The sequence below is a fragment of the Serratia grimesii genome (assembly GCF_900186025.1).
GTDB classification, from domain to species: Bacteria; Pseudomonadota; Gammaproteobacteria; order Enterobacterales; family Enterobacteriaceae; genus Serratia; species Serratia grimesii.
Genome location: NZ_LT883155.1, coordinates 5,026,954 through 5,084,624 on the forward strand (window position 1 = coordinate 5,026,954; position 57,671 = coordinate 5,084,624).

Below are 57,671 nucleotides of genomic sequence, written 5' to 3' on the forward strand. Positions count from 1 at the left end.
TAGCTGACTGGTTGCAGGGCTATGGCCTGGTTGTCGTCATCGAGCACGGTAAGGGTGACATGAGCCTGTATGGCTACAACCAGAGCGCGTTGGTCAACGTCGGGGCGCAGGTGCGTGCCGGTCAACCAATAGCTTTAGTGGGTACCAGCGGGGGCCAGGGAACGCCGTCGCTCTATTTCGAAATCCGTCGCCAAGGCCAGGCCGTTAACCCACTACCGTGGTTGGGAAGATAGATTTGCGCTATATCAAACCCCGTACTGTCGTACTGATTGGCTGTTTGTTGCAGGTTTGCGCCGCACAGGCAGGGAAATTGTCCATTGTGATCGATGACGTGGGTTATCGTCCGCATGAAGAAGGCGCAGTGCTGCAAATGCCAACGGCAATATCAATTGCCGTGTTACCTAACGCCCCACATGCCCGTTTGATGGCCACCCGCGCCCACAGTCAGGGCCGCGAAGTGCTGATTCATATGCCAATGGCACCGCTCAGCAAGCAACCTTTGGAACGCGATACATTACAGCCGTCCATGAGTAGCGAAGAGATCCAGCGCATTATCCGCAATGCAGTCAATAATGTGCCCTATGCGGTGGGTATGAATAACCATATGGGCAGCGCCATGACTTCCAGCCTACCAGGCATGGAGAAAGTCATGCAGGCACTCGACAGCTATCAGCTCTATTTCCTCGACAGCATGACCATCGGTAACAGCCAAGCCACCCGAGCAGCGGCAGGAACGCACGTGAAGGTGATTAAGCGTAAGGTGTTCCTGGACGATACCGCCAACGAAGCCGATATCCGCCGTCAATTCAACCGCGCGGTTGACGTGGCGCGCCGCACGGGTTCAGCCATCGCGATTGGTCACCCGCGCCCAGCCACAGTGAAGGTGTTGCAGCAAATGTTGCCAACTCTGCCGGCTGATATCGTGTTGGTCAAACCTAGCTCACTACTGAATGAACCGCAGGGCGGCAGCGGTGGCAATTACGTCCCACCTGCGGTCAAACCGCCGAAACCACAGCCGAAGAACCCGTTCACCGGCGGTATCAAGCAGTGTAAGGTCAAGTTGCCGAAAGAAAAAGTCAGCGCGAGCGCGGTGATTAGCGTGATCGGTGAAAGCGTGGCGCAATCGCCAGCGGGGACATTCATTAAACGCCAGTGGCAACGCTGGACAGACGCCACACCAACGAAACCAAAAGTATAAAAAAAGGGCCGGAATTCCGGCCCTTTTTTACAATCAATCCCAGCTCAACACCACTTTCCCGGATTGACCGGAACGCATGGCGTCAAAGCCCTCTTGGAACTGATCGATCGAGAAACGGTGGGTAATAATCGGCGTCAGATCCAAACCAGACTGGATCAGTGCAGCCATCTTGTACCAGGTTTCAAACATCTCACGGCCGTAGATCCCTTTGATAAACAGCCCCTTGAAGATCACCTGATTCCAGTCGATAGACATGTCAGACGGCGGAATCCCCAGCATAGCAATGCGGCCACCGTGGTTCATCGCATTCAGCAGAGAACGGAATGCCGGTGGTGCACCGGACATTTCCAACCCTACGTCGAACCCTTCGGTCATACCCAATTCAGCCATCACGTCGTTCAGATTTTCTTTGCTGACGTTAACCGCACGGGTCACACCCATTTTGCGCGCCAAATCCAGACGGTATTCGTTAACGTCAGTGATAACCACATGGCGAGCACCAACGTGTTTACACACGGCGGCAGCCATGATGCCGATCGGTCCGGCACCGGAAACCAGCACATCTTCGCCAACCAGATCAAATGACAGGGCGGTGTGCACCGCATTGCCGAATGGGTCAAAGATAGACGCCAGTTCGTCGGAGATATTGTCTGGGATCTTAAAAGCGTTAAACGCCGGAATCACCAGATATTCAGCAAACGAACCAGGGCGGTTCACACCTACACCGGTGGTGTTACGACACAGGTGCGTACGACCGCCACGGCAGTTACGGCAATGGCCGCAGGTGATATGGCCTTCACCGGAGACACGGTCACCGACGTTGAACCCTTTGACTTCCTGACCGATGGCAACCACCTCACCCACATATTCGTGGCCGACCACCATAGGTACCGGGATGGTTTTCTGCGACCATTCATCCCAGTTATAAATATGAACATCGGTACCGCAGATCGCAGTTTTACGGATTTTAATCATGATGTCGTTATGGCCCAGCTCTGGCTGAGGCACATCGGTCATCCAAATCCCTTCTTCCGCTTTCAGTTTTGACAATGCTTTCATGGTTTTACCTTATGCAATAACGCCAAGATCTTTACCGATACGAATGAACGCCGCAATCGCACGTTCAATTTGCTCCGGGGTGTGATCGGCGGACATCTGGGTACGAATGCGCGCCTGGCCTTTCGGCACCACCGGATAGAAGAAACCCGTCACATAAATGCCTTCCTTGAGCAACGTATTGGCGAATTCCTGCGCCAATTTTGCTTCACCCAACATCACGGGGATGATGGCGTGATCGGCCCCGGCCAGCTCAAAGCCTGCCGCGGTCATTTTTTCACGGAACAGGCTCGCATTGGCCCACAGACGATCGCGTAATGCATCGCCCTGCTCCAGCAATTCCAGTACTTTAATCGACGCGGCCACGATCGCCGGTGCCAGCGAGTTGGAGAACAGATAAGGACGCGAACGCTGACGCAGCCATTCCACCACCTCTTTCTTCGCCGCGGTATAACCGCCAGAAGCACCACCCAACGCCTTGCCCAACGTCCCCGTAATGATGTCAACACGCCCCATCACTTCGCAATACTCGTGAGTACCACGCCCGTTAGCACCAACAAAACCAACCGCGTGGGAGTCATCAACCATCACCAGCGCCTGGTATTTATCCGCCAGATCGCAAACCCCTTTCAGGTTGGCAATCACACCGTCCATTGAGAACACGCCGTCGGTGGCGATCATGATATGGCGTGCACCGTCGGCTTTCGCCTGCTCCAGCTGTGCGGCCAATTCGGTCATATCGTTGTTGGCGTAGCGATAGCGCTTCGCCTTACACAAGCGGACACCGTCAATGATCGAAGCATGATTCAACGCATCAGAAATAATGGCATCTTCCGGGCCCAGCAGGGTTTCGAACAAGCCACCGTTAGCATCGAAGCAGGAGGAGTACAAGATAGCGTCTTCCATCCCGAGGAAATCGGCCAGCTTTTGCTCCAACTGTTTATGGCTGTCCTGGGTACCGCAAATAAAGCGTACCGATGCCATGCCGAAACCATGGCTGTCCATGCCGGCCTTGGCCGCGGCAATCATCGCCGGGTGATTAGCCAAACCCAGATAGTTGTTAGCACAAAAATTAATCACATGACTGCCGTCAGCAACGGCGATATCCGCCTGCTGAGCAGTGGTGATAATGCGCTCTTCTTTGAACAGCCCTTCGCTACGAGTGGTTGCAAGTTGTTGTTCCAACTGCTGATAAAAAGACGCGGACATTCGGTTATCTCCAGGATTGGTCTGTTTTCAACATATTTTACTGATTTGTAACCAAACTGACGAGAAACTGCGGGAGAGAATATGAAAATTGCAGCAGATATCACGGCAAAGTGCTGCCGGACTCGACATCGCGGGATATTCGGAGCCCGTCCGATGTTTGCGGCGACATGAAATGCTATTATAAGCGGCATTGAGCGTGGGGCACCGTGTCCCACCGGGCAGAATAACAGGGGTAACCCAATGATTATCGTTACTGGTGGCGCCGGCATGATCGGCAGCAACATCATTAAAGCGCTGAATGACACAGGGTATCGCGATATCCTGGTAGTCGATAACCTGAAAGACGGCACCAAATTCGCCAACCTGGTTGATCTCGATATCGCCGACTATATCGATAAAGAAGATTTCATCGCCAATATTATGGCCGGTGACGATCTGGGCGAGATCGACGCGATATTCCACGAAGGTGCCTGTTCGTCCACCACTGAGTGGGACGGCAAGTACATGATGGACAACAACTATCAGTACTCCAAAGATCTGTTGCACTATTGCCTGGATCGCGAAATTCCGTTCTTGTACGCCTCATCTGCAGCCACTTACGGCGGCCGTGAAGAGTTTATCGAAGAGCGTCAATTCGAAGAGCCACTGAATGTTTATGGCTACTCCAAATTCCTGTTCGACCAGTATGTGCGTGAAATCCTGCCGCAAGCCGACTCACAAATTTGCGGCTTCCGTTACTTTAACGTTTACGGCCCACGTGAAGGTCACAAAGGTGGTATGGCCAGCGTCGCATTCCACCTGAACAGCCAGATCAACCGCGGTGAGAATCCAAAACTGTTCGACGGCAGCCAAGACTTCAAACGTGACTTTATCTACGTCGGCGACGTGGCAGCAGTGAACCTGTGGTTCTGGAAAAGCGGTGTCTCCGGCATCTTCAACTGCGGTACTGGCCGAGCGGAAACCTTCCAGGCAGTGGCAGACGCAGTCGTCGACTTCCACCAAAAAGGTACGGTAGAAAATATCCCGTTCCCAGAAAAGCTGAAAGGTCGTTATCAGGCGTTTACCCAAGCCGATCTGACCAAGCTGCGCGCTGCCGGCTATGACGCACCGTTCAAAACGGTCGCCGAAGGCGTGAAAGAGTACATGGCTTGGTTAAACCGCACCGCTTAAGCTGAAGGGAAATACCCCGGGTATGAAAATACTGGTTATCGGCCCTTCGTGGGTTGGCGATATGATGATGTCGCAAAGTCTCTACCGCACCCTGAAGGCCGAGTACCCGACGGCAGAAATCGATGTGATGGCACCAGCCTGGTGCCGTCCATTGCTGGCACGCATGCCAGAGGTCAATCAAGCATTGTCGATGCCATTGGGCCACGGTGCTCTGGCTCTTGGTGAACGTCGGCGCTTGGGGCATGCCCTGCGCGCCAACGGTTACGATCGCGCTTATGTCTTACCGAATTCATTCAAATCCGCACTCGTGCCATTCTTTGCCAATGTGCCGCAGCGCACCGGCTGGCGCGGAGAAATGCGCTATGGCTTGCTGAATGATATTCGCCTGCTGGACAAAGCGGCTTTCCCGCTGATGGTGCAACGTTACGTCGCGCTGGCTTACGACAAACAACGTATTCAACGCGCAGATGATCTGCCTACACCATTGCTGTGGCCGCAACTGCAGGTGAGCGACGAAGAAATTGCTGAAACCACTGCCGCCTTCAATCTGACCGATCATCGACCGATTATCGGTTTTTGCCCAGGCGCCGAATTTGGCCCAGCCAAACGCTGGCCACACTACCATTACGCCGCGCTGGCGCAGAAGCTGATCGACCAAGGCTATCAAATCGCCCTGTTTGGCTCTGCCAAAGATAATGAGGCAGGCGAGCAAATTCGCACGGCACTGGATGACGATGCCCGCGGTTTTTGCATGAACTTAGCCGGTGAAACCCAGCTTGAGCAAGCGGTGATTCTGCTGGCTTCCTGTTCGGCTGTAGTCAGCAATGATTCCGGCCTGATGCACGTTGCAGCCGCGTTGAACAAACCGCTGATCGCCTTGTATGGCCCAAGTAGCCCAGACTTTACTCCACCACTGTCCGACAAGGCCAAAGTGATCCGCTTAATCAGTGGTTACCATAAGATACGCAAAGGCGATGCCGATCAGGGTTACCATCAAAGCCTGATCGATATACAGCCACAGCAGGTGTTGGACGCGCTGACGCCGTTACTTGCCGCCAGCGAGGAATAAGCATGCAGGTGTTGATTGTAAAAACCTCCTCCATGGGGGATGTACTCCATACGCTACCGGCGCTGACAGATGCCATGCAGGCCATTCCCGGCATCCGTTTTGACTGGGTGGTGGAAGAAGGTTTCAGCCAAATTCCCACCTGGCACCCAGCAGTGGACCGCGTGATCCCGGTGGCAATCCGCCGTTGGCGCAAAAATTGGTTTGGCAGTGAAACCCGCCAGCAGCGTTGTGACTTCAAACGTGTGGTGCAAGAGCGCGACTACGATGTAGTGATAGACGCCCAAGGGCTAATCAAAAGCGCGGCGCTGATCACTCGCATCGCCAAAGGCAGCAAGCATGGCCAAGATAGTAAAAGTGCCCGCGAGCCATTCGCCAGTTGGTTCTACAACCATCGTCATGACATCGACAAACAACAACATGCTGTAGAGCGTACGCGTGAGTTGTTCGCCAAAAGCCTGGGCTACGAAAAACCGGACAACAAGGGTGACTACGCCATTGCTGCCCGCTTTCTCACCCATCTCCCCGCTGATGTAGGACAGTATCTGGTGTTTTTACACGCCACTACCCGCGATGATAAACACTGGCCGGAATCTCATTGGCGTGATCTGATTGCGTTAACCGCTCCGAGCGGATTAAAGATTAAACTGCCATGGGGTGCAGAGCACGAACGTCAGCGCGCACTGCGTATGGCGGAAGGCTTCCCGCACGTTGAAGTTTTGCCAAAGCTTAGTCTGCAGCAGGTTGCCGAAGTGCTGGCTGGCGCAAAAGGCGTGGTCTCGGTCGATACCGGCCTCAGTCACCTGACCGCCGCACTCGACAGGCCGAACATCACGCTGTTTGGGCCCACAGATCCAGGCTTGATTGGCGGCTATGGGCAGAATCAATATTCCCTGATTTCTCCAGAAAAAAGCATGGCGACCCTCAGCGCCGATTCAGTCTGGGACGAGTTGCAAAAGGTTATTGGATGAAAAAGCTGCATATTATCAATTTAGGGAAAATGGGCGGTGTTGAACGCCTGTTCCTGCAGTATATCAATGACACAACCGACGGCAGTAACGAGGTGATTTGTATCAGCAGTGAGATAGGTGAAGAGATCCGCCGTCAAATGCCTGGCCAGAAAGTGACCTTTGCAAATCGACTGTTCAACGCGCTACCGCTACGCTGCCCACAATTTTTGCGCAAGTACCTGCTGAAAAGAAAAATCGAGCGGGCCAACGCCGACGTGTTGATCGTTTGGGACCTGATACCGGGCCTGGCTGCTAAACCTAAACGCGGCAAACTGGTGTATTACGATCACGGCTGTTCATGGCGCTATCCGAAAAACCATAAAACATTACGTTTTCTGGCGATGCTGGACGGTTGCATCTCTGCGTCCTACGCCTCTAAACGCGTTATGGCCCTGCGGTTTAACTTACCCTGTCCAAATCATGTCGTCATAAACCGGCTGAAAACCCCCTCCGGTATCAACGACACTCTCAAACCGCTCAGCAGCCCAGTCAAGATCGGCACGGCATCACGACTGGTGAGCCTGAAAGGCATTAGTGTTTCATTGCTAATGATGCAGGAGCTGTTGCGTCGTGGACATGATGTTACTTTGGAAATAGCGGGTAAGGGCCCGGATCGGTCTGAGTTTGAAATGTTGGCTGAAAAACTTGAATTGGGTGATCGCGTCACCTTTAGTGGTTTTCAGGATAACGTCGCTGACTTTTTCAACCGCACGCACATTTACATGAGCTCGCCTATCACCGAACCCTTCGGCTTATCCTGCATGGAATCCCTGTATTTTGGCGTACCGGTAATTTTCCCGCAGGTTGATGGTCAGCCAGAGGTTATCAAAGACGGACAATGCGGCATCGGGCTGACGCCTTCAGTGACAATTGAAGAACATCAACGTCTGACAGGCATTAAGGTAGATTTCCCTCACCAGGTTTACGACCCGGTTAGCGATGCGCTGGTTACGCCGAAACTGTTGTCGCACCTGGAATGCGCGGATGCCGTTGAAAGGCTGATGGATCCTGCAACCTATCAAAATATGAGCCGACATGCACAGCGCTATCCCATCGAACATTTCAGCTATGCTTTGTTCAAAACTGAGTTTGATGACGCACTGAAATCATTTATTGCCCAACCGTAATGTGAGCCGGAAACCAAGCCCCATGCTACTAAGAGAAACAACACCACACCCCGCCTTCAGTTACCTCATTTATCTGGGATGCGCTATCGCTTTTTGCACTATCCCCTTCGGCTCCGACACTGGACGCAATATTTTCTATATATCCAGCTATATCTCCTTCATTGCCGTTTGCCTGAACTTGAGGTATTTCTTTAAAAATAAGCGCAATTTGATCCTGCCAGTGCTGTTTTTCTGCGTCGGGATGGCAACTATTTTCTGGATGAAGTACTTCAAACAGCCAGGTGATTACATCAACATTTACCGTTCCTATATGTCGACCGGTAAATTGCAGATTGCTACCGCATTTATTCTGTTGATTGCCTTAAATGAACGTCTTTGTATGCAACGCGCATTTATTGTCGTTGCGCTGGCAACCGGTATTGCCGTCAATGGCTACTCGCTTTATCAGGGACTGTGGCTAGACATTCCACGTATCGAAATCAATTTTGACCGCGCGACTGTTGCCGCTTATCTGATTACCGCCATCAATTTGGTGATGATGCAGGCGATACTAATGCTACGGACTAAATACCGCATCCCATTGTATATTATCGGCTTCTTGTTCACCTTCTCCACACTGGTGCTCACTGGAACGCGAGCGGCAATGCTGGTTTATCCGGTTGCGGTTGCTCTGTCGATATTGGCGACGAAGAATCTGATTTCCCATAAGCATAAGATACTGTTGGTCGCTTTAGTACCACTGCTATTACTCGCCAGCGGTTTTGTTTTCAAATCACAGATAGAAGAACGTATTGCGGCATTTCAGACGGATCTTCGCCTAATTAACCAACCTGAGACTGAAAATTCTATTATTTCCAGAGTCTCTATGCAGATTATTGCAATACGCACCGGCTCAGCAGCGCCACTGGGGCAATCAGCAGAACAACGCGGGGCAGAAATCCGTGCAATTGTCGCGCACGAACCCCATCTGTCCGGAGTCATGCCTTATATCAATGTGCATATGCATAACGAACTGCTAGAGACCTACTCACTCAAAGGAGTTTGGGGTGCGCTGTTTTTACTGGCGCTCTACATTGGCTTGTTTGTCTCTTCACTTAAACCCTACCGTAATGCATTACTGCTGGGAGTGACATTCAGTCTATTTGTTTACGGACTCAGCGACGTTATCTTCTTCAGCACCGAAGGCACTGCCATATTCTGTTTGGCGATTATAGCCAGTGTCCTTTCAGTGAAGAAAACACCACCAGCGCAGGATTAAAACCATGCATTCGTCACCGTACCTGCTCAGCTTTATTGTGCCATTTTACAATAACGAAGATTTCGTGGTCGCCAGCCTGAGCTCGCTGTTCAACCAGATTGGTGATGATATTGAAGTGGTCATCATTGATGACGGCTCAACGGATGATTCCGCAGAACGAGTCCGCCAACTTCTGGGCAAACAGCAGCATCCGCATGTAACTTTTATCTCGCAAAAAAATGGTGGCATCGCCAATGCCCGCAACGTCGGGCTGCATCACGCTCAAGGACGCTATATTACCTTTCTTGATGGTGATGACTTACTGAGTAATGACTATCTGAGCATCCTGCGCCCACTGCTGATTGCCGATGAGGATGACCTGATCGATTTTAATTACCAGAAGTTTACCGACGTTCCACCAATGCAACCCGCCGCTACGACCACACACCGTAGCCTTTATGATTTTGCTCATCACGGCCTGGCCTGTCTCACCCCTTTGTTTGCCAACTCGATGTGGCACCTCTGGAGTCGGGTCTACAGGCGGAGCCTGCTTGAGGGAGAGTCATTTGAAAACGGTAGGCGTTATGAAGACGTGATATTCACTCCTTTCCAGTATTTCAAAACCCAGAAAATTGCTCATCTCGATCACGTGCTTTATTTTTATCGGGACAACAGCCACGGGATCACCCGTAATGTCAAAGCCAAAGACATTGAAGATATGCTGTTTGCTATCGACAAGATGCTGCTTTTTATTGATCAGCATCCGGGGGATGAACCGTTGCGGCAGTTGGCAGCGCTAATGCTTGCCAACTGTTTCTCTGAGGTGAAAAGCATGTCGAAAGTATTGTACGGCTACTACTATTACCAGCCTGAGGCGTTGCATAGTTTTCGACGCCTTGCTGACGTATGCCGCAGTAGTGATGTACCACGTAAAAAAATCCGCCAAATGCAATTCGCACCAATAGATAGCTGGCTGTCAAAAATCCGCTGGCGATTGAAAAAGCGCTAAACGCGCGCTTTATCTAACGACAGATGATCCACCACTTCGGCGTAAATACGTTGCGGCTGGATCACCCCCATTGGGCTTTCCGCCTCAAGTGGCATGGTATAGCCAGTGCGAGATACCTGAATAATTCGATGAAGTTCCAGATCCTGAATAGGCCCTGTAGAACGTGAGTCGGCAGTAACAAACAGGCTGATGGTTTTTACCTTCAACGCGACCGCCAGATGCAGTGGTCCAGTATCGCCGGTGATCAGAACGTGGAAACTGTCAATCAACGTCAACAACGCCTGCAATCCCGTTTTCCCTATCCGATTGTCCACGCAAGCTCGGGTTTCAGGATTGGCTTGATTCAGGAATTGTTGTGCTTTCCCCTCATCAAAAGGCCCACCAATCAAAACAATACGCACATTGGCTTGCTTAGCCACCAGCTCGTCGGCAAGCTGAACAAAATGTGAGACTGGCCAGCATCGTGACTCTGTAGAGGCTCCCAACTGAAACCCAATCGTACAGTACTCACTGCTTTTTACACCCGGCTGGTAAGGCGCTGGAATTTCCATAGTAGGATCATCGCTGCGACAACCCAGGATAGAAATCAGCTCCAGCTTACGGCGAATAAAATGGCCGTAGTAATGGAAGATGTAATTGGTTAACCAAGGTTCAAGCCCGCAAATACCGGAACTGTAATTATCCCTGATAATGTATTTGGCCCCGGATAAGACGGCACTGATAATGTCATACGGCAGATGTGAATGCAGAATAAGCGCTAAATCTGGTTGATGTTCACGTAATGACTTCAACAGCGGGCGCATGGTTTTAATTTTACTGTCCCAATACACCACACGATCATAGTAGCGGCCGTTCTCCACCAACTCCTGATTCTTTTTATGCACCACCAAAGTAATATGCGCATCAGGGTAGCGTTCCCGCATCGCACGCAGCGCAGGCGTGTTGAACATAAAGTCCCCCAGCGCCGTAGTGGAATAGATGACGATGTTGTCAAACTGCAGCTGACTGTCGAAAGTTGCCTTGTCCTGGAAGCGGTTGGACTTTGCGGTATAGCGTCGCAAAAACCAATCTGCGACCTTAATTTTCCATTTTTTCGACATGTCAGTTCACTTTAAGTTGATAATACTCGGCTAGCGTCATGCCCACCGTACGTTGCTGCAACCAGGCAAACAGCTGCTCCAAATCACGATACAACACTTCAATATCCTGCTGCGTTTTAAAGGTCGGGCTCCCTCCTGGCATAAACTCGGAAGAATGAAGCATAAATTCAACGTAGTCATTCCCCTGAGCCAGACAGCGCTCAGCCACCGACTTCATTTTCTCCAGATTGCCGCCGCTTGGCCGCAACCAATTCACAGACGGCGAGCGCCGCTTACCACGCAGGCTATCGTAGCCCTGTTTTAGCGTATTCATCAGTGCCGAATGCTTATACTGGATGCTCATCGGTACTTCCAGCAGTGATGAAGAACCCGCTCTGGCGATATTGTCAGGATCGATAAAATAGGCCTGTGACGGAAAATGACGGTAGTCGGTGCCGCCATTGCCTTGCGGGTTACCCGGCGAATATTGCCAGTTAACACGCGGTGTAACCGAACAATCTACCTGATAGCCATATTCCAATAGCAAGGCAGCATAATATTCATTAAACGCCCAACGGCCGGCACGATGGCTGAGCATCTTGGTCTGGAAGCTATCTTCCAGCAGCTTGGTCATATGATCGACTTTCGCACGGACTTGATCGGCCGGATACTCGATCAGATAGGGTTTATGGCGCCAGTCGTCGTCGGTCAATGGTGTTAACGGCGGACTATTCCAGGCATGCAGATGCATACCCACTTCTCCACAGCCACGTGCAATTACATCGCGAGCAAACTCGACATATTCTGCATCTACCGCCATTTCATAATTAGTGAGGTACACCGGTTTAAAGCCATATTTCTCACACAACGCCTGGAAGCGAGGCAAAAATCGCGTGTTTTCGGTCGAAATGCGATCGTGGTTTTGCCACAGATTATCGCCTTCGGTATCAATGGTGATGAGAAACGCCGGTTTAGTCATAAATAGAGAACCTGATATCAACAAAATGCATTATACCCGTCGCCTTTCAAGTTGTAGCGTGACTAACAGCATGCACCCCAGCCTTTTACGCCAGCCAGCACCAAAAATGAGTGCACTGACCGCCTGGCTGCAACTTGAAATACATAGGGTATGCATGTTACGCAGGGCGTTTCGCCAGGGCAAACGACTTTACTGCCTGGTTTGGACAACGTTGAAGGCCTTTTGTCTCCCTCTCGCGTTATTTTTTCACTTCACAGCAAGAAAACTGTGCAACAGTAGCCACATGCGATCGGGTCATTTAGAATCAAACATTGGTTTCCCTGAAAGCGACTCATGATGAACGACGCGCCAGCCCTAGCTCCTGATACCTCGATACAGCGTATTCTGATCGTTAAACTTCGCCATCACGGCGACATGTTGCTGACAACTCCGGTCATCAATACTCTGCGGCAAAACTACCCGCAGGCGCAGATCGACGTACTGCTGTATAAAGAAACCCAGGATATGTTGGCCAGCAACCCCGCGCTGTCGCATGTTTTCGTTATCGATCGTCAGTGGAAAAAACAGGGTACTAAAGCGCATCTGAGCCATGAGCTTACTCTGATCCGGCAGCTCAAGGATCAACGTTACGATCTGGTGGTCAATCTGGCCGATCAGTGGCGCAGTGCCCTTCTCACCCGATTGACCGGGGCACGCATCCGGTTGGGGTTCGATTTTCCCAAACGGCAGGGCTTTTTATGGCGCCATTGCCATACACATTTGGTGTCGGTTAATGATCATGCTCGCCTGCATACCGTTGAACAAAACCTGTCGTTGTTACAACCGTTAGGCCTGCCAACCCTCAGCCAGCAGGTGACCATGAGTTACCCGCCCGAGGACTGGAAAACCTGCGAGCAACTGTTACAACAACAGGGCATTACCGGCGATTTTATCGTGGTACAACCGACATCACGCTGGTTTTTCAAATGTTGGAGTGAAGAAAAAATGGCTGCCACGATCAGTGCATTACAGGCTGACGGCCATCAGTTGGTGATCACCTCCGGGCCGGACGCAAAAGAACGAGAAATGGTGGCGCGTATTCTGGCGCTCTGTCCGCCGCAGGGCGTAATTTCACTGGCCGGCCAACTGACATTGCGGCAACTGGCCGCCCTGATCGATCACGCCAAATTGTTTATCGGCGTAGATTCAGTGCCTATGCACATGGCCGCCGCGCTGCAGACTCCCTGCATCGCGCTATTTGGCCCTTCCAAGCTGGTGTTCTGGCGTCCGTGGCAGGTCATTGGCAGTGTGATATGGGCCGGAGACTATGGCACCTTGCCCGATCCGGACGCCATCAATACCGGCACCGATGAACGTTATCTGGACCTTATTCCTACAGACGCGGTGATTGCAGCCGCGCGGAGCACGTTGGTATGAAAGCATTTCGTTTGGCGATCGTTCGCCAAAAGTACCGCCCGGACGGTGGAGCTGAGCGTTTCGTCTCGCGCGCCCTCGAGGCACTAGAACAACAAGACCTCGACCTGAACGTTATCACTCGTGAATGGCAGGGAGACGCCAATCCAAATTGGCACATCCACCTGTGCAATCCACTGAAATTCGGCCGTATTAGCCGTGAGCGCGGCTTTGCCGAAGCAGCGAGATCACTATGGCAAAAAGAAAAATTCGATCTGGTGCAGAGCCATGAACGCATTCCCGGCTGTGATATTTACCGCGCCGGCGATGGCGTACACCGCCGCTGGTTGTTACAACGGGCCCGCTTGCTGCCAGTATGGCGCCGTAAATGGCTGTTCTCAAACCGTTATCACCGTTACGTAATGTGCGCAGAGCGCGCGATGTACGCCGCGCCAGAATTGAAAGCCGTTATCTGCAACGCCGAAATGATTAAACAGGAAATCATCGATGATTTTGGCGTACCCGCCGATAAAATCACGGTGATCTACAACGCTATTGATAATCAAAAGTTCCAGCCCGCCAATGCCGAACTGCGCCGCCAACTACGTCAGCAATACCAGATCCCACAACAAGCACATTGCCTGATTTTTGTCGGCTCCGGTTTTGAGCGCAAAGGCTTAGCCGCTGCCATCCGTGCTGTTGCAGCCACCGGCAGCTATCTCCTGGTGGTCGGTAAAGACAAGGCAGAAAAACGCTATCAAGCGCTGGCACAGTCACTCGGTTGCAGCGATCGCGTACGGTTTATGGGCGTACAGAAACAGACACTGCCGTTCTATCAAGCTGCCGATGCGTTGTTGCTACCCACGCTGTATGATCCGTTCCCCAACGTGATTCTGGAAGCCATGTCCTGCGGCTTACCAGTCATTACCAGTACCACCTGCGGTGGTGCTGAGTTTATCACCCAAGGACAGAATGGCTTTGTCACTGATGCTCTTGACGTCCCCGCGCTGATCGAGGCGATCACGGCGTTACCGCGTCAGGCTTTAGGCTCCGCCATGGGTGAAGCCGCAAGATTGCGTATTATGTCGGCCACACCGGCTCACCTGTCGGAACAGCTGATATCCCTTTATAACCGGCTGCTGGATTAACTATGCGTATTCTGATGATTATCGACGGCCTGCCTGGTGGCGGCGCGGAAAAAGTGGTGCTAACACTGTGCCAGGGCATGCAGCAAATGGGCCATGACGTTAGCCTGATTTCATTGCGTGATGTCTGTAACTATCCGATCCCTTCCGGTATTCACTATCAGGTCGTCGCCGATCACAGTCGCTCGCCGTGGCGCAAACTGACTGAACTGTCACGCCGCGCTGCCGCTCTGGATCGGGCGATCACCGATAATGAGCACCAACAGGGGGCCTATGATTTGGTGTTCTCCAACCTGCATAAAACCGATCGTATCGTCAGCCACAGCAAACTTCTATCATCGAACCGCCTGTGGTTCTGCATTCATGGCATCCTGTCGACGTCCTATTTAGGCCACCGCAAGGGACTGGATCGTTGGTTGAAACAGCGGAAAATCGCCGCGGTTTATCACGGCAGAAATATTGTTGCCGTCTCACAGGCAGTGGGGAACGATTTGCAGCAAAACCTGCCGATCCGCCCAAGCCAGTTAGCAGTGATCAATAATCCGTTTGATATTGCCGCCATCGAACAACAGGCTGCAGAACCTTGTGAACTGGCGGGCAAAGATTATCTGGTGCACGTCGGACGCTTTCACCCACACAAGCGACACGACCGCTTGTTGAAAGCCTATGCGCTATCGGGAATACAGGCACCTCTGGCCCTAATTGGGACCGGTAGCGAAGCCATCATAGCGGAAACGAAACAGTTGGCGAGCCAACTAGGCATCGCAGATCGCGTACTCTTCCTCGGTTTCCAGGCTAACCCCTACCCGTTTATTCGCCAGGCATCATTGCTAGTGCTCAGCTCTGACAGTGAAGGCTTTGGCAACGTATTGGTGGAAGCACTGCTGTGTGGGACACCGGTAGTCAGCACTCGCTGTCCAGGTGGGCCTACGGAAATTCTGGAAAAAGCGGGAATGGATAACGCACTGGCGGAACTCAATGAAAAATCATTGGCGGAAAAAATGGCGGAAATTTACGCTAAACCGCCAAAAATCAATCATGACCAGCTATTGAGCTATGGGCTAATCCCTATTTGCCAACAGTACCTTGGCCTAAAAAAATAAATAAGGCAGGGGAAACCCTGCCTTATTTTTAATTAATTGAATGCCTGTATTTTATCCCAGACATCATCAACGGGTACATCAATACAGTCGCCCGATTCAGTTTGTAGAATATGATAGCGTCCAGACCATGGGTGCCAAGATTCTTTATCCGTATCGCCAAAGAACACAACCATGTCTTTATTCAGCGCCGCAGCCAGATGCATTTGTCCGCCGTCGCTGCATAGCACTCTGTCGCATAAATCGAAGCCAGCCAGTAATTCACGTACTGACGCGGTTGGATACAGCGCCACACGCTCATTTTGACATAGTGCCAACAGCTGCTCTGCGCGTTTTTGATCGCCAATATCATCCGGCGTCAATGTCCCCTGTGGGGACCAGAAAATCAAGACGCCCGTGTTCTTATCAGTAAGTAAGCGGTTGATAATTTCGGCATAGCGCTCTATAGGCCAACGTCGCTTAGGGCTACGACTGCTGATATGAACAGCGCAAACTCGCTCGACGGATGGCAGATATTCTTGCAAACGCTGCGCTGCCTGTTGGCGCTCTTCGAGGGTCAAAAACACCCGTACTGGGGGAATAGGAATATGCCGCTCAGTAATGGCCGAGAGGTAGCTGTAGGTGTGTTCTACCTGGTGCTTACCACTAAAATTTTCTTTGCGGAAAGGATGATGAATATCAGGTGTACCTAAGTCTGCACCAATAATATTACTGACACCTGCCATTTTTGCCAATCGCAGGCTGTACTTGCAGGGGACAGGGTTGGCCAAGATCGCCGCATCGAATTTTATCTTTCGCAGTTTAAGAAAAATCATCAGCCGCTCAAAATAAACCCCTAATGTGGTTTCATTCTTCGCCTTGTGCTTTGCCTTTTTATAGACGAATACTTTTTCAAGATGCGGGTTATTTTTAACAACATCCTGGCTGACTTTATTGATTAACAGATAAAGTTTGGCGTCCGGATAGGCAATTTTCACCCCTTCGATTAGCGGGGTAGTACAAACAAGATCGCCAATATTGTCACGGCGAATAATTAAAATATTCTTCATTCCAAGCCTATCAGCGAAATCTCTCGCCTGTTGTCTGAAACTGACACCAAAGGTTACCAAATTAGCGCCTTTCCCTTCCAGTTATGGTACTATTCTGAATAACCCATATAAATGAAATTGATAGAATGTTGCTGCGTTTATATCAGGTACTACTCTACCTCATCCAACCCCTGATCTGGCTTCGCTTACTGTTGCGCAGCCGCAAAGCTCCAGCCTACCGTAAACGCTGGGCAGAACGCTATGGCTTCTGCGCCGGGAAGGTCGTTCCGGGTGGCATCATGCTACATTCCGTCTCCGTGGGTGAAACGCTGGCCGCTATTCCATTGGTCCGCGCGCTCCGCCACCGCTACCCTTATTTACCGATTACTGTGACCACGATGACGCCGACAGGTTCAGAACGCGTGCAATCAGCCTTTGGTAAAGACGTTCATCATGTTTATCTGCCTTACGATCTGCCCGGTTCTATGCGCCGCTTCTTGGATCAAGTGAATCCAAAACTGGTCATCATTATGGAAACCGAGTTGTGGCCCAATCTGATTAACGCACTACATCAGCGTCAAATTCCTTTGGTGATCGCCAATGCTCGTCTTTCCGCCCGTTCTGCCACCGGTTATAAAAAAATCGGCGGTTTTGTCCGTGATATGCTGCGCCGCATTACACTGATAGCCGCACAAAACCAAGAAGACGGTGAACGCTTTGTTGAACTTGGCCTTAAGCGCTCACAACTTACCGTGACAGGTAGCCTGAAGTTCGATATTTCCGTTACTCCAGAGCTGGCAGCACGAGCCGTCACGTTGCGCCGTCAATGGGCACCGCGTCGTCCAGTGTGGATCGCCACAAGCACCCATGATGGTGAAGAAAGTATTCTGCTGGCTGCGCACCGTAAACTGCTGGAAAAACATCCTGACTTGCTGCTCATTCTGGTACCCCGTCATCCAGAACGCTTCTCGACAGCCAAAGAACTGGTACAAAAAGCCGGTTTCAGTTACACCCTGCGCAGCAGCGGTGAGATCCCTTCCGGCGGCACCCAAGTGGTGATTGGCGATACCATGGGCGAACTGATGCTGCTGTACGGCATTGCCGATCTGGCCTTTGTTGGAGGCAGCCTGGTGGAACGCGGTGGGCATAACCCACTGGAAGCCGCAGCACACGCCATCCCTGTGCTGATGGGTCCTCACACATTCAATTTCAAAGATATCTGCGCCAAACTGTCGCAAGCCGGTGGATTAATCACCGTGACCGACGAAGAATCGCTGGTCAAAGAAGTGACTACGCTACTTACCGACGAAGACTATCGTCGCTATTACGGCCGTCACGCAGTAGAAGTGCTGTATCAAAATCAGGGAGCGCTGCAGCGCCTGCTGCAACTGTTGGAACCGCACCTGCCGCCACGGAGCCATTAAATGAGCAACCGCAAAAGCCTGTCGGTGGTGATTATCGCCAAGAACGAAGCCGGGCTGCTGCCAGATTGTCTTCGCTCCGTAGCCTGGGCGGATGAAATCATCCTGCTCGACTCAGGTAGCGAAGATAACAGTGTCGCCATTGCCGAAGATCTGGGTGCCAAAGTGTTCACTCATGCCGACTGGCAAGGTTTCGGTAAACAGCGCCAGCTGGCACAGAGTTACGCCAGCAACGACTATATTCTGATGATCGACGCTGATGAGCGTGTCACACCCGAACTTCGCCACTCCATTGAACAAATACTCGCTGCACCGGACGATAATCAGGTCTACAGTTGCGCGCGCCGTAACCTGTTTCTCGGCCGTTTTATGCGCCACAGCGGCTGGTACCCCGATCGTGTCAATCGTCTGTATGCCAACCAACGCTATCGCTATAACGACGATCTGGTACACGAATCACTTAATATCAACGGGGCGAAAGTAGTGCCGCTAAGCGGTGATCTACTGCACCTGACCTGTCGTGATTTCTTTGCCTTTCAGCGTAAACAACTGCGTTATGCCGAAGAATGGGCCAATCAGCGCTATCAGGCCGGCAAGCGATGCAGCTATCTTTCGATAATAACCCACACTCTGGGTGCGTTTTGCAAAACATGGCTACTGCGGGCTGGTTTCCTGGACGGAAAACAGGGGTTGCTGTTAGCGGTGGTCAACGCGCAATATACTTTCAACAAATATGCCGCACTCTGGGCATTGGGCCACAACTATTCAGAGAAGTGAATCATGACCCGTAAAGCCATCTACCCCGGTACTTTCGATCCCATGACCAACGGCCACCTGGATTTGGTGACGCGTGCGTCAAAAATATTTGATCACGTCATCCTGGCAATTGCTGCCAGTCCGAGTAAAAAGCCGCTGTTCACGCTGGAAGAGCGCGTAGACTTAGCCACTCAAGTGACATCACATCTGGATAATGTGGAAGTATTGGGGTTCAGTGAACTGATGGCGCATTTCGCCGCTCATCAGAATGCCAATATTCTGGTTCGCGGCCTGCGTGCAGTCTCTGACTTTGAATATGAGTTGCAGTTGGCAAATATGAACCGCCATTTGATGCCAACACTGGAAAGTGTATTCCTGATGCCTTCCGAAGAGTGGTCGTTTATCTCTTCTTCTCTGGTAAAAGAAGTGGCGCGTCACGGCGGTGATATCGCCCCTTTCCTACCAGACGTGGTCACTCAGGCATTATTCGAAAAACTCGCCAAACAATAATCAACGCTGGCAGCGTGGGCAGAAGAAAGTACTGCGTTGCCCGTGCTTGGCTGACTTAATTGGGGTACCACATACACGGCAAGGTTCACCAGCCCGACCATATACCTGCAATTCCTGCGCGAAATAGCCTGGCTTGCCGTCTGATTGCAGAAAATCACGTAGTGTCGTGCCCCCCTGCTCGATAGAACGCAGTAAAACAGCCTTAATGGTTTCCACCAGCACGTCAGCCTCCACTTTGCTCAACGAGCCTGCGGGGCGGTCTGGGAGGATCCTGGCGGTAAACAGCGATTCACTGGCGTAGATATTGCCAACCCCCACCACCAGCTTATTATCCATTAGCCAGGGTTTGATTAGCGTACGCTTGTTGCGAGATTTCTCGAACAGGTAGGCGCCATTAAAAGCTTCACTCAAAGGTTCCGGTCCAAGGTGGTCCAGCACGTTGCTTGTCGCCAGATCGTCACACCATAACCAGGCACCAAAGCGGCGCGGATCGGTATAACGCAGCGTCATACCATTGCTGATAACCAGATCAACGTGGTCGTGTTTACCGGCCTCTGTCTCTTCGGCCAACATGCGCAAACTGCCAGACATTCCCAGATGAACGATAATCCAGCCGCTCGCCAGTTCAATCAGAAGATACTTGGCGCGACGCTGCACGCTCAATACTGGCTGGTCGCTCAGCGTCAGAATTTGTTCGGAAACGGGCCAGCGCAGACGTGCATTGCGCACCACGGCATATTGAATGCTATGACCGACAAGATAAGGTTCAATACCGCGACGGCTGGTTTCAACTTCTGGTAATTCAGGCATTCCACGCTCCCCTTTGCTTTCTCTACCCTATGATTCCAAGCTGCAAAGCCTATGCATCTTTACATCCCCTGTAGTGCATTCATGTGAGTGACAGGCGATGGGTATCCCTTATAACGCAAAAAACCCGGCCAAGGCCGGGTTTTTATTAATCCACTAAAATTATTTAATTTTAGCTTCTTTGTAGATCACGTGCTGGCGGACAACTGGATCGAATTTCTTCAGTTCCAATTTTTCCGGCTTAGTACGCTTGTTCTTCGTGGTGGTATAGAAGTGACCAGTACCAGCAGAAGAAACCAGCTTGATCTTCTCGCGAACACCTTTAGCCATGATGCAGTTCCTTAATACTTCTCACCACGGGCACGCAGATCGGCCAAGACCGTCTCAATACCCTTCTTATCGATAACACGCATACCTTTAGCAGATACACGCAGCGTTACAAAGCGCTTCTCAGCCTCAACCCAAAAACGGTGTGAGTGCAGGTTCGGCAGAAAACGGCGTTTGGTCGCGTTCATTGCGTGGGAACGGTTGTTACCGCTCACCGGGCGCTTGCCAGTAACTTGGCAGACTCGGGACATGTCTATTCTCCAAAAATCAAATCAGCTCGAGCTTCGTATAGGGTATGGCCGCCTCGTCAGGCTTTTAGAGCCCATCTCAGCAAACTTCATACTGAGGAGACTCTCGTCATCAGGTCAGAAACCACACATCAGGTTAGAAACCTGCTGAGATAGGCTCTTACGCCAAACCCAAGATTCTCAAAGGTGGCGTAGTATACGCTCTGAAGCGTAAGTGCTCAAGTCCCGAACAGCTAAAGATCCCACAAGGATCGCGAAAAAATCGCTTAAAGCCATCCGCGCTCGGCAAAAGAGACGCATTCACCCCGACCTATCACCAAATGATCGAGCACTCGGATCTCCAATAACAGGCAGGCATTAACCACTTGCTCTGTTATTAGACGGTCGGCATGACTGGGTTCAGCCTTACCCGAAGGATGATTATGCGCCAGAATAATGGCGGCCGCATTAGCCTTCAACGCTTCGCGCACAATTTCTCTCGGGTATACGACAACGCTGCTGATGGTACCAGCAAACATCTCCTGATGGCGAATAACACGGTGCTGATTGTCTAAAAACAATACCAAAAACACTTCTCGCTCATGGTGGGCCAGCAGACTTTGCAAATAATGCTGGGTCATTTTGGGATTCAGCATGGCATTTTCCTTTGCCAGATGGCTGGAAAAGAAGCGGAACGCCAACTCGGAAATGGCCTGTAGTTGGGCATAGCTGGCATTACCCAACCCCTTGTAACTACAGAAAACCGAATGATCCGCTGACATCAGATGATAAAGCGAGCCAAACTGCACTAGTAGCTCTTCCGCCAACTGCATAACATGCACGCCAGGAAAACCCGTACGTAAAAAAATGGCCAACAACTCCGCATCGGACAATGCCGACGCACCGTAGCGCAACAATTTTTCCCGTGGCGCCAGCGTATCCGGCCACAAGGTGATTACCTGACTGCTCATCATCGTCTCCCGAAAACGCCACAGCATGCCATGTGACAAAGGAGCCGACGACAGGTGCTTGATAACATTGCGAAGTGCTGCGCAATGCATGATGTAACGGGGTGCAGATACAGCGGAATCGATCACCCATCTGGCGGTTATGCTAAAATGGCACATCTTTCGGATTCAATCGGACAATCATGATGACGGGACTCTCCGGCAAACATATTGTACTGGGTATCAGTGGCGGTATCGCCGCTTACAAATGCCCAGAACTGGTACGCCGCCTGCGTGACAGAGGCGCGGAAGTGCGTGTGATAATGACCAATGCAGCGAAAGCCTTTATTACGCCGCTGACGCTGCAGGCCGTATCCGGCTACCCGGTCTCAGATGATCTGTTGGATCCCGCAGCCGAAGCCGCGATGGGCCATATCGAGCTCGGTAAATGGGCGGACCTGGTCATACTGGCCCCGGCCACCGCCGACCTGCTGGCGCGTGTCGCCGCTGGCATGGCCAACGATCTGCTGACGACGGTTTGCCTGGCCACCGCAGCGCCGATCGCCGCTGCGCCTGCCATGAACCAACAGATGTACCGCGCCGTCGCCACCCAGGCCAACCTGCAAACACTGCAGGCACGCGGTATGCTGCTGTGGGGGCCGGATAGCGGTAGCCAAGCCTGTGGCGACGTCGGCCCGGGCCGCATGATTGATCCGCTGGATATCGTTGAACTGGCAAACAATCATTTCTCCGCACCGCAAGATCTGCAACATTTGAAGATTATGCTCACCGCCGGTCCAACACGTGAAGCGCTGGACCCGGTACGTTTTATCAGCAACCACAGCTCCGGTAAAATGGGTTTTGCCATAGCTCGTGCCGCCGCAGCACGTGGCGCGCAAGTCACGTTGATTGCCGGACCGGTGAACCAACCGACGCCACCACATGTCACTCGGGTAGATGTCATCAGCGCGTTGGAAATGGAACACGCTGTGCAGCAACGCGCCGCCCAACAGGATATTTTTATTTCCTGTGCGGCCGTGGCCGATTACCGTGCCGAACAGATTTCCGATGAAAAAATAAAAAAACAGGGTGATGAAATCATCCTCAAAATGGTAAAAAACCCCGATATCGTTGCAGGCGTCGCAGCGATGACGAAAAAACGTCCCTTTGTCGTGGGGTTTGCCGCCGAAACCCAGAATGTGGAAGAATACGCGCGACAAAAACTGGCGCGTAAGAAACTGGATTTAATTTGCGCTAATGATGTATCGCTTGCAGAGCATGGGTTTAACAGCGACACCAATGCCTTGCACCTTTTTTGGCAGGATGGAGAAAAGCGCCTGGCGCTGAGCGACAAAGCACTCCTTGGCCAACGTTTAATAGACGAGATAGTCAGCCGTTATGATGAAAAAAATCGACGTTAAAATCCTCGACCCGCGTATCGGAAAGGATTTCCCTTTGCCGACCTACGCAACCCCAGGCTCCGCAGGCCTCGATCTGCGTGCCTGCCTGGACAACGCCGAAGAACTGGCTCCGGGTGAAACCAAGTTGCTACCTACCGGTTTGGCTATCCACATCGCCGACACGGGTCTGGCTGCGGTGATCCTGCCGCGTTCCGGTTTAGGTCATAAGCACGGTGTGGTACTAGGCAATCTGGTCGGCCTGATCGACTCTGATTACCAGGGCCAATTGATGGTTTCTGTCTGGAACCGTGGCCAAAAATCCTTCACGATTGAACCTGGTGAACGCATCGCACAGATGGTGTTTGTGCCTGTTGTACAAGCCGAATTCAATCTGGTTGAAGAGTTCGACAGCAGTGAACGTGGTGAAGGTGGCTTTGGCCATTCCGGTCGCCAATAAGCACTGCCCGATACCTAAGTGCCGACAAGGAAACGTCGCCTGAAACCTTGCCACCTCGGAGAGAAGGACATCTCTACGGCAAGGTTTGGCCGACAACGATTACAGCGCATACCAGGGCGCACGGAGAATACAGGTCGTTAAGGCCGCTGACCCCAGCATCGTAAAAAAGCTATCACATAAGCCCTACAGAGAACTCTCTGTAACGGCCGGTGCCCGGGTTTCCGAAAGTCTAAGCAGTTTTAGCAAGGGTCTAATCAGACATGGCAGAAAAAGAAAATACCAAAAGGAACCGGCGCGAGGAAATACTGCAGGCATTAGCCCAGATGCTGGAATCCAGCGACGGCAACCAGCGTATTACCACCGCTAAACTTGCCGCTAACGTCGGAGTCTCCGAAGCTGCGCTCTACCGGCACTTTCCAAGCAAGACACGGATGTTCGACAGTCTGATCGAATTTATTGAAGACAGCCTGATAACGCGCATCAACCTGATCCTGCAGGATGAAAAAGAGACTTTTAACCGCCTGCGTCTGATTCTGTTGCTGGTACTGGGATTCGCCGAACGCAACCCTGGCCTGACGCGTATCATGACAGGTCACGCACTTATGTTTGAGCAGGATCGACTGCAGGGGCGAATCAACCAGCTGTTTGAACGCATTGAGGCACAACTGCGTCAGGTACTGAAAGAACGCAAGCTACGGGAAGGTAAAGGTTTTATCGTAGATGAAACGCTGTTGGCCAGCCAGTTACTGGCGTTCTGTGAAGGCATGCTGTCACGCTATGTGCGCTCCGAATTCCGCTATCGCCCAACACAAGAGTTCGAAGGACGCTGGCCGCTACTGGCGGCACAGCTGCAATAAAATTCAAACCGGGCGCGTTTTGGCGCGCCCGGCTGAATGATACTTGCTTAAACCCCGTACTGCTCGCGATAGGCCCGCACCGCCGCCAGGTGATCTGCCATTTCCGGTTTTTCTTCCAGATAAACAATCAAATCCTTCAGCGTCACGATGGAAATCACTTTGCAGTGATAGTCGCGCTCAACTTCCTGAATAGCGGAGATATCCGCACGGCCACGTTCTTGACGGTCAAGCGAGATCAGTACCCCGGCCAATGTTGCGCCACCTGCACCAATGATTTCCATCGATTCACGGATCGCCGTGCCGGCAGTGATCACATCGTCCACCAACATGACACGGCCCTGCAGCGGGCTGCCCACCAGCGTCCCCCCTTCACCGTGAGTTTTGGCCTCTTTACGATTAAAGCAGTAAGGCACATCACGGTCATGGTGTTCCGCCAGCGCAACCGCCGTGGTCGTGGCAATAGGAATGCCTTTGTAGGCCGGGCCAAACAGCAAATCAAACTCGATGCCAGAATCAATCAATGCTTCGGCGTAGAAACGCCCTAACAGCGCAAGATCACGCCCGGTATTAAACAGGCCGGCATTAAAGAAATACGGGCTGGTGCGGCCGGATTTCAGGGTGAACTCGCCGAATTTCAATACCTGCTTGTTAAGCGCGAACTCGATAAACTGGCGCTGATAGGCTTTCATTACTGCTTCTCCTCGTCTGGTCGGTTAGATCTGTTAATACTGCCGCCCGATCGCCGGGCGTAAAAAAGGCGACCCTTGAGTCGCCTTAATAATTAGTCTGCCAGCGCCGCTTTCTGCGCCTGGAAGATGGTATCGATGCCCCCTCGGGCCAGCGCCAACAGCGCCAATAGCTCATCGTGGCTGAACGGCTCGCCCTCGGCGGTGCCCTGCACCTCGATCATGCGGCCATCTTCCATCATCACTACATTCATATCTGTTTCTGCTGCGGAGTCCTCGACGTACTCCAAATCGCACAGCGCTTCGCCGTTAACGATACCAACGGAGACCGCAGCAACCAGCCCTTTCATCGGGTTAGCTTTCAGCTTGCCGTTGGCCACCAGCGCGTTTAATGCGTCTGCCAGTGCAACGCATGCACCAGAAATAGACGCAGTACGGGTACCGCCGTCAGCCTGCAAGACATCGCAGTCAAGAGTAATGGTGAACTCACCGAGCTTCTTCAGATCAACCGCCGCACGCAGCGAACGGGCGATCAAACGCTGAATTTCCAGCGTGCGGCCGCCTTGCTTGCCTTTGGCAGCTTCGCGGGCATTACGGCTGTGGGTGGAGCGCGGTAACATACCGTACTCAGCGGTGATCCAGCCTTGACCCTGACCTTTCAGGAAGCGCGGAACGCCCTCTTCTACTGTGGCGGTGCACAAAACTTTGGTATCGCCAAACTCAACCAGCACTGAGCCTTCAGCGTGTTTGGTATAGTGACGGGTCAGTGTCAGTGGGCGAACTTGTTGTGGTGCTCTGCCTGCAGGACGCATGGGCTCTCTCCGGCTTCTAATCAACGTTTGGCTGCGCATTATACGGGCTTCGTGACGTAATGCCTATCCTGCCCGCAGGTCCAACGCTATAATCGGTTCATCTTTTCCTATTACGGGTACGCATCAATGATCCGCAGCATGACCGCCTACGCCCGGCGTGAAATCAAGGGTGAATGGGGCAGCGCAGCTTGGGAGCTGCGTTCCGTGAACCAACGCTATCTAGAAACCTACATCCGCCTGCCGGAACAATTCCGCAGTCTGGAGCCGGTGATCCGCGAACGTATCCGTGGTCGCCTGACCCGTGGCAAGGTGGAGTGCAACCTGCGTTTCGAACTGGATCCGAGCGCACAAAGCTCAATGATCCTGAACGAAAAACTGGCTAAGCAACTGGTTGAAGCTGCCAACTGGGTAAAAATGCAGAGCGACGAAGGGGAAATTGACCCTATCGACGTACTGCGTTGGCCTGGCGTTATGTCCGCCCAAGAGCAGGACCTGGACGCCATCAGTGCACAGCTGATGCAAGCGCTGGAAGGCGCACTGGATGACTTCATCGTTGCTCGTGAAAGCGAAGGTACTGCACTGAAAGCGTTGATCGAACAGCGTTTGGACGGCGTCAGCGCCGAAGTGGTCAAGGTACGCGCCCAGATGCCAAACATTTTGCAGTGGCAGCGTGAACGTCTGGTCAGCAAGCTGGAAGAAGCTCAGGTTCAACTGGAAAACACCCGTCTGGAACAAGAACTGGTGTTGATGGCGCAACGTATTGACGTCGCCGAAGAGCTGGATCGCCTGGAAGCCCACGTAAAAGAAACGCACAACATCCTGAAGAAGAAAGAAGCCGTGGGCCGTCGCCTCGACTTTATGATGCAGGAGTTCAACCGCGAATCCAACACGCTGGCATCCAAGTCCATCAATGCCGAAGTGACCACTTCAGCCATCGAGCTGAAAGTGTTGATCGAGCAGATGCGCGAACAGATCCAGAACATCGAGTGATAGATTTATTCATTCGCTAAAGCCCGCATCAGCGGGCTTTTTTATGCCTATATTCTGGGTATCACGAATTCCCATCGTTTATACAATCGTCGTTAAGTCAGTAAACATCGCGAACCACGAAGAAAAAACCGCCGTATCCGGCGTGGGGATTGGCTTTGTTTATGAAAAACTGTGACAAAGAGGGCTCCGGAGGCGATTGGCAGCTTATCTCGCTAGCAGAAAGTATTTTATTCCAATTATCACCTAAGGTAATGAAAGGTGGGCCAAGCTGTGGCTAAATGTGATTTTTCCCGCCCGTTTAGCCGTACGGACTCTTTATGCCGCAAATTCTGCAATTTATTTTTGCCCTGGTAGTGATCATCGCCCTGGCACTACTGGTCAGTAATGACCGCAAGAAAATTCGACTACGTTATATTATTCAGCTTTTGGTCATTGAAGGCGCACTCGCCTATTTCTTCCTGCATTCAGAAAGCGGCCTTAGCGTCATCAAACACGTTGCCGGTTTCTTTGAAACACTACTGACCTATGCTGCACAGGGCTCCGATTTTGTGTTTGGTGGCATGAGCAAGGACGGACTGGCGTTTATCTTCCTGGGTGTTTTATGCCCGATTATCTTTATTTCTGCGCTAATAGGTATTTTGCAGCACTTCCGCATTCTACCGCTGATTATCCGTCTGGTCGGTACCCTGCTGTCCAAGGTTAACGGCATGGGCAAGCTAGAATCGTTCAACGCCGTCAGCACATTGGTGCTTGGGCAGTCGGAAAACTTTATCGCCTACAAAGGCATCATCGGCGATATTTCGCCTCGCCGCATGTACACCATGGCAGCAACTGCCATGTCGACGGTATCTATGTCCATCGTGGGTGCCTACATGTCGATGATCGATGCACAATACGTGGTAGCTGCGTTGATACTTAATATGTTCAGCACCTTTATCATCTTGTCGATCATCAACCCTTATCAGTTGGACGATGAACCCGAACTGAAACTGAGCAAGCTGCATGAGGATCAGAGCTTCTTTGAAATGCTGGGCGAGTACATCTTGGCGGGCTTCAAAATCGCGATGATTATCGCTGCCATGCTGATCGGTTTTATTGCGCTGATTTCTGCGGTCAATGCCCTTTTCTCTGCCGTATTTGGCATCAGCTTCCAGCAGATCCTGGGTTATGTATTCTATCCACTAGCCTGGCTAATCGGCATCCCGGCGCCGGATGCGCTGCGGGCAGGCAGCATCATGGCGACCAAGCTGGTAGCCAATGAATTTGTGGCAATGATTGAACTGAAGAAAATTGCAACAGAACTAACACCACGCGGCCTGGGCATCCTGTCGGTATTCCTGGTGTCCTTCGCCAACTTTGCTTCTATCGGCATTGTCGCAGGTGCAATCAAAGGGCTTAACGAGCGGCAAGGCAACGTAGTGTCTCGTTTTGGTCTGAAGCTGGTTTACGGTTCAACCCTCGTTAGCCTGCTTTCAGCAGCAATCGCCGGGCTGGTCCTGTAAACAAATATCCCGGCCTGCGGGCCGGGATTTAGTCAGAACGCAACACACACTGGCGCATCCACGCGCATCACGGAATCCTGCGCAAACTGTTGCTTATAGCTGCTCCGTAGCATCTCAATATTGGTTTCACTTTCCTTACCCTGCGCATGAATCAGCATCAGCGCTTTACTGTTCTCACGGGCCAACTTACCGTCATTACCTAACCATTGCCCTTTGGCGTCAAATATCGACAACCCGTCTTTAAAGCGTGGCGTCACCTGCCGATCAACAAAACTCTGCCACTCTGTAGCGCTAATCACCGGCCCTGTCGGACGATTCAGGCCAAAATAAAGCGTAGTCTGCGTCATGGGATCGCCAACACGGCAGGTTGCCATTGTTTGCTGCGTATTGTTCTTAGCTGGAGCAACACAGCCGTTCAACATGAAGAACGCAGTTACGACCATCATCAGCAGGGGCGTTTTTTTCATTTTATCTTTATGTTCCTCATTGAATGTCATCATTATCAGAAATCTATCGCCAGCGCGTAGAACGAATGTAAGAAGCATAGTTAGCAACAGAAACTAACGCGAAATACCTAATGCTTCCACGAATAAATAAAGGTGTTGAAAGGCGTTGAACAAGTAAAGCAAACCACAAAAGGATTAATTAAAGTAATCCGAAATGTCATCGGTTAGAAAAACTCAGTAGCGGCATACCCCGCCGGCGATTACCCTTTCACCATGACACTCATTCCCGCCCATTCTGTGAATACCTTATGTTATTGAGCATTCTTTATATCATCGGCATCACTGCCGAAGCCATGACCGGTGCATTGGCTGCTGGCCGCCGACAAATGGATATGTTTGGCGTAATCATTATCGCTTCGGCCACCGCAATCGGCGGCGGTTCAGTACGCGATATGCTGCTCGGTCATTTCCCACTGGGATGGGTGAAACATCCTGAATATATCGTTATCGTTGCGATTGCGGCGATTGTGACCACCTGGTTGGCACCGCTAATGCGGCACCTGCGTCGTCTGTTCCTGGTGCTGGATGCCGTTGGCCTGATTGTGTTCTCAATCATCGGTGCGCAAGTTGCTCTGGATATGGGCCACGGCGCTATCATTGCTGCGATTGCCGCCGTGATCACCGGCGTGTTCGGTGGTGTACTCCGCGATATGCTCTGTAATCGCATTCCACTGGTATTCCAGAAAGAAATCTACGCCGGTATCTCCTTTGCCGCCGCTTGGCTATACATAGGACTGCAACACTTCAGCCTGCCGCACAACCTGGTAGTGGTCATCACACTGGTCGTCGGCCTCAGTGCCCGGTTGATCGCCCTGCGCTTTCGTCTGGGTCTGCCGGTATTTAACTACCAGCATCCGGATCACTAACAGGTGTTATCCTTGGCGAAAAGCCGCTTACTCCCAGGAACTCCAGCGTACTGATCAATGCCAACAGTGGTGGGTGCCGGAGAAAACCAGAAATCTGCTGCGCCCTTTTCTCACCAATACCGGTCATTTTTCGCCACGCCTCAGGGGGCATTTGCTGAGCCTGATGCCAGTTTTTCAACGCCATCGCTTGCTGCGAGGACAGTGGTACACCTAAAGCAATCAGCCAACGCGCGAAAGGCTGCTGTCGTGCCTGCTGAAATTGCCGGTAAATACGCTGTCCACGCTTATCGCCAATACCAGGCGTTGACATCAACTGCTCCGGTGTCAGCGTCAGCCAATCTAACAGATATCGTACAAGCCCCTGATCAATCAGCGCCCTCCACGTGGATTCGCTGACGCCACGAAAACCTAATCCCTGTGAACCACTCAGCCACACCAAACGGGCAAGAAACTGCTGACGGCAATCCGGTCGCCAACTAAAACAACTCAGCGGATGATAATGCTCTGCAGATGGCGCGTTGGGCACTGACCTTTCCGTTCCCCGCCAGACCACCTTACTCAGATGAGGAATGCCGTGTCCCATCAGGCTAATCGCCACCTGATCACCCGGTACAACTTCCCACTGCCGCCAACGCATCAGTGAACCAAGGTTAACCCGTGCAACCCATTTATCATCCAACCTGATGGGATCAAGTCTCAGCATCACAGCAACTTTGCCGGTACGCCCCACGTTGAAATCGATGCCCTTGACCCGTGCGATCTGCTGCGCCGGGGGATATTTCCAGGCAACAGCCCAATCAGCAGGTCTCGCTTGCCAGTACCGGCCCTGCGGTGAGCGTGCTTGATGAATCACCACCCCATCAGTGACAAAAGGCAAAGCGGCTTGATACCAATGCTCTCGCCATTGCTGTACTTCTGCCAATGATGTCACCGGTTGCGAATACGCCAAAGCAAGGGGAAAGCCCATTCCAGCAAGTTGCCGAAAACGCTGTGCCATATCCTGTGGGCCATCCGGCCACGCCCAGACAAACAGACCAATCTGCTGCAGTACTGGCGACAGCGTATTTTTCATCAGGGCCCCGGCCACTTTGGAACGCGCGTTGATGCCACCATGAATTTTTTGTTGATGACCGTTCACCTTCAGGAACAACTCCCCCTGTAGCGTCAACGTCTGCGGTGCGCCATTAACGTTGGTCGGCACCGCCGGAATGGCACGCACTTTTTCCAGCCAGTTCTCCCCCTTTAGCCCATTCCCTCTGCTGATAGCAGAAACCAGGGTGCCGTCACGATAAACCAGCGTAATTGCTACGCCATCCACCTTTGGCTGGATCCAGAGATCACGACGACCGTTTAACCATTGGGCCACAGCCACAGAATCCGGCAGTTTGCGCAACCCGGTATGCGCAACGGGATGTGGGACCTTGCCTGGAGGTAAAAGCGGGGTGAACTCATCTTCTGGCACTGCCCCAGCACACCGTTGCCACATCTGCAGTTTTTTCTGCAAGCCGTCATACACCTCATCCTCAACTAAACTGTTGCCCTGCTGGTGATACGCCACATCCCAACGCTCAAGCTGATTTTTTAGCGTACTAATCTCCAGTTGTAGTCGCTCTGGCCGCCACATGGGACAACTTTCCGCCCACAGAACCCTACTGAACATTAATCCGCATAACAGGATCATTCCGCTACGCATGGCACCTTTGTACATTGTGCACCTCCCTGATAACCGGCAGTAAAACCAGAAAGTCAGGAGGCGACAATCGCCAATCAGCCGTTCCATAACGCAGTTCGAGAAAGGTTTGGCACATTGCAGAAAACTGAAGATATTTAGCGATACGCTGCGCAAACCTGCCAGTTTGAGGTTTTTTCAGCACAAAGCGACGGGCAAAATGCGAGCTAACGCTGCACCCGACGCGTTAGCCGTGTATACTGTGCGGAGAAAATACACATCCGCTGTTATTGGCATATCAACCGCTATCAACGAACATCATCATGGCTCAAGGCACGCTTTATATTGTCTCTGCCCCTAGCGGCGCAGGGAAATCAAGTCTGATTCAGGCTTTGTTAAAGACGCAACCGCTGTACGACACGCAGGTTTCGGTTTCGCACACCACGCGCAATAGCCGCCCAGGTGAACAGCACGGCGAACATTACTTCTTTGTTTCAAGGGATGAGTTCTGCCGAATGATTGAGCAGGATGCGTTTCTTGAGCACGCCGAAGTGTTCGGTAACTATTACGGTACGTCACGTGCGGCTATTGAGCAGGTGCTGTCGACCGGCGTAGACGTTTTTCTGGACATCGACTGGCAAGGCGCACAGCAAATCCGCGCCAAAATGCCGCAAGCGCGCAGCATCTTTATTTTGCCGCCGTCGAAGGAAGAACTTGGCCGTCGCCTGCGTGGTCGCGGGCAAGACTCTGATGAAGTGATCGCCAAGCGCATGGCGCAAGCTGTGGCAGAAATGACACACTACGCAGAGTATGATTATTTAATCGTGAACGATGATTTCGATCTGGCCCTGTCCGATCTGAAGACCATTATTCGCGCCGAACGCCTGCGTTTAGGCCGCCAATTACTGCGGCATGACGCTTTAATCAGCAAACTATTGGCAGACTGAAGACAGTTTCAGTATTATGCCCAGTCTTTTCGTCACCTGTGGAGTAGCACAAATATGGCACGCGTAACTGTTCAAGACGCTGTAGAGAAAATTGGTAACCGTTTTGACCTGGTGTTGGTCGCTGCTCGTCGGGCACGTCAAATCCAGACTGGCGGTAAAGATGCACTTGTTCCAGAAGAAAACGACAAGTACACCGTTATCGCACTGCGCGAAATCGAAGAAGGCCTGATCACCAGCCAGATCCTCGATGTTCGTGATCGTCAGGAGCAGCAAGAGCAAGAAGCCGCAGAAATTCAAGCGGTTACCGCGATTGCTGAAGGTCGTCGTTAATTAGACTGCGAGTCTGCCTTTGTACCTGTTTGAAAGCCTGAATCTGCTGATTCAACGTTACTTGCCTGAGGAGCAGATTAAGCGCCTCAAACAGGCATACCTCGTTGCACGTGATGCTCACGAGGGACAGACACGCTCCAGCGGTGAGCCCTACATTACTCACCCGGTCGCCGTGGCCTGTATTCTGGCGGAAATGCGTCTCGATCATGAGACGCTGATGGCAGCCCTGCTGCACGACGTCATCGAAGACACCCCGGCTACCTATCAGGATATGGAACAGCTATTCGGCAAAAGTGTCGCCGAATTGGTTGAAGGCGTATCCAAGCTCGACAAACTGAAATTCCAGGATAAAAAAGAAGCTCAAGCGGAAAACTTCCGCAAGATGATCATGGCGATGGTGCAAGATATCCGCGTCGTGTTGATCAAGCTGGCCGACCGTACGCACAATATGCGCACCCTCGGTTCGCTACGCCCTGACAAACGGCGGCGTATTGCGCGTGAAACCCTGGAAATATACAGCCCTCTGGCCCATCGTCTGGGTATTCACCACCTTAAAACCGAGCTGGAAGAGCTGGGCTTTGAGGCGTTGTACCCAAATCGCTACCGCGTCATCAAAGAAGTGGTGAAAGCCGCGCGCGGTAACCGTAAAGAGATGATCCAGAAGATTCTCGCCGAGATCGAAGGGCGACTGACCGAAGCCGGTATTCCTTGCCGCGTCAGCGGTCGGGAAAAACACCTGTATTCCATCTACCTCAAGATGCACCTGAAAGAACAGCGTTTCCATTCGATTATGGATATTTACGCGTTCCGTGTGATCGTGAAGGAAGTCGATACCTGTTACCGCGTATTGGGCCAGGCTCACAGCCTGTATAAACCACGCCCGGGTCGGGTAAAAGATTATATCGCCATTCCCAAAGCCAACGGTTATCAATCGCTGCATACTTCATTGATCGGCCCGCATGGTGTGCCGGTAGAGGTGCAGATCCGTACTGAAGATATGGATCAGATGGCCGAAATGGGGGTTGCTGCGCACTGGGCTTATAAGGAAAAAGAACAGGGCGAAACCGGCACGACTGCACAAATCCGTGCCCAGCGCTGGATGCAAAGCTTGCTGGAACTACAACAAAGCGCCGGCAGCTCGTTTGAATTTATCGAGAGCGTAAAATCCGATCTGTTCCCAGATGAGATTTACGTTTTCACCCCAGAAGGCCGCATCGTTGAATTGCCTGCTGGAGCCACGCCGGTCGACTTCGCCTATGCGGTACACACTGATATTGGCCATGCCTGTGTCGGTGCGCGAGTTGATCGCCAGCCGTATCCGCTGTCGCAGTCACTGACCAGCGGCCAAACGGTTGAAATCATCACGGCTCCGGGTGCACGACCAAACGCAGCCTGGCTCAACTTTGTTGTCAGCTCAAAAGCACGAGCCAAAATTCGTCAGATGTTGAAAAACCTCAAGCGTGACGACTCAGTCGGCCTTGGCCGCCGTTTGTTGAATCATGCATTGGGCGGCAGCCGCAAACTGGCAGAGATCCCACAAGAAAATATCCAACACGAGTTGGATCGCATGAAACTGGCGACGCTGGACGATCTGCTGGCAGAAATTGGTCTGGGTAACGCCATGAGCGTAGTGGTAGCGAAAAACCTGCAAGGCGACCAATCCAATCTGGGTACGTCCTCTGGGGTTCGTAACCTGGCAATTAAGGGCGCCGATGGCGTACTGATTACCTTCGCCAAATGCTGCCGACCAATTCCAGGTGACCCGATTATCGCCCACGTCAGCCCAGGTAAAGGCTTGGTAATCCACCATGAATCCTGCCGGAATATCCGCGGCTACCAGAAAGAGCCTGAAAAATTCATGGCGGTAGAGTGGGACAAAGACATCGAGCAGGAATTCATCGCCGAGATCAAAGTGGACATGTTTAACCATCAGGGAGCACTGGCCAACCTGACAGCTGCAATCAATGCGGCTGAGTCCAATATTCAAAGCCTGAATACCGAAGAGAAAGACGGTCGGGTTTACAGCGCCTTTATCCGCTTAACCACCCGTAATCGCATCCATCTGGCAAATATTATGCGTAAAATCCGTATTATGCCGGATGTTATTAAAGTTAACCGTAACCGAAATTAGCGCCTATGAGCCCTGAACGCTATGCGCGGATTTGTGAAATGCTGGCAACCCGGCAGCCGGATCTGACGGTCTGCCTGGAACAGGTGCACAAACCGCATAACGTCTCCGCCATTATCCGTACCGCCGACGCCGTCGGCGTGCATCAGGTACATGCAGTATGGCCAACCACGCGCATGCGAACCCTGGTCTCCTCCGCAGCAGGCAGCAATAGCTGGGTCAATGTAAAAACCCACCGCACCATCACCGACGCAGTGACCCACCTGAAAAGTCAGGGTATGCAAATTCTGGCAACTAACCTTTCAGATCGCGCAGTGGATTTCCGCGAAGTGGATTACACCCGCCCTACCTGCATTTTGCTGGGTCAGGAAAAAACCGGTATTACCGAAGAAGCTCTGCGGCTTGCCGATCAAGACATCGTTATTCCAATGATCGGTATGGTGCAATCACTCAACGTCTCCGTCGCCTCAGCACTGATCCTGTATGAAGCACAACGTCAGCGACAAAATGCCGGCCTGTATCGCCGCGAGCGCAGCATGCTCGATGAAGAAGAACAGCAGCGTCTGTTGTTCGAAGGCGGTTACCCGGTGCTAGCCAACGTGGCAAAACGTAAAAAGCTGCCACGTCCGCACATTGACGAACAAGGTCAAGTGATCGCCGATGCCGAATGGTGGGCAACCATGCAAGCCACGGTACGCAAATGAAAGGCCGCCTGCTGGATGCTGTCCCACTGACCACACTTTCCGGGGTTGGAGCCAGCCAGGCGGGGAAACTGGCCAAAATTGGCCTGGAAACCATTCAAGATCTGCTGCTCCACCTGCCGTTACGCTATGAAGACCGTACCCGGCTTTATCCAATAAACGACCTGCAACCAGGTATCTTTGCCACGGTAGAAGGCGAAGTTCTGCGTACTGACATCAGTTTTGGTCGGCGGCGCATGCTAACTTGCCAGATCAGTGACGGCACCGGCCTGCTCACCATGCGTTTCTTTAACTTCAATGCGGCGATGAAAAATAGCCTGGCAACAGGTCGTCGCGTAACCGCCTATGGCGAAGTTAAACGCGGTAATCATGGCGCAGAGATTATTCATCCTGAATACCGTATTCAGGGGGAAAGCAGCGAGGTTGAGCTGCAAGAATCATTGACGCCGGTCTACCCAACCACCGAAGGCATACGACAGGCCACGCTTCGCAAACTCACCGATCAAGCACTGGAGTTGCTGGATACCTGTGCGATTACCGAGCTACTGCCATCGGAGTTGAGCGGTGGCTTAATGAGCCTGCCAGAGGCATTACATGCTCTGCATCGCCCACCGCCGGATATCCAATTGGCAGATTTGGAGCTGGGTAAACACCCAGCGCAAAAACGTCTGATCATGGAAGAATTACTGGCACATAACCTCAGCATGCTGGCGGTGCGCGCCGGTGCACAAAGTTATCAGGCGCTCCCCCTGATGCCGGACGATCGGCTTAAAAAACAATTCCTCACTCAGTTGCCCTTTGCACCTACTGGTGCACAAGAACGCGTGGTGGCCGACATCGAAGCCGATATGCAAAAAGGCTTCCCAATGATGCGTCTGGTGCAAGGCGACGTTGGCTCCGGCAAAACGCTGGTAGCGGCACTGGCGGCACTGCGCGCCATCGCCCACGGTAAGCAGGTGGCATTAATGGCGCCCACCGAATTGTTGGCCGAACAACACGCCAACAATTTTCGTCAGTGGTTTGAACCGCTGGGGTTGGAGGTCGGCTGGCTGGCTGGCAAGCAAAAAGGCAAGGCGCGTATCGCGCAGCAAGAAGCGATTGCCAGCGGGCAGGTGTCGATGGTGGTTGGTACGCACGCCATTTTCCAGGAACAAGTACAATTTTCAGGTCTGGCGTTAGTGATCATTGATGAGCAGCACCGGTTTGGCGTACACCAGCGCCTAGCGCTGTGGGAAAAAGGTGAAGAGCAAGGCTTCCATGCCCATCAGTTGATCATGACCGCCACGCCAATCCCACGCACACTGGCGATGACTGCCTATGCCGATCTCGACACGTCAGTGATAGATGAACTGCCACCGGGCAGAACGCCAGTCACTACCGTCGCCATTCCCGACACACGACGTGCCGATATTATCCAGCGGGTAAAAAGCGCCTGCATGGAAGAAGGCCGGCAAGCGTACTGGGTGTGCACACTGATAGAAGAATCTGAGCTGTTGGAAGCCCAAGCGGCAGAAGCCACGTGGGAAGAGCTGAAAACCGCGCTACCCGATCTGAACGTTGCGCTGGTGCATGGTCGCATGAAGGCGCAAGAAAAACAGGCGGTGATGCAGGCTTTTAAACAGGGCGAATTGCAACTACTGGTGGCAACGACAGTGATTGAAGTTGGTGTCGATGTGCCCAATGCCAGCCTGATGATCATCGAAAACCCAGAACGGTTGGGACTGGCACAATTGCATCAGTTACGCGGCCGCGTAGGCCGTGGCGCCGTGGCTTCACACTGCGTTCTGTTGTACAAAACGCCGTTGAGCAAAACCGCACAGAAGCGTCTGCAAGTACTGCGGGACAGCAATGACGGCTTTGTTATTGCCCAGCGCGATCTGGAAATTCGCGGACCAGGCGAACTCTTGGGTACACGCCAAACCGGCAGTGCTGAATTCAAAGTGGCTGATTTACTACGCGACCAAGCGATGATCCCGGAAGTACAACGCGTCGCCCGCCATATACATCAACAGTACCCGGAACATGCCCGTGCGCTGGTTGAACGCTGGTTGCCGGAAAAGGCACGTTATTCCAATGCCTAACCTCCTGCTATAGAAAAGGGCGCCAATTGGCGCCCTTTTCGTTTATGACAACAACAACTCAGCCAATCGCTGGAAATACCGGCAGCAGCAGATACAGCTTAATCACAATCGCGTTGGCGATATCAATAAAGAACGCCCCCACCATAGGGACCACCAGAAACGCGAGATGCGATGGGCCGAAACGATCGGTAATCGCCTGCATATTGGCGATCGCCGTAGGCGTGGCGCCCATACCGAAGCCGCAGTGGCCTGCAGCTAATACCGCAGCATCGTAATTTTTGCCCATCACACGATAGGTGACGAAAATCGCGTACAACGCCATCACCAGCGTCTGCACCGCCAAAATCGCTAACATCGGCAATGCCAGGGAAGCCAGTTCCCACAACCGCAGGCTCATCAACGCCATCGCCAGGAACAACGACAGGCTAACGTTGCCCAGTACCGACACGGCTCGCTCAAACACGGTATAGAAACCCGTGAAGGCCAGTGTGTTACTGAGGATCACACCAACAAACAGCACACAGACAAAGTTTGGCAGTTCAAACACCGTGCCATTCAGTAAGCCAGAGATCAGCTGACCCAGGCTCAAACAGATGGCAATCATCGCTATGGTTTCAATCATGACCAGCGAGGTAATTAAACGGCCACTTTCCGGTTTTTCAAAACCGCTTGGCTGAACGCTGTCATCCGGAGAGCCTTCTGGTGTAGAAGAATGCTTCACCAGGTAACGCGCCACCGGACCGCCGATCAGGCCGCCCAATACCAACCCAAAGGTGGCGCAGGCCATCGCAACTTCCGTGGCATTTTCAAAGCCGTAACGCTCAATGAACAACTTACTCCAGGCCGCCCCGGTACCGTGGCCGCCGGAAAGGGTTATGGAACCGGCGATCAGACCCATCAACGGATCCAGACCAAGCATTTTCGCCATGCCGATGCCGATAGCGTTCTGCACCAGCAGCAAACCCAGCACCACAAACAAAAATACCATCAATGCCTTGCCGCCCGCGCGCAACCGCGCCAGGTTGGCATTGAGACCAATAGTGGCAAAGAAGGCCAGCATCAACGGGTCTTTCAACGACATATCGAAGCTGATTTCCCAGTTTGCGAGCTTTTTCAGCGCTAATAACAGAATAGCCACCAGCAAGCCACCGGCGACAGGTGCGGGAATGGTGTATTTTCTTAACAAAGGAATACTGGTGACGCATTTGCCCCCAAGGAGCAAAACCAGTGTTGCCGCGACTAACGTGCCATAAGTATCAAGATGAAACATCCAGGTACTCCATGTAAGGGGAAAGATCCAATTAATAAATAATAAGTTATAGAAAACCGCTTAGTTTTTAAAACTTGATGAGTGCAGGATTAGAAGTAAAAAACGCTGATAATACAAGAAAAAATGAATGAAAATGCGACATAACCGTCGATTCTGCTAACAGAATATTAACGCGCAACCGTTTGCTTTTATGGGGCAAATCATTAAAATGCCTGCTTTGCCGTTTCCGGAAATGCCACATCATGACCATGCCATCTGCCGAGCTCGATGCAGTGCAAAAAGCATCCTCAACGCCTCGCAATAGCGAACTCATTTATCGTCTGGAAGACCGACCACCACTGCCGCAAACTCTGTTTGCCGCCGGTCAGCACCTGCTGGCGATGTTTGTTGCGGTGATCACCCCAGCTCTGTTGATCTGTCAGGCATTAGGTCTACCGGCACAAGACACCCAGCACATCATCAGCATGTCGTTATTTGCTTCCGGTTTGGCCTCTATTTTGCAAATTAAAACCTGGGGACCGGTCGGTTCTGGCCTGCTATCGATTCAAGGCACCAGCTTTAACTTCGTTTCACCGCTGATTATGGGTGGACTGGCACTGAAAAACGGTGGCGCCGATGTCCCTACCATGATGGCAGCACTGTTTGGCACATTGATGGTCGCCTCCTGCACCGAAATCCTGTTATCTCGCGTACTGCATCTGGCGCGCCGCATCATCACCCCGCTGGTATCTGGCATTGTGGTGATGATTATCGGTTTGTCGCTGATCCAGGTCGGACTGACCTCCATCGGTGGCGGCTATGCCGCGATGAATGATCACAGCTTCGGCGCGCCAAAAAACCTGATGTTGGCCGGCGCCGTACTCTTGGTCATTATTCTGCTTAATCGCCAGCGTAACCCGTACCTTCGCGTCGCCTCGTTGGTGATCGCCATGGCGGTTGGTTACCTTCTGGCATGGGCAATGGGGATGTTGCCAGAAACCCAGCCTGCCACCGAAACAGCGGCGATTATCATCCCAACACCGCTGTATTACGGTTTGGGCTTTGACTGGAACCTGCTGCTACCGCTGATGCTGATCTTTATGGTCACGTCATTGGAAACCATTGGGGATATCACCGCGACCTCTGACGTATCGGAACAACCGGTCAGCGGCCCGCTGTACATGAAACGCCTGAAGGGCGGCGTGCTCGCCAACGGCCTGAACTCTATGCTGTCCGCAGTGTTCAATACTTTCCCCAACTCATGCTTCGGTCAGAACAATGGTGTGATCCAACTGACAGGTGTTGCCAGTCGCTATGTGGGGTTCGTAGTGGCGTTGATGCTGATCGTGTTGGGCTTGTTCCCGGCAGTAGCCGGTTTCGTCCAGCACATTCCTGAACCGGTCTTGGGCGGTGCGACCCTTGTGATGTTCGGCACCATTGCCGCGTCGGGTGTACGCATCGTGTCACGTGAACGACTGAACCGCCGCGCGATCATGATCATGGCGCTCTCACTGGCCGTTGGCATGGGTGTCTCTCAGCAACCACTGATCTTACAGTTCGCGCCGGACTGGCTGAAAACCCTGCTCTCTTCTGGCATTGCTGCCGGTGGTATCACCGCTATCGTGCTGAACCTGATATTCCCGCACGAACACGAAAAACAATAACTGTCACACAGCTTGTCAAACGGCCGCTTGCGGCCGTTTTTTATTGCCTATCAGACCATTGCACTTGAGATGCCCAGCTAATTACGGCATAAACAGGGTATCTTTTTTGACCGACGCGGATGTAGACGATGAAATTTATCGGGAAACTGTTGCTGACGTTGCTACTGCTGGTAGTGCTGGCCATTGCATTGTTGTACGTCATCGGGCAAACCCGTTGGGCTGCGGGCTGGTTAAGCCGCTGGGTCAGCGATCATAGCGAATATCGCCTGTCGGTGGCGAAACTCTCTCACTCATGGGGTCAACCCGGCCAAATCAGTCTGGAAGATGTCCAGTTGGCTAAAAAAAATCAGCCGCCATCACTGGTCGCCAAACGTCTGGACCTGGGTCTCAGCCTGCGCCAAATTACCGAGCCGCGTTATTTCCATAGCGTAACATTGCGCGACGGTACGCTTAACCTCCAACAGCAAGACGCGGGATTGCCAATACAGGCCGATGTATTGCAACTGAGCAATATGGCGCTGCAATCCAACGATGAAACCTGGCAGCTCAACGCGCAACAGGTCAATGCTGGCATCACACCATGGCAACCCAACGTCGGCCACCCCTTGGGCGAAAACAACCAGTTCCAGTTCAGTGCGGGCTCAATGACACTGAACGGCATCCCCGCCTCGCAAGTCCTGGTACAGGGCGAGCTTAAACAAAACCAGTTGCTCCTAAGTAACTTCGGTGCCGATTTGGCGCAAGGTGATTTGACGGGTGTAGCCACCCGCAGCGCCGACGGCAGCTGGCAGGTGGAGCGACTGCGTCTGAGCGGTGTGCGTCTGCAGACGCCACTCACGCTGGAACAGTTCTGGCAACGCTTTACCGCCATGCCACCAATTACGCTTAAACGTTTTGATTTGATTGATGCACGGCTAGAAGGAAAAGAGTGGGCATTCAATGATCTCGACCTGTCACTGCAAAACGTCACCTTCCAACAGGGCGACTGGAGTAGCCCAGACGGCTCGCTCAACTTCAACGCCAGTGATCTAATCGACGGCGGCTTCCACCTGATTGATCCGATCATGAATATGCGGCTCTCACCCGCCGGTATCGCTATTCAGCAGTTCACCACCCGCTGGGAAGGCGGGCTGTTGCGCACCTCGGGCAACTGGCTGCGTGCCAACAACCGACTGCAACTCGATGAGGTGGCTGTCGCGGCACTGGAGTACACCTTACCGAGTGACTGGCGTGCGTTATGGTTACAACCGCTGCCACACTGGTTGGCGGAGGTATATGTCAATAAGTTGACCACCAATCGCAACCTGATCATCGATATCAACCCGGCCTTCCCATTCCAGGTCACCGCCTTGGACGGTTACGGCAGCAACCTGCTGCTGGCACGCGACCACCAATGGGGCATCTGGTCCGGTACGCTCAACCTGAACGGCAGTGAAGCCACCTTCAATAAGATCGACGTTCGTCGCCCATCACTGGCACTAAACGCCAATGACGGGCAGATCAACGTTACCGATCTCAGTGCTTTTATGCCTCAAGGGTTGCTGGAAGCCAAAGCCACCATAGAACAACTGCCGGGCAAACCCTTTACGCTATCGCTGAATGGGCGTTCAGTGCCGGTAAACACGCTGCAGCAATGGGGATGGCAGTCTGTTCCGTTGGAGGGTGATGGTAATCTGCAATTACAGTTGAAGGGCTTGTTGAACAGTGATGGGCCATTTAAGGCTTCATTGCAGGGCCAGTTGCAGGCCACCGCACGTGACGGTCAGACGGTTAACCAACAACTGCCTTAATGGTTGATTGGCCCTCTCGACGTTGAGTTGAGAGGGCCACAATATCAACTGTCTATTGCCTCACATCCGCCCTGATCCAAAGGCACATCTGGTTCAGCAGGCAACACCATGTAAGTGCCTTCAAACACTGCCCCTCTGTCATCGTCGCCGAACAGATGAACCTCTGCCTGCACGCGTGCACGCCGACCACGAGCCAGGCGAGCAAGATCTCCGCTCAATGAACTGAGATCCGCCACCGCTCGCGGTCGGCCAGTGATTGGCTTGCTGTAACGAATGTGGGCATCAGCCAGAATAATGGTGCCCCCCAGATGGCGTTCACGCAGCAACAACCAGATCAGACCCCAAGCAGTCAGCGTAGCAAGGGAAAACAGACTGCCGGCAAACAGCGTATGGTGCGGGTTCTGGTTGCCGATCTCTGGCATGGTGGTGACAAAACGTTGGCCAGTATATTGGCTGATGCGCACTCCCATCTTCTCGCTAAGCGGAATATGATCGTACCAGGCTTGCTGTAACTGGCCGCACCAATCGGGGCGATGCAGAATATCGTCCAGCGTCGCCACGGGTTTAATCATCAGAAAGTGGCGAATCGGTGTGGTTTGCGGCGCGGTAATCTCGCCCTGATTAACAAAGCCAAGTTTGGCAAAGAAATCCACCGCGTCCTCACGGGCGCTACAGACTACACGCTTCACGCTTTCCTGACGCGCCACAGACTCAAGGGTCATCGCTACCAGCGTCCCCAAGCCTTTGTCCTGCACCGTCGGGTCGACAGCCAGAAAACGAATGGCGGCCTCATTATCGGCGTTGATATACAACCGCCCGATAGCGACAATTTTACCGCCTTCGTCCACCACCATTTGGTGATGCGCCATGGCGTCATAGGCATCCTTTTCCGATCCCACCGGTTGGTGCAACGGCTTGCGCAGCATTTCCCAGCGGAACTGGTAGTAATCCTTCAGTTCTTGTTCTGTTACCGGTACTCGTAGGTGATACATAGACGCCTTCTCTCTCAGAATACTTAGACTTGAAGCCAAAACGTCACCGGCCCATCGTTCACCAGCGCTACTTTCATGTCAGCCGCGAATTCTCCAGTCTGGGTTTCTATGCCGCGCTCGCGGCACTGGCCAACAAAATATTGGTATAACCGATCGGCTTCCTGCGGGACTGCTCCGCGTGAGAAGCTCGGACGCATACCTTTTTGCGTGTCCGCGACCAACGTGAACTGCGACACCACCAGCAGACTACCTCCTGCCTGTTGGACATTGAGATTCATCTTGTCATTCTCATCGCCAAAGATGCGGTATCCCAACACACGCTCGCAAAGGCGCACAGCCTTTTGTTCGCTGTCATCTTGTTCCACGCCCAATAACACTAACAAACCGGGTCCTATGTTGCCTACCGTCTGTCCTTCGACCGTAACACTGGCGTTTAACACCCGTTGAATTAACGCAATCATAACTGCCCTTCTGGTGGCTGATCCTGTTGTTCCGCCTTCTGTTGGCGGTAGTCGCGGTATTCCCCTATTGTCACTGTGATTTCCGCGCCAAGTAACACGATACACCAGCTCCAGTAGACCCATAGGAATAAAATGGGAATCACTGCCAGCACGCCATAGATCAACTGATAAGACGGGAACATGGTGACATACAGAGCAAAACCCTTTTTGCCCAGCTCAAACAGCAGCCCGGCGACCAAGGCACCAATCAGCGCATCTTTAGGCGGTACGCGCACCGTCGGCACAATGCAATACAGCAGCCAGAACGATATCCATGACAGGATCAACGGGAAAATACGCAGCACCTGATCCACCAGGCTGTTGACACCGGTCTGTGCCAACCAGTTGAGTGACAACAGATAAGAACTGATGGCCATACTAGCGCCCACCAGCAGGGGTCCCAGAGTTAATACCATCCAATACACAGCAAAGGAGAAGACAATAGGCCGCTGGTTCTTGCTGCGCCATATGGTGTTTAGCACGCTGTCTACCGAGGAAATCAGCAACAATGCAGTGACAATCAGCCCGCAGGTACCGACGGCGGTCATCTTGTTGGAGTTGGCGACAAATTGCTCCAAATAACTTTGGATGACATTGCTGGCGGCGGGCATGAAGTTAGAGAAGATAAAGCTTTTCAGCTGGACGCTAATGTCAGAGAACATCGGGAACGCGGCAAACAACGCGAACACCACCGTCACAAGTGGGACCAACGACAGCAGAGAGACGTAAGCCAAGTGGCCCGCCAGCATGGTAAGACCATCACTGTCGACACGTTTGATCAGCAGCCGTCCAAAGGTGACGCTGGGCTTGATCGCAGAAGGCAGCTTCTTACGGCGGAAAAATGACATAGCCACTCCTTGATGTCAGTTTGTACGCCTTAAGCTTAACCCTTCGCAGTCATTGGGCAAAATAAGCCGGTACCACGTCCCGATCGATCACATGTACGACCTTAATCCCTAGCGCTTCAGCCGCGGCCACATTAGCCTCCACATCATCAAAAAATATAGCCTGATCTGGTGTGGTATTTTCTGCGTTGAGTACATGCAGATAGATGTTGGCATCCGGTTTACGCATACCGATGTCCTGGGACAAGTACATATGATCGGCAGCTTCAGCAACTTGTGGGTAGTGCTGCGGCCAATAGTTGCAATGCAGACGGTTGGTATTTGACAAGACGACCACCCGATGGCCTTCACTGCGCAGGCGCTTCATGATGTCGATCACTTCCGGGCGCAGTGCGACAAACACCGCCTGCCAGCCGGTCGCGAATTGTTCAAAACTGAGGGCGATACCCATTTCATCACTCAGCCGTTCAGCAAAATCTTCATCGCTGACTTCACCACGCTCATGCTGTTGGAACAGTTCGCCCATAGTGAAACGCTCGGACAATACGGCCAGCGGTGTACCACTTAAATTGCTCCATACACCCAGTACACGTTTGAAATCGATATCGACGATCACATTACCTAAATCAAAGATATACAGCATAGTCCTCTCCTGATGGGCCGGTGAGATTTTACTGTAGCGGGAAAAATGAAGGCTGAATAGAGAGCAAGAGGAAAAGCGTATAGCACGCGGCAGAAATGGGAAAAGACAGAGGAAAAAACTCAGGGCGCTGGACGCGCCCTAAGTGTTGCAGACTAAATCAGCGATTAAGCGTCTTTAGGACCGCGGCTTGCACGTTTACGATCGTTTTCCGTCAGGTGACGCTTACGGATACGGATCGAGGTTGGCGTCACTTCTACCAGTTCGTCATCATCGATGAATTCCAGAGCTTGCTCCAGGGTCATCTTGATAGCAGGAACCAAGGTAGTTGCTTCGTCAGTACCAGAAGCACGCATGTTGGTCAGTTTCTTACCGGTCAGGCAGTTCACGGTCAGGTCGTTAGAACGTGAGTGAATACCGATGATCTGGCCTTCATACACTTCCGCACCGTGGCCCAGGAACAACTTGCCGCGATCTTGCAGACCAAACAGGGCGAATGCTACCGCTTTACCTTGGCCGTTAGAGATCAGCACACCGTTCTGGCGCTGGCCAACTTCACCCGGACGTACGTCGTCGTAATGGCTGAAGGTGGAATACAGCAGACCGGTACCAGAAGTCATGGTCATGAACTCGTTACGGAAGCCAATCAAGCCACGGCTTGGGATCACGTAGTCGAGACGCACACGGCCTTTACCGTCTGGATCCATGTTTTTCAGGTCAGCTTTACGCTCACCCATGGCTTGCATGACTGAACCCTGGTGCTGTTCTTCGATGTCCAAGGTCACGTTTTCAAACGGCTCTTGTTTACGGCCATCGATTTCACGGAAGATGACTTTCGGACGGGATACCGCCAGTTCGAAACCTTCACGACGCATGTTTTCGATCAGAACCGACAGGTGAAGTTCACCACGGCCAGATACACGGAATGCGTCAGCATCTTCAGTTTCTTCAACACGCAATGCAACGTTGTGCACCAGTTCCTTGTTCAGACGCTCAAGGATTTGACGCGAAGTCACAAACTTACCTTCTTTACCGCAGAAAGGTGAGGTGTTGACGTTGAAGAACATTGTTACGGTTGGTTCATCTACAGACAGCGCCGGCAGTGCTTCAACGGCAGAGGTGTCACAGATGGTATCAGAAATGTTCAGCTCGCCCAGACCGGTGATAGCGATGATGTCGCCCGCTTCAGCCAAGGTCGACTCGATACGCTCCAGACCCATGTGGCCCAGCACTTTACCCACTTTACCGCTGCGAGTTTTACCTTCGCTATCGATGATAGTGACTTGCTGGTTTGGCTTCACTTTACCGCGCTTGATACGGCCGATACCGATCACGCCCAGGTAGTTGTTGTAGTCCAACTGGGAGATTTGCATCTGGAACGGTGCTTCGAGCTCAACCTGCGGTGCAGACACGTGGTCTACGATCGCCTGATACAGCGGGGTCATGTCTTCCGCCATCTCATTGTGGTCAGTACCCGCGATCCCCAACAGTGCAGAAGCATAGATGATTGGGAAGTCGAGCTGCTCGTCGGTTGCGTCGAGGTTAACGAACAGGTCGAAGACCTGATCAACAACCCAATCAGGACGTGCGCCTGGACGGTCAACCTTGTTGATTACCACGATCGGCTTCAGACCATTAGCAAAAGCTTTCTTGGTCACAAAGCGGGTTTGCGGCATTGGGCCATCCATTGCGTCCACAACCAGCAGCACCGAGTCAACCATTGACATCACACGCTCAACCTCACCGCCGAAGTCGGCGTGTCCTGGGGTATCCACGATGTTGATGCGGTAGTCTTTCCAATTAATGGCGGTGTTTTTTGCGAGGATGGTAATCCCACGCTCTTTCTCCAAATCGTTGGAGTCCATTACGCGTTCGGTGGCTTCTACACGCTCTCCGAAAGTACCGGATTGTTGCAGCAGCTTATCAACCAGGGTGGTCTTACCATGGTCAACGTGGGCAATAATGGCGATGTTACGCAAATTTTCGATCACAGCTTTGCCTCAGGCATTAGAAATAGCGCGCTATTGTACACGTATTAAGCGAGGGACTAAACAAGATCACAACAGTCTCTTATAAACAACTGTGTACAGGTCAGTATGTGATCCCTTTCACGGTGCAAAAAGCAGCATCTGGTGCACTTTTGCACCATTACAGTGCCCCACCTCGCATTGATTGCACCATTTAAGTGCAATGCGTCACTAATGGTGCATACTAATTCTGTGCAAAACCCGCTCAGAAAGGCGTTTATCGCGCTTTAGCAAAGTTGGCACAGTTTTCGCTTTAGTCTTTTCAAGGCAAAAAAAGCCAGTTTCACAGATTCGTTCCACGACGACGACAATGATAAATCCGGGAGAGTTAAGTATGTCCGCTGAACACGTTTTGACGATGCTGAATGAGCATGAAGTGAAATTCGTAGACCTGCGTTTCACTGACACCAAGGGTAAAGAACAACACGTCACCATCCCTGCTCATCAGGTGAATGCCGACTTCTTCGAAGAAGGTAAAATGTTTGACGGCTCCTCGATCGGCGGTTGGAAAGGTATCAACGAATCTGACATGGTACTGATGCCAGACGCCAGCACGGCAGTATTGGATCCGTTCTTCGAAGAATCCACCCTGATTATTCGCTGCGACATCCTTGAGCCAGGCACCATGCAGGGCTACGACCGTGACCCGCGTTCTATTTCTAAGCGTGCAGAAGACTTCCTGCGTTCATCCGGTATCGCGGACACTGTCCTGTTCGGGCCAGAGCCAGAATTCTTCCTGTTCGATGACATTCGTTTCGGCAGCAGCATCCGTGGTTCCCACGTGGCTATCGACGATATCGAAGGCGCATGGAACTCAGGCACCAAATACGATGGCGGCAACAAAGGCCACCGTCCGGCAGTTAAAGGCGGCTACTTCCCAGTTCCTCCTGTCGACTCTTCACAAGACATCCGCTCTACCATGTGTTTGACCATGGAAGAAATGGGTCTGGTTGTTGAAGCGCACCACCACGAAGTGGCAACTGCAGGTCAGAACGAAGTGGCAACCCGCTTCAACACCATGACCAAAAAAGCCGACGAAATCCAAATCTACAAATACGTGGTTCACAACGTGGCTCACGCATTTGGCAAAACTGCGACCTTCATGCCGAAGCCGATGTTCGGTGATAACGGTTCTGGTATGCACTGCCACATGTCTTTGTCCAAGAACGGCACTAACCTGTTCGCTGGTGACAAATACGGCGGCCTGTCTGAAACTGCTCTGTTCTACATCGGCGGTATCATCAAGCACGCTAAAGCCATCAATGCCCTGGCCAACCCGACCACCAACTCTTACAAGCGTCTGGTCCCAGGTTACGAAGCACCGGTCATGCTGGCTTACTCCGCCCGCAACCGCTCTGCTTCTATCCGTATTCCAGTGGTAGCCAGTCCGAAAGCACGTCGTATCGAAGCTCGCTTCCCTGATCCAGCCGCTAACCCATACCTGTGCTTCGCGGCGCTGTTGATGGCTGGCCTGGACGGTGTGATTAATAAAATCCACCCTGGCGATGCCATGGATAAAAACCTGTATGACCTGCCACCGGAAGAAGAAGCTGAAATTCCAAAAGTTGCAGGTTCCCTGGATGAAGCGCTGGCTGCATTAAGCGAAGACCGCGAGTTCCTGACCCGTGGCGGCGTATTCACAGACGACGCTATCGACGCTTACATCGACCTGCGTAAAGAAGAAATGGATCGCGTTCGCATGACACCACACCCGGTTGAATTCGAACTGTACTACAGCGTTTAAGTTTTACCGCGCCGTCTGCGGACGGCGCCCAGATTTAGTTGTCTTTTTTGTTGCCGTGGAAACTTTCTGCCCATCTTCGGATGGGTTTTTTTCTCCACCATATTTTCTGCAAAACTATTCCATACCGCGTACATGACGGATGGAGTAGGATAAATGCACTAAAAAGGTGCAGTCGTCTGCTATGCCCAATTAATTTCAAGGTGCAGCTAGGCGGCAACCGAGCGAACCGACAGGAGCTTGGTCTGCCAAGTGACTGGTGTGAGTAAGAGCAGCCAACAACGCTGCGTCTTGAAAGATGAAGGGCATATATGGCAACTGGCAAGCTGCCCGACGCAGGGCAGATCCTCAATTCGCTCATTAACAGCATTTTGCTGTTAGATGATTCGCTGGCGGTTCATTACGCCAATCCGGCAGCACAACAACTGCTGGCACAGAGTTCTCGTAAACTTTTCGGTACGCCTTTACCCGATCTGCTCGGCTACTTCTCACTGAACGTCGATTTGATGCGTGAGAGCCTGCGCGCCGGTCAGGGCTTTACCGACAACGAAGTGACCCTGGTGGTTGACGGACGTGCGCACATCCTCTCTTTGACCGCCCAGGCGTTGCCTGAAGGTTATATCTTGGTCGAGCTGGCGCCGATGGATAACCAACGCCGCCTGAGTCAGGAACAGTTACAACACGCACAACAAGTTGCCGCTCGCGATTTGGTACGTGGTCTGGCACATGAAATCAAAAATCCACTTGGTGGCTTACGGGGCGCGGCACAATTGCTGGCCAAGGCGCTTCCAGATCCATCACTGACCGAATACACCAAGGTCATCATTGAACAGGCCGATCGCCTGCGCAATCTGGTTGATCGTCTGCTGGGCCCACAACGGCCTGGCCAGCACATTACCCAAAGTATTCATCAGGTCGCAGAACGCGTTTGCCAACTGGTGGCACTGGAAAAACCGGATAACGTGACGCTGGTACGTGATTATGACCCCAGCCTACCGGAAATGGCGCACGACCCGGATCAAATCGAACAGGTTCTGCTGAACATTACCCGTAACGCTCTGCAGGCACTGGGACCGGCTGGCGGCACCATCACGTTACGCACCCGCACCGCATTCCAGATCACCCTGCATGGCAGCCGTTATCGGCTGGCAGCACGTATTGATATAGAAGATGACGGCCCCGGCGTGCCGGCGCAGTTACAAGACACGCTGTTTTACCCAATGGTCAGCGGCCGCGAAGGCGGAACCGGCCTGGGTTTATCCATCGCCCGTAATCTTATTGATCAACATTGCGGAAAAATTGAATTTAACAGTTGGCCAGGACATACCGAATTCTCGGTTTACCTGCCTATTCGTCAGTGAGGTTTTCTATGCAACGAGGGATAGTCTGGATCGTCGATGACGATAGCTCCATCCGCTGGGTGCTTGAACGCGCACTCACTGGGGCAGGTGTGAGCTGCGTAACCTTCGAGAGTGGCAATGAGGTTTTGGAAGCCTTGTCCACACAAACGCCTGACGTGTTGCTGTCTGACATCCGCATGCCGGGCATGGATGGTCTTGCATTACTCAAACAAATAAAGCAGCGTCACCCTATGCTTCCGGTCATCATAATGACGGCACATTCGGATTTGGACGCGGCAGTCAGTGCCTACCAGCAAGGGGCTTTTGATTACCTGCCAAAACCCTTTGATATCGATGAAGCTGTCGCACTGGTAGAACGTGCTATCAGTCATTATCAGGAACAACAACAGCCAGCGCGCAGTCAGCCAGCTAACGATCCGGTCGCAGACATTATCGGCGAAGCCCCGGCAATGCAGGATGTATTCCGTATTATCGGACGTCTTTCACGCTCATCGATCAGCGTCTTGATCAACGGTGAGTCAGGCACAGGTAAAGAGCTAGTGGCTCATGCCCTGCATCGCCACAGCCCGCGCGCTAAATCGCCGTTTATTGCATTGAATATGGCGGCTATTCCCAAAGATCTGATCGAGTCCGAACTGTTCGGCCACGAAAAAGGCGCCTTTACTGGGGCTAATCAGATTCGCCAGGGCCGCTTTGAGCAGGCTGATGGCGGGACATTGTTCCTGGATGAAATCGGCGATATGCCACTGGATGTTCAAACTCGTTTACTGCGAGTGTTGGCAGATGGCCAATTCTACCGTGTCGGTGGTTATGCGCCGGTGAAAGTAGATGTGCGTATTATCGCCGCGACACACCAGAACCTGGAATTACGCGTGCAGGAAGGCAAATTCCGTGAGGATCTGTTCCATCGTCTCAATGTGATACGTGTACACCTGCCGCCATTACGTGAGCGTCGTGAGGACATTCCACGTCTGGCACGCTACTTCCTACAGGTGGCCGCAAAAGAGCTGGGTGTTGAGGCGAAGAATTTGCATCCTGAGACAGAAACGGCTCTGACCCGCCTGCCATGGCCAGGCAACGTGCGCCAATTAGAGAACACGTGCCGCTGGTTAACCGTGATGGCCGCCGGGCAAGAGGTGCTGATTCAAGATCTGCCGAGTGAGTTGTTTGAAACCTCTGCGCCAGAAACCACCAGCCACAGTCTGCCAGACAGCTGGGCCACATTGTTGGCACAGTGGGCCGACCGCGCACTACGTTCCGGTCATCAAAACTTGCTGTCGGAAGCGCAACCGGAAATGGAGCGCACTTTGCTCACTACCGCGTTGCGCCATACCCAGGGGCATAAGCAGGAAGCCGCTCGCTTGCTGGGTTGGGGCCGTAATACGTTAACTCGCAAGTTGAAAGAGTTGGGAATGGAATAGTTTGTGTTGTTGATTATAGAAAACACAATCAAGCGCACAAAAAATCGACTGTTTCAGGCTTTACAGCCAGTAAGGCAGCAGTATGATCGGGGCGCACACTCTGGAGGCTCTCGATGCTGGACTCATTGGTCGCATTCATTTCCCAAGGCGCGGAGCTTGGCTCTGCCGCCAGTCACACGCCACAGGCAGCCGTGGCTGCTGTGCTGTGCGCAGCACTGATTAATTTCTTGAGTTAAATGTTTAATCGAAAAAACAGCCGCTTTAGCGGCTGTTTTTTTATCCCTCAAATAACCCGAGAGAATTGCTGTGCGCGTGCCTGCTGACGCAAGTAGATATCAAAGCACATGCAGATATTGCGGATCAGTAACCGACCACGTGGCGTAACGCGGATACCCTGCTCGTTGCGCTCCACCAGCCCATCGCGTTCAAACGGCGCCAGCAACTGCAAATCTTCAGCAAAGTAGCTGGCGAAGCTGATACCAAACTGTTGCTCTATAGCCAAGTAGTCCAGCTTAAAGTTACAGATCAACGTTTTGATCACCTCACGTCGCAGGCAGTCATCTTCCGTCATCGCCAGGCCGCGCCACAAGGCATTCCCCTGCGCCTCAACGCTACGGTAATAGGTCTTCAGCTCTTTCTGGTTCTGTGCATAGCTGTCCCCCAGCATGCTGATAGCCGAAACCCCCAGCCCCAGTAAATCACTGTCGCCCTGTGTGGTGTACCCCTGGAAATTGCGGTGCAGCTTTCCTTCACGCTGCGCCACCGCCAGTTCATCATCTGGACGGGCAAAGTGGTCCATACCAATAAACTGGTAACCCGACTCAGTCAGAGAGGCAATGGTCTGCTGCAGAATATCCAGTTTCTGCTGCGCACTCGGCAAATCCGCGTCTTTGATTTTGCGCTGGGCTGCGAATAAATTCGGCATATGGGCGTAGTTAAATACGCTCAGACGATCCGGATTCAACTCTGCTACACGCTGCAGGGTGTAAGCAAAGCTCTCTGGTGTCTGTTTCGGCAACCCATAGATCAGATCGATATTGGTGGAATTAAAACCTAGTGCTTTGGCGCGGGCAATCAACGCGAAGATGAAGTCTTCATCCTGCTCGCGATTCACCAATCGCTGCACGTCTTTATTGAAGTCCTGTACACCCATGCTAAGGCGGTTAAAGCCTTCGCTGCGTAAATGATCGAGCACATCCAGCTCAATCTCACGCGGATCGACTTCGATCGACATTTCCAAATCGGGGAGAAAATCAAAGTGTTGCCGCAGTTGTGCCACCAGCGTGCTGATTTGCGACTTACTCAGGTAGGTCGGTGTGCCGCCGCCCCAGTGTAACTGGCCGACCTTACGCCCGGCAAACAGGGGAGCGCGATGGGCGATTTCCTGTGCCAATACAGCCAGATATTCATCAGCCTTGTGTGTCTGACGCGTCACCAGCTTGTTGCAACCACAGAAATAGCAGAGCTTGTGGCAGAAAGGGATATGCACATACAGCGACAGAGAACGCTCGGGATAACGCGCTGCAGCGCGTTGGAACGCCACGTCGTCGTAACCCTGGTTAAACTCCAGCGCTGTGGGGTATGAGGTATAACGCGGCCCTGAATAGTTATATTTCTGGATCAGGGCCAGATCCCAGACAATTGCCTGCTCTGACATGCTCACTCCTTCCGATATTTTTTCCTACCGGGCCGGGAAATGGGCAGTTGTCTACGCTGTCTGGCCGCGGAAGCGCTGCGGAAACGTGATTTACGTTTAGACAGCCGCCATAGTTTACCGAATAACCACAGCAGATAACACATCAAGAGTAGGGCTATTGTCAGGATCAGCCACATGACGCGTTAAATTACGTCTTTTGGGTTACCGCCTTTCAGCAGTTTCAGAATATCTTCCCGCTTCTCTTCTTCTTCTTCGTCGTCATCACCCAGTTCAATGCCCAATTGCTCCATCAGGGCATCAATACGATCCAGAGTCTGATCAACGTAGGACTGATCTTCAGCGTTCAGCGTCTCGCCGTCATCAATGCGATCCAGCAGTGCATCCAGACGCTCATCATTTTCCAACTTAGCCAGCTCTTCTTCCGGCGTCAGACGTAGCTTAGGCTTGGCTTCAGCTTTCGGCTTGGCTTGCGGTTTGGCTTTTGGCTTATCTTCAGCCAGCAGCGCTACCGGCACTTTGCTGCCAATACGTGGATCTTTGGTCTGTGCCCCTACTTTATTTTTCTGATTGGCAGACTCAACCTGGGTGCGAGAACCGGAAGCAAGACCACGGCGTTTCTTTGCACGCTTGCGTTCACGGGCTTCCTGATCGAGCTCCACACGGCTTTTCTTTTTGGTTTTCGACGTCGCCGCGCTGCTGCGTGGGGCGCGAGGTGCTTTTGATGGCTGGTTCATAGCGTATGCTCTTAGGTATGTAGATTCAGTATAGAGATAGATGCTATACGATTGCGGCGGAATCTAGCAGAAAGCGGACAAAGAAAAAAGGCGGCAGGTTAAACCCGCCGCCTATTTGCACCCTCTTTCGAAGGATATTCCTGCTACGCGCTCCGTGCGCACACTCAACATCCTGGTCTTTCCTTTTGCTATAACCGCATTCCCTGCAACACTACGTCCTTCATCCTGAAAGGAAAATCGTCCATGGCGCAATCCGTACGCATCCGCTCTTCCTGAGCGCGCTTCCTGCGGGCATCCCAATTGCAGTAACTTCACCATCCTTGTGCTATTCGCATATTCAGATGCAAATAGATCAATTCCTTCTGGGTTCATCCTGGTACTCCAGCACGTCCCGTGCACTCCATGAGATTTATCACCCTTCCCGGATGTTCCTTAATCCTGCACAGCCTTGTGCTGTAAACTACTCTACGCGATCAACGTTTACGCTCAAGGTATCTGCCGTGTAATTGGCATATCGAAGAATGCAGCAGATAATTAACTTTTTGTTTTTTAATTAAAATAAAAAAAATAGCTTTCGAATAAAGCGACATTACCCACTATTCGAATGGCGAATGTCTCACACGCGTGAGCTGGCCTTACTGCCATGCCCTGCTAGCCTGGCGCTTAAAAACAGAGAAACACACCATTTTTACCGCTGATGCAGTTATAATCGCCAACCAGTAAGCCATCCTCACGGAGACGAAAAATTTTGACCAGCAAGAATTACAATTATCATGTGACCCATTTCGTCACCAGTGCGCCCGATATTCGCCATCTTCCGGGGGATGAAGGTATTGAAGTTGCGTTCGCCGGTCGCTCTAATGCCGGTAAGTCCAGCGCGTTAAATACCCTGACCAACCAGAAAGGCCTGGCGCGAACCAGTAAAACACCGGGCCGTACCCAGCTGATTAACCTGTTCGAGGTTGAAGAAGGCATTCGCCTCGTCGATCTGCCGGGTTATGGCTATGCGGAAGTACCGGAAGAAATGAAACGCAAATGGCAGCGTGCGTTGGGTGAATACCTGCAAATGCGCAACTGCCTGAAAGGTCTGGTGGTTTTGATGGATATCCGCCACCCATTAAAAGACCTCGATCAACAGATGATTCAGTGGGCGGTCGATGTGGGTACTCCGGTACTGGTTCTGCTGACCAAGGCAGACAAATTGGCATCCGGTGCGCGTAAGGCACAACTCAATATGGTACGTGAAGCAGTCGTGCCATTTATGGGCGATATCCAGGTTGAAGCCTTCTCTTCACCGAAAAAAATCGGCGTCGACAAACTGAGCCAAAAATTGAATACCTGGTTTAACGAGATCCCACCGGAAGTACTGCCGGAAGATGACGACGCCGCTGGCGAATAAAGTCCCCCCAGGTAACACCATGGCCGATGTGGAAACACATCGGCTTTTTTATGCTCAAAAAACCGCGATCTCAGGCATTTTTCGTTATCTAATTACAGTTATGACCAAAAACCATCATAAATTCTTATAACGATTTAATGTGAAGAGTATGAACAACGGGCAATTACAGAACATTTCTTGAAGAGGAATACAGTGGGAGAGATAAGATAAAACGATGGCTGCACTTTGTTTTTACAATAAAAAACGCCCCAGTCAATACTGACTGGGGCGGCTAAATATTCAGCCAAATCCGATTACGTGAAGTAAAAGGTCTGAAAGATAGAACATCTTACCTCTGTACCCTACGCGAGTAACTTTACATGATTTTTTCGCAGTGCAAAAGAATTTTTTGTAGTTTACTTACACAGTTTAGCGCGTAATAACGGCGAGGTTGGAGAAACAATCGCCGTATCTTGTAGCTTAATTACAAAAACTGCTTAGGTTATCGCCAGTTAGCACATCCAGGGTGGATATGGCTGGCGAACCTCAACATCATCAGTGGGCTTCATCCCAGTTAGCACCCACGCCGACGTCCACTTTCAGCGGCACTGCCAGCATCATGCTATTTTCCATCAGCTCACGAATATGCTGGCTGGACTCCTCAATCACCGACTCATGCACCTCGAACACTAATTCATCGTGTACCTGCATGATCATACGCACCAACGGTTTCTCTTGGGCTTGCAGCCAGGCATCCACTTCGATCATCGCGCGCTTGATAATATCCGCTGCGGTCCCCTGCATTGGGGCATTAATCGCCGCACGCTCAGCCGCCTTACGACGCATACCATTGCTGGAGTTTACGTCTGGCAGATACAACCGACGACCATCCAGCGTACTGACGTAGCCCTGACTGGCCGCCTGCTGGCGAGTACGCTCCATGTAGTCCAGCACACCTGGATAGCGCTCAAAATAGAGATCCATGTAACGCTGAGCTTCCCCACGAGGGATCCCCAGCTGACGTGCCAGACCAAATGCGCTCATGCCATAAATCAGGCCGAAGTTAATCGCTTTGGCGCTGCGGCGCTGCTCATTGGTTACTTTATCGAGTGGCAGGCCAAACACCTCGGCTGCAGTGGCGCGGTGGATATCTTCACCAGCCGCAAAGGCTTTCAGCAACCCCTCATCCTGTGACAGGTGAGCCATAATGCGCAGTTCAATCTGAGAATAGTCGGCAGCAACGATACGATAGCCTTCCGGGGCAATAAATGCCTGACGGATGCGGCGCCCTTCGTCGTTACGCACCGGAATATTCTGCAGGTTAGGATCGCTGGAGGAGAGACGTCCGGTAGCCGTCACCGCCTGATGATAGGAAGTATGCACCCGACCACTGACCGGGTTGATCATCAGCGGCAGTTTATCGGTATAGGTCGTTTTCAGTTTTGCCAACCCACGGTATTCCAGGATCACCTTCGGTAACGGGTAATCCAACGCCAATTCCGCCAACACTTCTTCGTTAGTCGACGGCGCACCGCCCGGGGTTTTCTTCAGTATAGGCAGTTTTTGTTTTTCGTACAGAATAGCCTGCAACTGTTTAGTCGACGCCAGGTTGAATGGCTCTTCCGCCAGTTCATGGGCTTGAATTTCCAATTCAGCCAAGCGCTTGGTTAGTTCGATAGAATGCGTAGCCAAAATACTCTGATCAATCAGCACCCCAGTTCGCTCTATATGCGATAACACCGGCACTAGCGGCATTTCGATCTCATTGAATACCGTCAATAGCTCGGCACTTTCCTGCAACTGAGGCCACATCGCCAAATGCAATTGCAGCGTGACATCGGCATCTTCAGCGGCGTAAGGCGCTGCCTGCTCCAATGCAATCTGGTTGAAGGTAAGTTGCTTTTTACCCTTACCGGCAATCTCTTCGAAGGTCACGGTTT

At 52.2% G+C, this 57,671-nt stretch carries 55 protein-coding genes (2 of these 55 only partly in view); 32 read left to right on the plus strand and 23 right to left on the minus strand.

The window, feature by feature from the left end:
- A protein-coding gene (gene envC / locus SGBXF1_RS23435; protein ID WP_061808602.1) for a murein hydrolase activator EnvC crosses the window boundary here: on the plus strand, positions 1–233 show its final stretch. Its footprint begins 1,102 nt before the window's first position; only the last 233 of its 1,335 coding nucleotides appear in the window; its start codon lies beyond the left edge, outside the window; its stop codon occupies positions 231–233.
- Between the two features lie 2 nt (positions 234–235).
- Positions 236–1,198, plus strand: a complete 963-nt coding sequence (locus tag SGBXF1_RS23440) for a divergent polysaccharide deacetylase family protein (RefSeq protein ID WP_037421690.1) — start codon at positions 236–238, stop codon at positions 1,196–1,198.
- 33 nt (positions 1,199–1,231) lie between these two features.
- Here the strand turns inward: SGBXF1_RS23440 and tdh are convergent, their stop codons facing one another.
- Positions 1,232–2,257, minus strand: a complete 1,026-nt coding sequence (gene tdh, locus SGBXF1_RS23445) for an L-threonine 3-dehydrogenase (RefSeq protein WP_037421692.1) — start codon at positions 2,255–2,257, stop codon at positions 1,232–1,234.
- A 9-nt stretch (positions 2,258–2,266) separates the two neighbouring features.
- Positions 2,267–3,463, minus strand: coding sequence for a glycine C-acetyltransferase (gene kbl, locus SGBXF1_RS23450; RefSeq protein ID WP_186427620.1), 1,197 nt, complete (start codon positions 3,461–3,463; stop codon positions 2,267–2,269).
- 240 nt (positions 3,464–3,703) lie between these two features.
- Between kbl and rfaD the strand changes: the two genes are divergently transcribed.
- From rfaD to SGBXF1_RS23480, 6 genes are read left to right on the plus strand one after another with little or no spacing between them, the layout of a single operon-like run.
- The gene (gene rfaD, locus SGBXF1_RS23455; protein WP_061808600.1) at positions 3,704–4,633 is read left to right on the plus strand and encodes an ADP-glyceromanno-heptose 6-epimerase; all 930 of its coding nucleotides are present in this window, start codon (positions 3,704–3,706) and stop codon (positions 4,631–4,633) included.
- A 22-nt stretch (positions 4,634–4,655) separates the two neighbouring features.
- Complete coding sequence (gene rfaF, locus SGBXF1_RS23460; protein ID WP_037421700.1) at positions 4,656–5,702, plus strand: ADP-heptose--LPS heptosyltransferase RfaF; 1,047 nt, start codon at positions 4,656–4,658, stop codon at positions 5,700–5,702.
- A gap of 2 nt (positions 5,703–5,704) precedes the next feature.
- Positions 5,705–6,670, plus strand: a complete 966-nt coding sequence (gene rfaC, locus SGBXF1_RS23465) for a lipopolysaccharide heptosyltransferase RfaC (RefSeq protein WP_186427621.1) — start codon at positions 5,705–5,707, stop codon at positions 6,668–6,670.
- Positions 6,667–7,836 (plus strand): glycosyltransferase family 4 protein, encoded by a 1,170-nt coding sequence (locus SGBXF1_RS23470; protein ID WP_037421704.1) that lies wholly within the window; start codon positions 6,667–6,669, stop codon positions 7,834–7,836. The genes rfaC and SGBXF1_RS23470 overlap by 4 nt, the downstream gene beginning before the upstream one ends.
- 22 nt (positions 7,837–7,858) lie before the next feature.
- Positions 7,859–9,094 carry an O-antigen ligase family protein gene (locus SGBXF1_RS23475; RefSeq protein WP_186427622.1) on the plus strand — a complete coding sequence of 412 codons (1,236 nt, stop codon included), beginning with the start codon at positions 7,859–7,861 and terminating at the stop codon, positions 9,092–9,094.
- Positions 9,095–9,098: 4 nt separating this feature from the next.
- Positions 9,099–10,082: a glycosyltransferase family 2 protein gene (locus tag SGBXF1_RS23480; RefSeq protein WP_186427623.1), complete on the plus strand. Its 984-nt coding sequence runs from the start codon at positions 9,099–9,101 to the stop codon at positions 10,080–10,082.
- Here the strand turns inward: SGBXF1_RS23480 and SGBXF1_RS23485 are convergent.
- The gene (locus SGBXF1_RS23485) at positions 10,079–11,182 is read right to left on the minus strand and encodes a glycosyltransferase family 9 protein (protein WP_037421707.1); all 1,104 of its coding nucleotides are present in this window, start codon (positions 11,180–11,182) and stop codon (positions 10,079–10,081) included. The genes SGBXF1_RS23480 and SGBXF1_RS23485 overlap by 4 nt on opposite strands.
- A 1-nt stretch (position 11,183) precedes the next feature.
- Positions 11,184–12,140: a polysaccharide deacetylase family protein gene (locus tag SGBXF1_RS23490; protein WP_037421710.1), complete on the minus strand. Its 957-nt coding sequence runs from the start codon at positions 12,138–12,140 to the stop codon at positions 11,184–11,186.
- A 333-nt stretch (positions 12,141–12,473) separates the two neighbouring features.
- On the opposite strand from SGBXF1_RS23490, the gene rfaQ reads away from it, so the two are divergent.
- From rfaQ to SGBXF1_RS23505, 3 genes are read left to right on the plus strand one after another with little or no spacing between them, the layout of a single operon-like run.
- Complete coding sequence (gene rfaQ / locus SGBXF1_RS23495; protein ID WP_037421713.1) at positions 12,474–13,556, plus strand: putative lipopolysaccharide heptosyltransferase III; 1,083 nt, start codon at positions 12,474–12,476, stop codon at positions 13,554–13,556.
- Positions 13,553–14,680 carry a glycosyltransferase family 4 protein gene (locus SGBXF1_RS23500; protein ID WP_037421716.1) on the plus strand — a complete coding sequence of 376 codons (1,128 nt, stop codon included), beginning with the start codon at positions 13,553–13,555 and terminating at the stop codon, positions 14,678–14,680. The genes rfaQ and SGBXF1_RS23500 overlap by 4 nt, the downstream gene beginning before the upstream one ends.
- 2 nt (positions 14,681–14,682) lie before the next feature.
- Positions 14,683–15,780 carry a glycosyltransferase gene (locus SGBXF1_RS23505; protein WP_037421719.1) on the plus strand — a complete coding sequence of 366 codons (1,098 nt, stop codon included), beginning with the start codon at positions 14,683–14,685 and terminating at the stop codon, positions 15,778–15,780.
- 32 nt (positions 15,781–15,812) lie between these two features.
- Here the strand turns inward: SGBXF1_RS23505 and SGBXF1_RS23510 are convergent, their stop codons facing one another.
- Positions 15,813–16,826, minus strand: a complete 1,014-nt coding sequence (locus tag SGBXF1_RS23510) for a glycosyltransferase family 9 protein (protein WP_037421722.1) — start codon at positions 16,824–16,826, stop codon at positions 15,813–15,815.
- A gap of 125 nt (positions 16,827–16,951) precedes the next feature.
- Here SGBXF1_RS23510 and waaA point away from each other — a divergent pair, with 125 nt between their 5' ends.
- From waaA to coaD, 3 genes are read left to right on the plus strand one after another with little or no spacing between them, the layout of a single operon-like run.
- Positions 16,952–18,229 (plus strand): lipid IV(A) 3-deoxy-D-manno-octulosonic acid transferase, encoded by a 1,278-nt coding sequence (gene waaA, locus SGBXF1_RS23515; protein ID WP_037421725.1) that lies wholly within the window; start codon positions 16,952–16,954, stop codon positions 18,227–18,229.
- Positions 18,230–19,003 carry a glycosyltransferase family 2 protein gene (locus SGBXF1_RS23520; protein WP_037421727.1) on the plus strand — a complete coding sequence of 258 codons (774 nt, stop codon included), beginning with the start codon at positions 18,230–18,232 and terminating at the stop codon, positions 19,001–19,003.
- A gap of 3 nt (positions 19,004–19,006) precedes the next feature.
- Positions 19,007–19,492 (plus strand): pantetheine-phosphate adenylyltransferase, encoded by a 486-nt coding sequence (gene coaD / locus SGBXF1_RS23525; protein WP_037421730.1) that lies wholly within the window; start codon positions 19,007–19,009, stop codon positions 19,490–19,492.
- Here the strand turns inward: coaD and mutM are convergent, their stop codons facing one another.
- From mutM to radC, 4 genes are all read right to left on the minus strand, one after another.
- Entirely contained in the window at positions 19,493–20,302 is an 810-nt protein-coding gene (gene mutM, locus SGBXF1_RS23530) for a bifunctional DNA-formamidopyrimidine glycosylase/DNA-(apurinic or apyrimidinic site) lyase (RefSeq protein ID WP_186427624.1), read from the minus strand.
- Between the two features lie 159 nt (positions 20,303–20,461).
- Positions 20,462–20,629, minus strand: a complete 168-nt coding sequence (rpmG, locus tag SGBXF1_RS23535; RefSeq protein ID WP_004392084.1) for a 50S ribosomal protein L33 — start codon at positions 20,627–20,629, stop codon at positions 20,462–20,464.
- A gap of 11 nt (positions 20,630–20,640) precedes the next feature.
- A complete protein-coding gene (rpmB, locus tag SGBXF1_RS23540; RefSeq protein ID WP_004931195.1) occupies positions 20,641–20,877 on the minus strand; it encodes a 50S ribosomal protein L28 in 237 nt (78 codons plus the stop codon).
- A 263-nt stretch (positions 20,878–21,140) separates the two neighbouring features.
- Positions 21,141–21,824, minus strand: coding sequence for a RadC family protein (gene radC, locus SGBXF1_RS23545; RefSeq protein WP_130382882.1), 684 nt, complete (start codon positions 21,822–21,824; stop codon positions 21,141–21,143).
- A 179-nt stretch (positions 21,825–22,003) separates the two neighbouring features.
- Here radC and coaBC point away from each other — a divergent pair, with 179 nt between their 5' ends.
- The 3 genes from coaBC (at position 22,004) to slmA (ending at position 24,514) form a co-directional block, all read left to right on the plus strand.
- A complete protein-coding gene (coaBC, locus tag SGBXF1_RS23550) occupies positions 22,004–23,221 on the plus strand; it encodes a bifunctional phosphopantothenoylcysteine decarboxylase/phosphopantothenate--cysteine ligase CoaBC (RefSeq protein ID WP_037421738.1) in 1,218 nt (405 codons plus the stop codon).
- Positions 23,199–23,657, plus strand: a complete 459-nt coding sequence (gene dut, locus SGBXF1_RS23555) for a dUTP diphosphatase (protein ID WP_037421741.1) — start codon at positions 23,199–23,201, stop codon at positions 23,655–23,657. Before coaBC ends, dut begins: the two co-directional genes overlap by 23 nt.
- 260 nt (positions 23,658–23,917) lie before the next feature.
- On the plus strand, positions 23,918–24,514 hold the full coding sequence (gene slmA, locus SGBXF1_RS23560) for a nucleoid occlusion factor SlmA (RefSeq protein ID WP_037421744.1): 597 nt from the start codon (positions 23,918–23,920) through the stop codon (positions 24,512–24,514).
- Positions 24,515–24,561: 47 nt separating this feature from the next.
- Here slmA and pyrE read toward each other — a convergent pair whose 3' ends face one another.
- On the minus strand, positions 24,562–25,203 hold the full coding sequence (gene pyrE / locus SGBXF1_RS23565; protein ID WP_037421748.1) for an orotate phosphoribosyltransferase: 642 nt from the start codon (positions 25,201–25,203) through the stop codon (positions 24,562–24,564).
- A 92-nt stretch (positions 25,204–25,295) separates the two neighbouring features.
- Positions 25,296–26,012 carry a ribonuclease PH gene (rph, locus tag SGBXF1_RS23570; RefSeq protein ID WP_012147518.1) on the minus strand — a complete coding sequence of 239 codons (717 nt, stop codon included), beginning with the start codon at positions 26,010–26,012 and terminating at the stop codon, positions 25,296–25,298.
- A 126-nt stretch (positions 26,013–26,138) separates the two neighbouring features.
- On the opposite strand from rph, the gene SGBXF1_RS23575 reads away from it, so the two are divergent.
- Entirely contained in the window at positions 26,139–27,002 is an 864-nt protein-coding gene (locus SGBXF1_RS23575; RefSeq protein WP_037421751.1) for a YicC/YloC family endoribonuclease, read from the plus strand.
- A 317-nt stretch (positions 27,003–27,319) separates the two neighbouring features.
- Complete coding sequence (locus tag SGBXF1_RS23580) at positions 27,320–28,504, plus strand: NupC/NupG family nucleoside CNT transporter (RefSeq protein ID WP_044554880.1); 1,185 nt, start codon at positions 27,320–27,322, stop codon at positions 28,502–28,504.
- Between the two features lie 32 nt (positions 28,505–28,536).
- Here SGBXF1_RS23580 and SGBXF1_RS23585 read toward each other — a convergent pair whose 3' ends face one another.
- Positions 28,537–28,971 carry a DUF3574 domain-containing protein gene (locus SGBXF1_RS23585; protein ID WP_186427625.1) on the minus strand — a complete coding sequence of 145 codons (435 nt, stop codon included), beginning with the start codon at positions 28,969–28,971 and terminating at the stop codon, positions 28,537–28,539.
- Between the two features lie 287 nt (positions 28,972–29,258).
- Between SGBXF1_RS23585 and SGBXF1_RS23590 the strand changes: the two genes are divergently transcribed.
- Positions 29,259–29,876, plus strand: a complete 618-nt coding sequence (locus tag SGBXF1_RS23590; protein WP_037421757.1) for a trimeric intracellular cation channel family protein — start codon at positions 29,259–29,261, stop codon at positions 29,874–29,876.
- On the opposite strand, the gene ligB is transcribed toward SGBXF1_RS23590, so the two are convergent.
- Positions 29,851–31,557, minus strand: coding sequence for an NAD-dependent DNA ligase LigB (gene ligB / locus SGBXF1_RS23595; RefSeq protein ID WP_420329909.1), 1,707 nt, complete (start codon positions 31,555–31,557; stop codon positions 29,851–29,853). The genes SGBXF1_RS23590 and ligB overlap by 26 nt on opposite strands.
- A gap of 311 nt (positions 31,558–31,868) precedes the next feature.
- Here ligB and gmk point away from each other — a divergent pair, with 311 nt between their 5' ends.
- Genes gmk through recG form a run of 5 tightly spaced genes read left to right on the plus strand, consistent with a single transcriptional unit; the run spans position 31,869 to position 37,732 of the window.
- The gene (gmk, locus tag SGBXF1_RS23600) at positions 31,869–32,492 is read left to right on the plus strand and encodes a guanylate kinase (RefSeq protein ID WP_037421762.1); all 624 of its coding nucleotides are present in this window, start codon (positions 31,869–31,871) and stop codon (positions 32,490–32,492) included.
- Positions 32,493–32,546: 54 nt separating this feature from the next.
- The gene (gene rpoZ / locus SGBXF1_RS23605; protein ID WP_004953385.1) at positions 32,547–32,822 is read left to right on the plus strand and encodes a DNA-directed RNA polymerase subunit omega; all 276 of its coding nucleotides are present in this window, start codon (positions 32,547–32,549) and stop codon (positions 32,820–32,822) included.
- Between the two features lie 19 nt (positions 32,823–32,841).
- Positions 32,842–34,953 (plus strand): bifunctional GTP diphosphokinase/guanosine-3',5'-bis pyrophosphate 3'-pyrophosphohydrolase, encoded by a 2,112-nt coding sequence (spoT, locus tag SGBXF1_RS23610; protein ID WP_037421765.1) that lies wholly within the window; start codon positions 32,842–32,844, stop codon positions 34,951–34,953.
- A 5-nt stretch (positions 34,954–34,958) separates the two neighbouring features.
- Positions 34,959–35,654, plus strand: coding sequence for a tRNA (guanosine(18)-2'-O)-methyltransferase TrmH (gene trmH, locus SGBXF1_RS23615; RefSeq protein ID WP_073963493.1), 696 nt, complete (start codon positions 34,959–34,961; stop codon positions 35,652–35,654).
- The gene (gene recG / locus SGBXF1_RS23620; RefSeq protein WP_186427627.1) at positions 35,651–37,732 is read left to right on the plus strand and encodes an ATP-dependent DNA helicase RecG; all 2,082 of its coding nucleotides are present in this window, start codon (positions 35,651–35,653) and stop codon (positions 37,730–37,732) included. The genes trmH and recG overlap by 4 nt, the downstream gene beginning before the upstream one ends.
- Before the next feature lie 58 nt (positions 37,733–37,790).
- Here the strand turns inward: recG and gltS are convergent, their stop codons facing one another.
- The gene (gltS, locus tag SGBXF1_RS23625) at positions 37,791–39,002 is read right to left on the minus strand and encodes a sodium/glutamate symporter (protein WP_037421771.1); all 1,212 of its coding nucleotides are present in this window, start codon (positions 39,000–39,002) and stop codon (positions 37,791–37,793) included.
- Between the two features lie 242 nt (positions 39,003–39,244).
- Here gltS and SGBXF1_RS23630 point away from each other — a divergent pair, with 242 nt between their 5' ends.
- The gene (locus SGBXF1_RS23630; protein ID WP_061808578.1) at positions 39,245–40,645 is read left to right on the plus strand and encodes a nucleobase:cation symporter-2 family protein; all 1,401 of its coding nucleotides are present in this window, start codon (positions 39,245–39,247) and stop codon (positions 40,643–40,645) included.
- Positions 40,646–40,773: 128 nt separating this feature from the next.
- Positions 40,774–42,435: an AsmA family protein gene (locus SGBXF1_RS23635; protein WP_186427628.1), complete on the plus strand. Its 1,662-nt coding sequence runs from the start codon at positions 40,774–40,776 to the stop codon at positions 42,433–42,435.
- A gap of 44 nt (positions 42,436–42,479) precedes the next feature.
- Here the strand turns inward: SGBXF1_RS23635 and fabY are convergent, their stop codons facing one another.
- The 5 genes from fabY to typA all read right to left on the minus strand — a co-directional run bounded on the left by fabY (position 42,480) and on the right by typA (position 47,403).
- On the minus strand, positions 42,480–43,427 hold the full coding sequence (fabY, locus tag SGBXF1_RS23640; RefSeq protein WP_037421780.1) for a fatty acid biosynthesis protein FabY: 948 nt from the start codon (positions 43,425–43,427) through the stop codon (positions 42,480–42,482).
- A gap of 23 nt (positions 43,428–43,450) precedes the next feature.
- On the minus strand, positions 43,451–43,888 hold the full coding sequence (gene dtd / locus SGBXF1_RS23645) for a D-aminoacyl-tRNA deacylase (protein WP_037421783.1): 438 nt from the start codon (positions 43,886–43,888) through the stop codon (positions 43,451–43,453).
- Positions 43,885–44,775, minus strand: coding sequence for a virulence factor BrkB family protein (locus SGBXF1_RS23650; RefSeq protein ID WP_037421786.1), 891 nt, complete (start codon positions 44,773–44,775; stop codon positions 43,885–43,887). The genes dtd and SGBXF1_RS23650 overlap by 4 nt, the downstream gene beginning before the upstream one ends.
- Positions 44,776–44,824: 49 nt before the next feature.
- Positions 44,825–45,415: a glucose-1-phosphatase gene (gene yihX / locus SGBXF1_RS23655; RefSeq protein WP_061808576.1), complete on the minus strand. Its 591-nt coding sequence runs from the start codon at positions 45,413–45,415 to the stop codon at positions 44,825–44,827.
- A 164-nt stretch (positions 45,416–45,579) separates the two neighbouring features.
- Positions 45,580–47,403: a ribosome-dependent GTPase TypA gene (gene typA, locus SGBXF1_RS23660; protein ID WP_061808575.1), complete on the minus strand. Its 1,824-nt coding sequence runs from the start codon at positions 47,401–47,403 to the stop codon at positions 45,580–45,582.
- A 370-nt stretch (positions 47,404–47,773) separates the two neighbouring features.
- Between typA and glnA the strand changes: the two genes are divergently transcribed.
- The 4 genes from glnA to SGBXF1_RS23680 all read left to right on the plus strand — a co-directional run bounded on the left by glnA (position 47,774) and on the right by SGBXF1_RS23680 (position 52,198).
- Positions 47,774–49,183 (plus strand): glutamate--ammonia ligase, encoded by a 1,410-nt coding sequence (glnA, locus tag SGBXF1_RS23665; RefSeq protein ID WP_037421793.1) that lies wholly within the window; start codon positions 47,774–47,776, stop codon positions 49,181–49,183.
- A 308-nt stretch (positions 49,184–49,491) separates the two neighbouring features.
- The gene (gene glnL / locus SGBXF1_RS23670) at positions 49,492–50,541 is read left to right on the plus strand and encodes a nitrogen regulation protein NR(II) (RefSeq protein ID WP_037421796.1); all 1,050 of its coding nucleotides are present in this window, start codon (positions 49,492–49,494) and stop codon (positions 50,539–50,541) included.
- 8 nt (positions 50,542–50,549) lie between these two features.
- The gene (glnG, locus tag SGBXF1_RS23675) at positions 50,550–51,962 is read left to right on the plus strand and encodes a nitrogen regulation protein NR(I) (protein WP_037421800.1); all 1,413 of its coding nucleotides are present in this window, start codon (positions 50,550–50,552) and stop codon (positions 51,960–51,962) included.
- 113 nt (positions 51,963–52,075) lie between these two features.
- Complete coding sequence (locus SGBXF1_RS23680) at positions 52,076–52,198, plus strand: YshB family small membrane protein (RefSeq protein ID WP_147284280.1); 123 nt, start codon at positions 52,076–52,078, stop codon at positions 52,196–52,198.
- A gap of 47 nt (positions 52,199–52,245) precedes the next feature.
- On the opposite strand, the gene hemN is transcribed toward SGBXF1_RS23680, so the two are convergent.
- Both hemN and yihI read right to left on the minus strand, forming a co-directional pair.
- Entirely contained in the window at positions 52,246–53,619 is a 1,374-nt protein-coding gene (hemN, locus tag SGBXF1_RS23685) for an oxygen-independent coproporphyrinogen III oxidase (RefSeq protein ID WP_037421803.1), read from the minus strand.
- 182 nt (positions 53,620–53,801) lie between these two features.
- Positions 53,802–54,353, minus strand: coding sequence for a Der GTPase-activating protein YihI (gene yihI / locus SGBXF1_RS23690; protein ID WP_186427629.1), 552 nt, complete (start codon positions 54,351–54,353; stop codon positions 53,802–53,804).
- Between the two features lie 748 nt (positions 54,354–55,101).
- Between yihI and yihA the strand changes: the two genes are divergently transcribed.
- Positions 55,102–55,752, plus strand: a complete 651-nt coding sequence (yihA, locus tag SGBXF1_RS23695; RefSeq protein ID WP_013815052.1) for a ribosome biogenesis GTP-binding protein YihA/YsxC — start codon at positions 55,102–55,104, stop codon at positions 55,750–55,752.
- 279 nt (positions 55,753–56,031) lie between these two features.
- Here yihA and spfP read toward each other — a convergent pair whose 3' ends face one another.
- Together spfP and polA are read right to left on the minus strand one after the other, a co-directional pair.
- Positions 56,032–56,079: a small protein SpfP gene (spfP, locus tag SGBXF1_RS24090; RefSeq protein WP_071892919.1), complete on the minus strand. Its 48-nt coding sequence runs from the start codon at positions 56,077–56,079 to the stop codon at positions 56,032–56,034.
- Between the two features lie 207 nt (positions 56,080–56,286).
- Positions 56,287–57,671, minus strand: the end of a protein-coding gene (polA, locus tag SGBXF1_RS23700; RefSeq protein ID WP_186427630.1) for a DNA polymerase I. It continues 1,420 nt past the right edge of the window; only the last 1,385 of its 2,805 coding nucleotides appear in the window; its start codon lies off the right edge, out of view; its stop codon occupies positions 56,287–56,289.

Excerpts from the sequence above, each read along its gene's own strand:
- tdh (WP_037421692.1), bottom strand. The coding sequence starts at position 2,257 with ATGAAAGCATTGTCAAAACTGAAAGCGGAAGAAGGGATTTGGATGACC.
- kbl (WP_186427620.1), bottom strand. The coding sequence starts at position 3,463 with ATGTCCGCGTCTTTTTATCAGCAGTTGGAACAACAACTTGCAACCACT.
- rfaD (WP_061808600.1), top strand. The coding sequence starts at position 3,704 with ATGATTATCGTTACTGGTGGCGCCGGCATGATCGGCAGCAACATCATT.
- rfaF (WP_037421700.1), top strand. The coding sequence starts at position 4,656 with ATGAAAATACTGGTTATCGGCCCTTCGTGGGTTGGCGATATGATGATG.
- rfaC (WP_186427621.1), top strand. The coding sequence starts at position 5,705 with ATGCAGGTGTTGATTGTAAAAACCTCCTCCATGGGGGATGTACTCCAT.
- SGBXF1_RS23470 (WP_037421704.1), top strand. The coding sequence starts at position 6,667 with ATGAAAAAGCTGCATATTATCAATTTAGGGAAAATGGGCGGTGTTGAA.
- SGBXF1_RS23475 (WP_186427622.1), top strand. The coding sequence starts at position 7,859 with ATGCTACTAAGAGAAACAACACCACACCCCGCCTTCAGTTACCTCATT.
- SGBXF1_RS23480 (WP_186427623.1), top strand. The coding sequence starts at position 9,099 with ATGCATTCGTCACCGTACCTGCTCAGCTTTATTGTGCCATTTTACAAT.
- SGBXF1_RS23485 (WP_037421707.1), bottom strand. The coding sequence starts at position 11,182 with ATGTCGAAAAAATGGAAAATTAAGGTCGCAGATTGGTTTTTGCGACGC.
- SGBXF1_RS23490 (WP_037421710.1), bottom strand. The coding sequence starts at position 12,140 with ATGACTAAACCGGCGTTTCTCATCACCATTGATACCGAAGGCGATAAT.
- rfaQ (WP_037421713.1), top strand. The coding sequence starts at position 12,474 with ATGATGAACGACGCGCCAGCCCTAGCTCCTGATACCTCGATACAGCGT.
- SGBXF1_RS23500 (WP_037421716.1), top strand. The coding sequence starts at position 13,553 with ATGAAAGCATTTCGTTTGGCGATCGTTCGCCAAAAGTACCGCCCGGAC.
- SGBXF1_RS23505 (WP_037421719.1), top strand. The coding sequence starts at position 14,683 with ATGCGTATTCTGATGATTATCGACGGCCTGCCTGGTGGCGGCGCGGAA.
- SGBXF1_RS23510 (WP_037421722.1), bottom strand. The coding sequence starts at position 16,826 with ATGAAGAATATTTTAATTATTCGCCGTGACAATATTGGCGATCTTGTT.
- waaA (WP_037421725.1), top strand. The coding sequence starts at position 16,952 with ATGTTGCTGCGTTTATATCAGGTACTACTCTACCTCATCCAACCCCTG.
- SGBXF1_RS23520 (WP_037421727.1), top strand. The coding sequence starts at position 18,230 with ATGAGCAACCGCAAAAGCCTGTCGGTGGTGATTATCGCCAAGAACGAA.
- coaD (WP_037421730.1), top strand. The coding sequence starts at position 19,007 with ATGACCCGTAAAGCCATCTACCCCGGTACTTTCGATCCCATGACCAAC.
- mutM (WP_186427624.1), bottom strand. The coding sequence starts at position 20,302 with ATGCCTGAATTACCAGAAGTTGAAACCAGCCGTCGCGGTATTGAACCT.
- rpmG (WP_004392084.1), bottom strand. The coding sequence starts at position 20,629 with ATGGCTAAAGGTGTTCGCGAGAAGATCAAGCTGGTTTCTTCTGCTGGT.
- rpmB (WP_004931195.1), bottom strand. The coding sequence starts at position 20,877 with ATGTCCCGAGTCTGCCAAGTTACTGGCAAGCGCCCGGTGAGCGGTAAC.
- radC (WP_130382882.1), bottom strand. The coding sequence starts at position 21,824 with ATGAGCAGTCAGGTAATCACCTTGTGGCCGGATACGCTGGCGCCACGG.
- coaBC (WP_037421738.1), top strand. The coding sequence starts at position 22,004 with ATGATGACGGGACTCTCCGGCAAACATATTGTACTGGGTATCAGTGGC.
- dut (WP_037421741.1), top strand. The coding sequence starts at position 23,199 with ATGATGAAAAAAATCGACGTTAAAATCCTCGACCCGCGTATCGGAAAG.
- slmA (WP_037421744.1), top strand. The coding sequence starts at position 23,918 with ATGGCAGAAAAAGAAAATACCAAAAGGAACCGGCGCGAGGAAATACTG.
- pyrE (WP_037421748.1), bottom strand. The coding sequence starts at position 25,203 with ATGAAAGCCTATCAGCGCCAGTTTATCGAGTTCGCGCTTAACAAGCAG.
- rph (WP_012147518.1), bottom strand. The coding sequence starts at position 26,012 with ATGCGTCCTGCAGGCAGAGCACCACAACAAGTTCGCCCACTGACACTG.
- SGBXF1_RS23575 (WP_037421751.1), top strand. The coding sequence starts at position 26,139 with ATGATCCGCAGCATGACCGCCTACGCCCGGCGTGAAATCAAGGGTGAA.
- SGBXF1_RS23580 (WP_044554880.1), top strand. The coding sequence starts at position 27,320 with ATGCCGCAAATTCTGCAATTTATTTTTGCCCTGGTAGTGATCATCGCC.
- SGBXF1_RS23585 (WP_186427625.1), bottom strand. The coding sequence starts at position 28,971 with ATGAAAAAAACGCCCCTGCTGATGATGGTCGTAACTGCGTTCTTCATG.
- SGBXF1_RS23590 (WP_037421757.1), top strand. The coding sequence starts at position 29,259 with ATGTTATTGAGCATTCTTTATATCATCGGCATCACTGCCGAAGCCATG.
- ligB (WP_420329909.1), bottom strand. The coding sequence starts at position 31,557 with ATGATCCTGTTATGCGGATTAATGTTCAGTAGGGTTCTGTGGGCGGAA.
- gmk (WP_037421762.1), top strand. The coding sequence starts at position 31,869 with ATGGCTCAAGGCACGCTTTATATTGTCTCTGCCCCTAGCGGCGCAGGG.
- rpoZ (WP_004953385.1), top strand. The coding sequence starts at position 32,547 with ATGGCACGCGTAACTGTTCAAGACGCTGTAGAGAAAATTGGTAACCGT.
- trmH (WP_073963493.1), top strand. The coding sequence starts at position 34,959 with ATGAGCCCTGAACGCTATGCGCGGATTTGTGAAATGCTGGCAACCCGG.
- recG (WP_186427627.1), top strand. The coding sequence starts at position 35,651 with ATGAAAGGCCGCCTGCTGGATGCTGTCCCACTGACCACACTTTCCGGG.
- gltS (WP_037421771.1), bottom strand. The coding sequence starts at position 39,002 with ATGTTTCATCTTGATACTTATGGCACGTTAGTCGCGGCAACACTGGTT.
- SGBXF1_RS23630 (WP_061808578.1), top strand. The coding sequence starts at position 39,245 with ATGACCATGCCATCTGCCGAGCTCGATGCAGTGCAAAAAGCATCCTCA.
- SGBXF1_RS23635 (WP_186427628.1), top strand. The coding sequence starts at position 40,774 with ATGAAATTTATCGGGAAACTGTTGCTGACGTTGCTACTGCTGGTAGTG.
- fabY (WP_037421780.1), bottom strand. The coding sequence starts at position 43,427 with ATGTATCACCTACGAGTACCGGTAACAGAACAAGAACTGAAGGATTAC.
- dtd (WP_037421783.1), bottom strand. The coding sequence starts at position 43,888 with ATGATTGCGTTAATTCAACGGGTGTTAAACGCCAGTGTTACGGTCGAA.
- SGBXF1_RS23650 (WP_037421786.1), bottom strand. The coding sequence starts at position 44,775 with ATGTCATTTTTCCGCCGTAAGAAGCTGCCTTCTGCGATCAAGCCCAGC.
- yihX (WP_061808576.1), bottom strand. The coding sequence starts at position 45,415 with ATGCTGTATATCTTTGATTTAGGTAATGTGATCGTCGATATCGATTTC.
- glnA (WP_037421793.1), top strand. The coding sequence starts at position 47,774 with ATGTCCGCTGAACACGTTTTGACGATGCTGAATGAGCATGAAGTGAAA.
- glnL (WP_037421796.1), top strand. The coding sequence starts at position 49,492 with ATGGCAACTGGCAAGCTGCCCGACGCAGGGCAGATCCTCAATTCGCTC.
- glnG (WP_037421800.1), top strand. The coding sequence starts at position 50,550 with ATGCAACGAGGGATAGTCTGGATCGTCGATGACGATAGCTCCATCCGC.
- SGBXF1_RS23680 (WP_147284280.1), top strand. The coding sequence starts at position 52,076 with ATGCTGGACTCATTGGTCGCATTCATTTCCCAAGGCGCGGAGCTTGGC.
- hemN (WP_037421803.1), bottom strand. The coding sequence starts at position 53,619 with ATGTCAGAGCAGGCAATTGTCTGGGATCTGGCCCTGATCCAGAAATAT.
- yihI (WP_186427629.1), bottom strand. The coding sequence starts at position 54,353 with ATGAACCAGCCATCAAAAGCACCTCGCGCCCCACGCAGCAGCGCGGCG.